The 55,957-nt window shown below is 60.6% G+C and carries 57 protein-coding genes and 3 tRNA genes; 36 read left to right on the top strand and 24 right to left on the bottom strand.

Annotated elements, in window-relative coordinates; all coding sequences use genetic code 11:
- Positions 1-71: 71 nt before the first annotated feature.
- The 5 genes from NW862_RS04930 to NW862_RS04910 all read right to left on the bottom strand — a co-directional run bounded on the left by NW862_RS04930 (position 72) and on the right by NW862_RS04910 (position 4,067).
- Entirely contained in the window at positions 72-437 is a 366-nt protein-coding gene (locus NW862_RS04930; RefSeq protein ID WP_414333990.1) for a response regulator, read from the bottom strand.
- A 47-nt stretch (positions 438-484) separates the two neighbouring features.
- Positions 485-1,555 carry a response regulator gene (locus NW862_RS04925; RefSeq protein ID WP_414333991.1) on the bottom strand — a complete coding sequence of 357 codons (1,071 nt, stop codon included), beginning with the start codon at positions 1,553-1,555 and terminating at the stop codon, positions 485-487.
- Between the two features lie 544 nt (positions 1,556-2,099).
- On the bottom strand, positions 2,100-2,579 hold the full coding sequence (locus NW862_RS04920) for an NUDIX domain-containing protein (RefSeq protein ID WP_414333993.1): 480 nt from the start codon (positions 2,577-2,579) through the stop codon (positions 2,100-2,102).
- A gap of 5 nt (positions 2,580-2,584) precedes the next feature.
- Complete coding sequence (locus NW862_RS04915; RefSeq protein WP_414426971.1) at positions 2,585-3,826, bottom strand: hypothetical protein; 1,242 nt, start codon at positions 3,824-3,826, stop codon at positions 2,585-2,587.
- A gap of 82 nt (positions 3,827-3,908) precedes the next feature.
- Entirely contained in the window at positions 3,909-4,067 is a 159-nt protein-coding gene (locus NW862_RS04910) for a hypothetical protein (RefSeq protein ID WP_414333997.1), read from the bottom strand.
- 164 nt (positions 4,068-4,231) lie between these two features.
- Between NW862_RS04910 and NW862_RS04905 the strand changes: the two genes are divergently transcribed.
- On the top strand, positions 4,232-5,569 hold the full coding sequence (locus NW862_RS04905) for a protein kinase domain-containing protein (protein WP_414333999.1): 1,338 nt from the start codon (positions 4,232-4,234) through the stop codon (positions 5,567-5,569).
- Here NW862_RS04905 and NW862_RS04900 read toward each other — a convergent pair.
- A complete protein-coding gene (locus NW862_RS04900; protein ID WP_414349148.1) occupies positions 5,541-5,873 on the bottom strand; it encodes a hypothetical protein in 333 nt (110 codons plus the stop codon). The genes NW862_RS04905 and NW862_RS04900 overlap by 29 nt on opposite strands.
- 365 nt (positions 5,874-6,238) lie before the next feature.
- Here NW862_RS04900 and NW862_RS04895 point away from each other — a divergent pair, with 365 nt between their 5' ends.
- Positions 6,239-6,691, top strand: coding sequence for a phosphomannose isomerase type II C-terminal cupin domain (locus tag NW862_RS04895; RefSeq protein ID WP_414334003.1), 453 nt, complete (start codon positions 6,239-6,241; stop codon positions 6,689-6,691).
- Positions 6,692-6,715: 24 nt separating this feature from the next.
- Here the strand turns inward: NW862_RS04895 and NW862_RS04890 are convergent, their stop codons facing one another.
- Positions 6,716-9,097, bottom strand: coding sequence for a M48 family metalloprotease (locus NW862_RS04890; RefSeq protein WP_414426970.1), 2,382 nt, complete (start codon positions 9,095-9,097; stop codon positions 6,716-6,718).
- A 183-nt stretch (positions 9,098-9,280) separates the two neighbouring features.
- On the bottom strand, positions 9,281-9,727 hold the full coding sequence (locus tag NW862_RS04885; RefSeq protein WP_414334007.1) for a Fur family transcriptional regulator: 447 nt from the start codon (positions 9,725-9,727) through the stop codon (positions 9,281-9,283).
- Positions 9,728-10,037: 310 nt separating this feature from the next.
- On the opposite strand from NW862_RS04885, the gene NW862_RS04880 reads away from it, so the two are divergent.
- Both NW862_RS04880 and NW862_RS04875 read left to right on the top strand, forming a co-directional pair.
- Positions 10,038-10,418: a hypothetical protein gene (locus tag NW862_RS04880; RefSeq protein WP_414334008.1), complete on the top strand. Its 381-nt coding sequence runs from the start codon at positions 10,038-10,040 to the stop codon at positions 10,416-10,418.
- A 46-nt stretch (positions 10,419-10,464) separates the two neighbouring features.
- The gene (locus NW862_RS04875; protein WP_414334009.1) at positions 10,465-11,760 is read left to right on the top strand and encodes a D-alanyl-D-alanine carboxypeptidase; all 1,296 of its coding nucleotides are present in this window, start codon (positions 10,465-10,467) and stop codon (positions 11,758-11,760) included.
- Positions 11,761-11,785: 25 nt separating this feature from the next.
- Here the strand turns inward: NW862_RS04875 and NW862_RS04870 are convergent.
- Positions 11,786-11,858 (bottom strand) — tRNA-Ile (locus NW862_RS04870).
- A gap of 74 nt (positions 11,859-11,932) precedes the next feature.
- Here NW862_RS04870 and NW862_RS04865 point away from each other — a divergent pair.
- The 14 genes from NW862_RS04865 (at position 11,933) to NW862_RS04800 (ending at position 23,782) form a co-directional block, all read left to right on the top strand.
- Positions 11,933-12,568 (top strand): TMEM165/GDT1 family protein, encoded by a 636-nt coding sequence (locus NW862_RS04865; RefSeq protein ID WP_414334011.1) that lies wholly within the window; start codon positions 11,933-11,935, stop codon positions 12,566-12,568.
- Positions 12,552-12,881: a TMEM165/GDT1 family protein gene (locus NW862_RS04860; protein WP_414334012.1), complete on the top strand. Its 330-nt coding sequence runs from the start codon at positions 12,552-12,554 to the stop codon at positions 12,879-12,881. The genes NW862_RS04865 and NW862_RS04860 overlap by 17 nt, the downstream gene beginning before the upstream one ends.
- 100 nt (positions 12,882-12,981) lie before the next feature.
- Positions 12,982-13,131, top strand: a complete 150-nt coding sequence (locus NW862_RS04855) for a hypothetical protein (RefSeq protein ID WP_414334013.1) — start codon at positions 12,982-12,984, stop codon at positions 13,129-13,131.
- Positions 13,132-13,229: 98 nt separating this feature from the next.
- Positions 13,230-13,988 (top strand): UMP kinase, encoded by a 759-nt coding sequence (gene pyrH, locus NW862_RS04850; RefSeq protein WP_414334014.1) that lies wholly within the window; start codon positions 13,230-13,232, stop codon positions 13,986-13,988.
- 265 nt (positions 13,989-14,253) lie between these two features.
- Positions 14,254-15,414 (top strand): endolytic transglycosylase MltG, encoded by a 1,161-nt coding sequence (gene mltG, locus NW862_RS04845; protein ID WP_414334016.1) that lies wholly within the window; start codon positions 14,254-14,256, stop codon positions 15,412-15,414.
- 6 nt (positions 15,415-15,420) lie between these two features.
- The gene (locus NW862_RS04840) at positions 15,421-15,909 is read left to right on the top strand and encodes a YqeG family HAD IIIA-type phosphatase (RefSeq protein ID WP_414334017.1); all 489 of its coding nucleotides are present in this window, start codon (positions 15,421-15,423) and stop codon (positions 15,907-15,909) included.
- Positions 15,910-16,305: 396 nt separating this feature from the next.
- A complete protein-coding gene (locus tag NW862_RS04835) occupies positions 16,306-16,953 on the top strand; it encodes a thermonuclease family protein (protein ID WP_414334614.1) in 648 nt (215 codons plus the stop codon).
- Between the two features lie 279 nt (positions 16,954-17,232).
- Positions 17,233-18,183, top strand: a complete 951-nt coding sequence (locus tag NW862_RS04830; RefSeq protein WP_414334616.1) for a LysR substrate-binding domain-containing protein — start codon at positions 17,233-17,235, stop codon at positions 18,181-18,183.
- 70 nt (positions 18,184-18,253) lie between these two features.
- Entirely contained in the window at positions 18,254-19,288 is a 1,035-nt protein-coding gene (locus tag NW862_RS04825; protein WP_414426969.1) for an alpha/beta fold hydrolase, read from the top strand.
- Positions 19,289-19,362: 74 nt separating this feature from the next.
- Positions 19,363-20,364: a zinc-dependent alcohol dehydrogenase family protein gene (locus NW862_RS04820; RefSeq protein ID WP_414367663.1), complete on the top strand. Its 1,002-nt coding sequence runs from the start codon at positions 19,363-19,365 to the stop codon at positions 20,362-20,364.
- 32 nt (positions 20,365-20,396) lie between these two features.
- The gene (locus tag NW862_RS04815; protein ID WP_414334621.1) at positions 20,397-20,966 is read left to right on the top strand and encodes a hypothetical protein; all 570 of its coding nucleotides are present in this window, start codon (positions 20,397-20,399) and stop codon (positions 20,964-20,966) included.
- 53 nt (positions 20,967-21,019) lie between these two features.
- Positions 21,020-22,636 carry an AAA family ATPase gene (locus NW862_RS04810; protein ID WP_414334623.1) on the top strand — a complete coding sequence of 539 codons (1,617 nt, stop codon included), beginning with the start codon at positions 21,020-21,022 and terminating at the stop codon, positions 22,634-22,636.
- Between the two features lie 360 nt (positions 22,637-22,996).
- The gene (locus NW862_RS04805; protein ID WP_414337388.1) at positions 22,997-23,650 is read left to right on the top strand and encodes a Crp/Fnr family transcriptional regulator; all 654 of its coding nucleotides are present in this window, start codon (positions 22,997-22,999) and stop codon (positions 23,648-23,650) included.
- A gap of 59 nt (positions 23,651-23,709) precedes the next feature.
- Positions 23,710-23,782 (top strand) — tRNA-Phe (locus NW862_RS04800).
- A 250-nt stretch (positions 23,783-24,032) separates the two neighbouring features.
- Here NW862_RS04800 and NW862_RS04795 read toward each other — a convergent pair.
- Complete coding sequence (locus tag NW862_RS04795) at positions 24,033-25,106, bottom strand: RpoD/SigA family RNA polymerase sigma factor (RefSeq protein ID WP_414334645.1); 1,074 nt, start codon at positions 25,104-25,106, stop codon at positions 24,033-24,035.
- A 346-nt stretch (positions 25,107-25,452) separates the two neighbouring features.
- Here NW862_RS04795 and NW862_RS04790 point away from each other — a divergent pair, with 346 nt between their 5' ends.
- Complete coding sequence (locus NW862_RS04790; protein ID WP_414334625.1) at positions 25,453-25,710, top strand: helix-turn-helix domain-containing protein; 258 nt, start codon at positions 25,453-25,455, stop codon at positions 25,708-25,710.
- A 177-nt stretch (positions 25,711-25,887) separates the two neighbouring features.
- The gene (locus NW862_RS04785; RefSeq protein ID WP_414334626.1) at positions 25,888-26,247 is read left to right on the top strand and encodes a hypothetical protein; all 360 of its coding nucleotides are present in this window, start codon (positions 25,888-25,890) and stop codon (positions 26,245-26,247) included.
- Positions 26,248-26,298: 51 nt separating this feature from the next.
- Here NW862_RS04785 and NW862_RS04780 read toward each other — a convergent pair whose 3' ends face one another.
- From NW862_RS04780 to NW862_RS04765, 4 genes are all read right to left on the bottom strand, one after another.
- Positions 26,299-26,970, bottom strand: coding sequence for a diacylglycerol/polyprenol kinase family protein (locus NW862_RS04780; protein WP_414334628.1), 672 nt, complete (start codon positions 26,968-26,970; stop codon positions 26,299-26,301).
- Positions 26,971-26,979: 9 nt separating this feature from the next.
- Positions 26,980-27,471, bottom strand: a complete 492-nt coding sequence (locus tag NW862_RS04775; protein WP_414334630.1) for a c-type cytochrome — start codon at positions 27,469-27,471, stop codon at positions 26,980-26,982.
- 92 nt (positions 27,472-27,563) lie between these two features.
- A complete protein-coding gene (locus NW862_RS04770) occupies positions 27,564-29,357 on the bottom strand; it encodes a glycoside hydrolase family 3 N-terminal domain-containing protein (RefSeq protein WP_414334632.1) in 1,794 nt (597 codons plus the stop codon).
- Positions 29,358-29,471: 114 nt separating this feature from the next.
- On the bottom strand, positions 29,472-30,881 hold the full coding sequence (locus NW862_RS04765) for a RecQ family ATP-dependent DNA helicase (RefSeq protein ID WP_414334634.1): 1,410 nt from the start codon (positions 30,879-30,881) through the stop codon (positions 29,472-29,474).
- Between the two features lie 308 nt (positions 30,882-31,189).
- Between NW862_RS04765 and hisB the strand changes: the two genes are divergently transcribed.
- The 5 genes from hisB to NW862_RS04740 all read left to right on the top strand — a co-directional run bounded on the left by hisB (position 31,190) and on the right by NW862_RS04740 (position 35,735).
- Positions 31,190-31,834, top strand: a complete 645-nt coding sequence (gene hisB, locus NW862_RS04760; protein ID WP_414348100.1) for an imidazoleglycerol-phosphate dehydratase HisB — start codon at positions 31,190-31,192, stop codon at positions 31,832-31,834.
- A gap of 360 nt (positions 31,835-32,194) precedes the next feature.
- A complete protein-coding gene (locus NW862_RS04755) occupies positions 32,195-32,347 on the top strand; it encodes a photosystem II protein Y (RefSeq protein WP_011432316.1) in 153 nt (50 codons plus the stop codon).
- A gap of 28 nt (positions 32,348-32,375) precedes the next feature.
- A complete protein-coding gene (locus tag NW862_RS04750) occupies positions 32,376-33,452 on the top strand; it encodes an NAD(P)/FAD-dependent oxidoreductase (RefSeq protein WP_414348103.1) in 1,077 nt (358 codons plus the stop codon).
- Between the two features lie 122 nt (positions 33,453-33,574).
- Positions 33,575-34,471, top strand: coding sequence for a 6-carboxytetrahydropterin synthase (locus NW862_RS04745; protein ID WP_414334639.1), 897 nt, complete (start codon positions 33,575-33,577; stop codon positions 34,469-34,471).
- Entirely contained in the window at positions 34,455-35,735 is a 1,281-nt protein-coding gene (locus NW862_RS04740; protein WP_414341534.1) for a DNA double-strand break repair nuclease NurA, read from the top strand. Before NW862_RS04745 ends, NW862_RS04740 begins: the two co-directional genes overlap by 17 nt.
- A 114-nt stretch (positions 35,736-35,849) precedes the next feature.
- Here the strand turns inward: NW862_RS04740 and NW862_RS04735 are convergent, their stop codons facing one another.
- Positions 35,850-36,137, bottom strand: coding sequence for a hypothetical protein (locus NW862_RS04735; RefSeq protein ID WP_414334549.1), 288 nt, complete (start codon positions 36,135-36,137; stop codon positions 35,850-35,852).
- Positions 36,138-36,337: 200 nt separating this feature from the next.
- On the opposite strand from NW862_RS04735, the gene NW862_RS04730 reads away from it, so the two are divergent.
- A complete protein-coding gene (locus tag NW862_RS04730) occupies positions 36,338-37,468 on the top strand; it encodes a geranylgeranyl reductase family protein (protein ID WP_414334551.1) in 1,131 nt (376 codons plus the stop codon).
- Here the strand turns inward: NW862_RS04730 and NW862_RS04725 are convergent.
- From NW862_RS04725 to NW862_RS04715, 3 genes are all read right to left on the bottom strand, one after another.
- Positions 37,465-37,938, bottom strand: coding sequence for an ATP-binding protein (locus NW862_RS04725; RefSeq protein ID WP_414334553.1), 474 nt, complete (start codon positions 37,936-37,938; stop codon positions 37,465-37,467). The two genes, NW862_RS04730 and NW862_RS04725, sit on opposite strands and share 4 nt — an antisense overlap.
- A gap of 104 nt (positions 37,939-38,042) precedes the next feature.
- Complete coding sequence (locus tag NW862_RS04720; protein ID WP_414334555.1) at positions 38,043-38,876, bottom strand: OmpA family protein; 834 nt, start codon at positions 38,874-38,876, stop codon at positions 38,043-38,045.
- Positions 38,877-39,020: 144 nt separating this feature from the next.
- Positions 39,021-39,680, bottom strand: coding sequence for a LexA family transcriptional regulator (locus tag NW862_RS04715; protein ID WP_414334557.1), 660 nt, complete (start codon positions 39,678-39,680; stop codon positions 39,021-39,023).
- A gap of 287 nt (positions 39,681-39,967) precedes the next feature.
- Here NW862_RS04715 and NW862_RS04710 point away from each other — a divergent pair, with 287 nt between their 5' ends.
- From NW862_RS04710 to NW862_RS04680, 7 genes are all read left to right on the top strand, one after another.
- Positions 39,968-40,216: a hypothetical protein gene (locus NW862_RS04710; RefSeq protein ID WP_414334559.1), complete on the top strand. Its 249-nt coding sequence runs from the start codon at positions 39,968-39,970 to the stop codon at positions 40,214-40,216.
- A 112-nt stretch (positions 40,217-40,328) separates the two neighbouring features.
- Positions 40,329-40,691, top strand: coding sequence for a photosynthetic/respiratory NAD(P)H-quinone oxidoreductase subunit C (ndhC, locus tag NW862_RS04705; protein ID WP_414334560.1), 363 nt, complete (start codon positions 40,329-40,331; stop codon positions 40,689-40,691).
- Positions 40,682-41,422, top strand: coding sequence for an NADH dehydrogenase subunit K (locus NW862_RS04700; RefSeq protein ID WP_414334561.1), 741 nt, complete (start codon positions 40,682-40,684; stop codon positions 41,420-41,422). The genes ndhC and NW862_RS04700 overlap by 10 nt, the downstream gene beginning before the upstream one ends.
- 1 nt (position 41,423) lies before the next feature.
- Entirely contained in the window at positions 41,424-41,951 is a 528-nt protein-coding gene (locus NW862_RS04695) for an NAD(P)H-quinone oxidoreductase subunit J (RefSeq protein ID WP_414334563.1), read from the top strand.
- Between the two features lie 45 nt (positions 41,952-41,996).
- The gene (locus NW862_RS04690) at positions 41,997-42,170 is read left to right on the top strand and encodes a hypothetical protein (RefSeq protein WP_414334564.1); all 174 of its coding nucleotides are present in this window, start codon (positions 41,997-41,999) and stop codon (positions 42,168-42,170) included.
- A 94-nt stretch (positions 42,171-42,264) separates the two neighbouring features.
- Positions 42,265-43,434, top strand: coding sequence for a class I SAM-dependent methyltransferase (locus NW862_RS04685; protein WP_414334566.1), 1,170 nt, complete (start codon positions 42,265-42,267; stop codon positions 43,432-43,434).
- A 135-nt stretch (positions 43,435-43,569) separates the two neighbouring features.
- Entirely contained in the window at positions 43,570-44,847 is a 1,278-nt protein-coding gene (locus tag NW862_RS04680; RefSeq protein ID WP_414338817.1) for an amidohydrolase family protein, read from the top strand.
- Positions 44,848-44,861: 14 nt separating this feature from the next.
- On the opposite strand, the gene NW862_RS04675 is transcribed toward NW862_RS04680, so the two are convergent.
- From NW862_RS04675 to NW862_RS04660, 4 genes are all read right to left on the bottom strand, one after another.
- Positions 44,862-45,302, bottom strand: coding sequence for an FxLYD domain-containing protein (locus tag NW862_RS04675; RefSeq protein WP_414334570.1), 441 nt, complete (start codon positions 45,300-45,302; stop codon positions 44,862-44,864).
- Between the two features lie 25 nt (positions 45,303-45,327).
- Positions 45,328-45,924: a 5-formyltetrahydrofolate cyclo-ligase gene (locus NW862_RS04670; protein WP_414426968.1), complete on the bottom strand. Its 597-nt coding sequence runs from the start codon at positions 45,922-45,924 to the stop codon at positions 45,328-45,330.
- 108 nt (positions 45,925-46,032) lie between these two features.
- A complete protein-coding gene (locus NW862_RS04665) occupies positions 46,033-46,497 on the bottom strand; it encodes an FKBP-type peptidyl-prolyl cis-trans isomerase (RefSeq protein WP_414334574.1) in 465 nt (154 codons plus the stop codon).
- 64 nt (positions 46,498-46,561) lie between these two features.
- Positions 46,562-47,212 carry a hypothetical protein gene (locus tag NW862_RS04660; protein WP_414334576.1) on the bottom strand — a complete coding sequence of 217 codons (651 nt, stop codon included), beginning with the start codon at positions 47,210-47,212 and terminating at the stop codon, positions 46,562-46,564.
- A gap of 55 nt (positions 47,213-47,267) precedes the next feature.
- On the opposite strand from NW862_RS04660, the gene cobJ reads away from it, so the two are divergent.
- On the top strand, positions 47,268-49,127 hold the full coding sequence (gene cobJ, locus NW862_RS04655) for a precorrin-3B C(17)-methyltransferase (RefSeq protein WP_414334578.1): 1,860 nt from the start codon (positions 47,268-47,270) through the stop codon (positions 49,125-49,127).
- 224 nt (positions 49,128-49,351) lie between these two features.
- A tRNA-Leu gene (locus tag NW862_RS04650) sits at positions 49,352-49,435 on the top strand.
- A gap of 58 nt (positions 49,436-49,493) precedes the next feature.
- Here the strand turns inward: NW862_RS04650 and NW862_RS04645 are convergent.
- Positions 49,494-51,647, bottom strand: a complete 2,154-nt coding sequence (locus NW862_RS04645) for a glycosyltransferase 61 family protein (protein WP_414334580.1) — start codon at positions 51,645-51,647, stop codon at positions 49,494-49,496.
- A gap of 207 nt (positions 51,648-51,854) precedes the next feature.
- Here NW862_RS04645 and NW862_RS04640 point away from each other — a divergent pair, with 207 nt between their 5' ends.
- The gene (locus NW862_RS04640; RefSeq protein ID WP_414334581.1) at positions 51,855-54,551 is read left to right on the top strand and encodes a phycobilisome rod-core linker polypeptide; all 2,697 of its coding nucleotides are present in this window, start codon (positions 51,855-51,857) and stop codon (positions 54,549-54,551) included.
- 1 nt (position 54,552) lies between these two features.
- Here the strand turns inward: NW862_RS04640 and ruvB are convergent, their stop codons facing one another.
- Positions 54,553-55,695: a Holliday junction branch migration DNA helicase RuvB gene (gene ruvB / locus NW862_RS04635; protein ID WP_414334583.1), complete on the bottom strand. Its 1,143-nt coding sequence runs from the start codon at positions 55,693-55,695 to the stop codon at positions 54,553-54,555.
- Positions 55,696-55,957 lie beyond the last annotated feature (262 nt).

The following is a 55,957-nucleotide window of genomic DNA, read 5'->3' as shown; positions in this document are numbered from 1 at the left end:
AGACTGCACCCCAGAACCACGACCGCAACTTGGACTCAGCAAGGGAGATTCGCTGCAAAAAATCCCGAGACTCAACTCAGCACCACCGACTTCACGGCCCGCACAATGTCCTCGCGGCTAAAAGGCTTGGTCAGATAAAGGTCGATCCCTTGCTTCATGCCCCAGAGTTTGTCCAGCTCTTGATTTTTAGAAGTGCAGGCCACAACGGGCAACTTTTGGGTCTCCGGGTTTTTCTTGATTTGGCGGCACAACTCCAGCCCGCTCATGCCTTCCATGACCAAGTCCGTCAGCACCACATCGGGTTTGTCGCTGCGGATCTGCTGCAATGCCTCTTGGGCGCTGGCCACTGCCACCACTTGATAGCCTTCTGCCCGCAGGTAATCGCTGATGAGCTGGCGCTCCGAGGCCACATCTTCCACCACCAAAACTTTCACCATGATCGACAACTCCTTTGTTTTTCAACCACCGTAAGCTTAAGGTGCCCCTAGGTAAGATAGCGAAACACCATCTGCAGCAATTCTTCCTGCCGAAAGGGCTTGGTCAGGTAATCGGTAGCACCGGCCAAGCGCGCCTTAACCCGATCGATCAGGCCTTTGTGGCCCGTAACCATCACCACCGGCACATCTTTGAGTACAGAGGACTTGCGGATAAGGCTGCACAATTGGTAACCGTCCACGTTGGGCATGCCCACGTCCAGCAGGATGAGATCCGGCTTGAGAGTGGTCAGCTTCATCAAGGCTTTCAAAGAGTCGCTGATGGTGTGGATGACCAAGTGGTGCCCTTCCAGCAACCGCTGCAGCTCGCTGAGCATGGCTTCACTGTCGTCAATACAAGCCACAACCCAGGTTTTCGAGACTGGGGGGGATGGGCCCAGATCCGCAAGCCCGTTGGCCAGTTGGAGAGGCACGGTGGGGGTTTCTGAGGGCTGCAATTCTGTCTCAAGCCTGGCCGCGTAGGTTTTGGGCAGCCGATCAAAGGGGGGCTGGGGATCCCGTAGGACAAGGATGCCGGCTTGGATCAAAGGATGTAGGCGGCGAGCGATCCGCAGGTCGTCTTGATCGAGAAGAGCGCTCAACTGGCGGAAGCTAAACCCCTTCAGCAACCGGCCCAGACGTTCCTGTTGCTCGGCGGGAAGGCGTTCTGCCTGAGCCCGGCTGGCAAAGTAGGGCCGTTGGTAGGGGGAGGTGATCTCAGGCCCCAAAGATTGCCAAGCCTGTAGCCGCTTTTGGGTCAGATCGAGCAGGGATCCCACCTCCCACTGACCCAGGGTGGGCACCGTGTCCAACGGGATGATCTCCTGCCGAAAGCTGGTTGGAACCAGCAACAGATTTTGCAGCACCTCCTCGCTGATCCAGGTGTTCAGCCGACGCGCAGCTTCCCAAGGCAGCAGTTGTTCCGTCACCATCCAACTCAGCCCCAGAAGGTCTGCGGGCAGAGGTCCCGTCTCCTGAGCCAGCAGCGCTTCCACCTGCCTATGGATACGCAGGCAATTTTGGCGGGTCAGAGAAAAAACTTGATGGCTGAGCCGACGCAGGTGGCGGTCCAGTCGCTCCAAAGGCTCGAAGCTGTGGTGTGCAAATCCCAGACGACCTTGGTGGAACACCAATGACCAAGTGTCCAGCTCCTCGCTTCTGTCCAGAGCACTGCAATACCGAACAACCCCTGTGAAACCAGCCTCCACCTTCAGCAAATGGTCAGAGACTTGCGTACAGACGTTGGGGCAATTCATCGGCGGAGAGGACATGCTTGGGCAATTTTCTGCGCTGAGATTGACAATATCGGTGAAACTCTATGCTCCACTCACAAGTCGGCGCGAGAATGTTTTCAAGAATACGATTCAAGTTCAAGCACAGCTCCGACCCAGACAACCCCTTTTGAACCGAGCCTAACAGAACGGGCCAAGGCTGCACGAAACTTAGAGTAGGTTTTACAGAGTAGGTTATCGATGACTGGGGATCACCAGTCGATCGTCACAAATGAGAATTAACCTTCAGATCGTCTGGCGGTTTTCTTCCCCGGAAACTGTCCACGGAAAGCCTGCAAGACGCAAGACAATATAGAAGTAATCCGAATAAATCTCTTCCGTAAACATACGGAACTTAGATGCTCTCCAATTTCCAAAGCGGCTCCAGATAGGCTTGGCAGCGGCGCAGCAGTTGCCGACTTTCTTCAAAGCTGATCTGCTCCAAGGCTTCGGGGTAGGAACACCAGCGGTAGGCGGCCACCTCCTCCGGCTGTACCTGCAGCTGAGGGGGAGGAAACTGGGGCGGCAGCAGGGCCACGTAGTAGGTAACGGTCTTGGCCACCGCGTTCCCCTCTGGATCTGTAAAGGTGTAGGCCTCCTGCAGCGTCAGGGGGTCGGGCTGGCCGGGCAGGGTCAGAAGCTGGTAGTCGGTCAGGCCGGTTTCCTCGCGCAACTCCCGCTGGGCTGCGGCCAGGTCGCTTTCGCCCTCATCTTTGTGCCCTTTGGGGAAGGCCCAATGCCCTTTCTGGTGCTGGATGAGCAGGTAGAGGTGGGATCCCTGGGCGGGCGGGAGGGGCAGCACCGGGATCACGCCGTAGGCAGCATCGGTCAGCATGGGAGCTAGTCTCCAAAGAGTTTGATGGCAGGTGGCTTGGGATCAAAAACCCCGTTGGGATCCACCCGCGGGCGCTCCACCCCTTGCAGGGGCGAGAGAGGGCGACCGGTGTCGAATTGAAAGAGATAGATCGGCAACTGGCTGTCGCCTAATGGCAAGAAGGCCAAGGTATCGATCTGGGTGAGGGCATTGCGGCTGGCCGGTCGGGTGAGGTTAAAGGCGGCGATGCGGTCTTCCAAGGGGGTCTCTGCGGCGGTGCGTCTGCCCAGGCCAATGCTAAATTGCTGGTTCCCCCGCTCGTCCACTCCTAAGGGCCGCACCTCTCCCAGCTCCAGTTGGGGACTGCTCTCCGGCAGACCGGCCACCACCGGCGGTGCATCCAGCGGCGGCTGTGAGGGCAAAAAGCGCAACTGCACCCCCTCTGGCAGAAGGCGATAGTCCTGGTAGTCGTGCCGGATGGCAAGGGATCCCCTGAACACGCGGCGGGTCAGGCCCTCCAGCGTCCAAAACCCATAGCCCACATTGATGCGGCTGCTCTCCGGCAGCCAGTAACGGGCGCCTCCCTGGGGAGCAGGCACTGCCGTAAACCCCATGAGGACATAAGCCTGCCCCCACACCCCTGACAAAAACAAGAGCACCTGCCGCGGCAGCCCTGACTCCGGCTCCAGCCACAGCTCCCGCAACTGGCCCTCCTGCAGGGGCTCCAGGCGCAAGTGCTGGACAGGGGATCCCGCCAGATCTGCTCGTTCTGAGGAGACGACGCGGTAGCGGCTGGGATCAGCCTCTAGCTCAAAACTCACCGAGGGCAGGAGCGCTTCGGGCCGGCTCACGTACACCGAATACAGCTTGAGCAGGTCCGATTGGTTCACCACCTCCAGTTGCCGCGAATCCAACAGGCGAATGCGATCCCCTTCGGCTACCCACGCCTGCCAACTGCCGTCACGGCGGCGGAGCACATCCAGGGTGGCTGTGAAGGTTTGGGATCCCTCCACCCGCACCTGCTGGCGGTACTGCAAGTTGGGCAGCGGCGGCAATTGCTTTAGAGCAGTGTTGAAGCGCTGCAGCCAAGCTTGGGGATCCAGCTCGGAGCTTGGGGGAGCAGCGCGATCCGACTGGGCCAAGGCCGGATCTGCTGCCTGTAGGGCAACCAGCCCCGTTAGCAGGAAGACAATCCCGCCGAGGTAGCCGCAGCCTCGAAGGGATCCCGGCCGTCGCCATCTCCTGAGTTCGGACTGTCCAGGGGACATTGGCTTACCTCAGCTCACCCTACCAAACGGGGACGCCTCCCAGACCCCAGAGAAAACCCTCCGCAAGGGATCCCTGGTACCTCTATTCGATGGAAATAGACTGGGGACCTTGGGTGGGGGCGGGCGAATCCTCCACCCTCAAGCCCTGCGACTCCAGCCAACTGCGCAGCGGATCTTGCCTGACATCCAAACGCAGCAGGCCGCTCAGGAAGCCCCCACAAAAAGGAACAGGATTGCTCAAAAAGGTCTTCCAGACCTCATTTATCTCCATAGCCACAACACCAACCACCCCCCAATCCTAGCAAGGACGGCAGTTGGGGATCCCCTACGGCCTGGCAATCGCAGCATTCCCGTATCCCCGCTGTTATTGGATATACTCAGCTCAGAGCTGCGCGGGCGCTTGTGATGACCTCTGCAAAACAGCTTGGCAAAATTCTGCTGGTGGACAGGGATCCCGCGGTTAGCCAGCAGTTGAAACGCAGCCTTGAGCAAGCTGGATACAGCGTCTTTGCAGCGCAAAACAACATCAAGGCTTTGGAAGCCATCATTCATCAATCGCCAGATCTGGTGCTGATGGAGTTGGTGCTGCCGGGGCTGAATGGGCTGGAGCTGTTGCAGAGGATCCGCTCGGCTCGTTCCCGCTTGGAGTTGCCGGTGCTGATCCTCTCCAGCTACAACGATGCAGCGGCCATGGTGGCCGCCTTTGACCTAGGGGCAGATGACTACCTCACCAAACCTTTCCTTCCTGAGGTGGTGCTGGCCCGCATTCGCTCTCAAATTGCTCTGGGCGCAGCCCGGCGAGCTGGCACTGCCAAGCAACCCAACCAGGTTGGCAAGGGGCGCTACCAAATGGAACGCTTGATCGGCATCGGCGGCTTCAGCCAAACCTACCTGGCCCGCGATACCCATCGTCCTGGCAACCCGCTCTGCGTGGTCAAGCGCCTGCGACGCATGGACGATAAAGAAGACAAAGACCGAACAGAAGAGCACGAGAAGATAGCGGAAATTGCCAGGGCAGCCTTTGAGCGGGAAGCGCAAATCCTCGAGAAGCTGGGCCATCATCCCTACATTCCCAAGCTGTTGGCCCACTTTGAAGAAGATGGGCAGTTCTACACGGTGCAAGATTTTGTCCGGGGATCCTCGCTGCGGCAGCATGCCAACCGGGGGGTGATCTGGTCGCCGGCCCAGACCGCCCACTTCCTTTGTGAACTCCTCAAGATCCTCGTCTTTGTCCACCAGCATGGCGTCATCCACGGCGATATCAAACCCTCGAATATCATCCAAACCCGACGAGACAAACGCACCCATTTCACCCTGATCGATTTCGGTGCCATCCAGCACATTGATGGCCCGCCTGGCCAAGATCCCTTCTCTGGCGTCTTCATCGGCACCGGCGACTATGCTCCTCCTGAACAGTTGTCTGGCTGCCCCCGCTTCAACAGCGATATTTTCGCCCTTGGTCGGGTGGCCGTAGAAATGTCTATGGGGACGTTGCCGCGGATCGGCGAACCCCTGGCCGAAGCCATTCCCTTCGGCTTCGGGGATCCGCGCCTGCTGGCCATTTTGGAGCGCATGGTTACCCCCGATGCAGATGCCCGTTACCCCACCGCCCAAGCCCTCTTGGATGAGATCCGGCCCCTATACAGGCAACTGCTGGCCGAATGCGCCCGACCCTCGCGGCAGCCGGTGCTTGTAGAACCGGAAGAGATGGAAATCACGGCTGCCGGGCGAGATCGTGGCTAAATGCCTCGGCTTCAAAGTGGCCGCTCATGCCCACAACTTGCCATTCGGCGCTGCGATTTCCCTGCTGGAAGCGCAACCGCCGCGCCCGCAGCGGCACCACCTGGATGACCTCGGCTGGAAACGCCTGGTACTCTCCCAGGTACTGCCGGGGATCCGGCGGCAGGTCGGCACTGCTTTCGATTTGAATCCAAAACACCCGCCCCGCCTGGTTGCCGTAGGCCCGGATCTGCTCTTGGCCCTGGTAGTGCTCCACGCCGCGTAGCCGCTGCCGCCCTACCTGCATAGACTTAGCCCACTCCGGCAAGGGATCCCCCAAACTCACAGCCCACGCCGGCCCGCATAGCCCCAGCCAACACAACAGCAGCAGCCCGCAAACCCAAGGCCATCGGTGTGACCTTCGGTTCCCGCTTTTCAAGGCTCGACCGAACATAGCAAGTTTTCCTCCGCAATTCAAAAAATCGCATCCCTCTCCCGGCTTTGGGGGCGGGGGAAGGAGTTGGGGGTGGACGACAAATTGTCAATTTGGGGCTTCTGGGTTTCCAATCTACCCTTTTAGACGCGGCCCAGTGGCAGCGCCCACAGCCGCCTGCTCTCCGGCAGGCGGGAGTTTACACCCTATCCCCAAACTACGTGAGATAAGCTGAAGGTAAGCCCTAAGGAGAGCATCCCATGCTGGAAACCCCCAATGCCAACCCGGCCTCCCTGGAAAAGCCCTCGCCTTTCCTTTCTGCCGAAACCCTCAACAAGCTGATCGAGAGCAATACTGAAACTCGTCCCTGGGGCAGTTTCACGGTGCTGGAAGAGGGCCCCGGCTACAAAATCAAGCGGATTGTGGTGCTGCCCAAGCATCGCCTCAGCTTACAGATGCACTACCACCGCAGCGAACACTGGATCGTCGTTGCCGGCACCGCCAAAGTTACCTGCGGCGATGAAGAGCGGCTGATCACCACCAACCAGTCCACCTACGTGCCCCCCTGCACCAAGCACCGCCTGGAAAATCCCGGCGTCATCCCCCTGGTGATCATCGAGGTGCAAAACGGCCAGTACCTGGGCGAAGACGACATTATCCGCTTCAGCGACGACTACGCCCGCGCCAACGGTGGGCAACCGGCAAAAGCCTGAGCTTGGCATCCTTGGCCAGATAGCCTAGAACGGGAAAAAGACCATCAGCAGCAAGGCAGCAATCAAGCCCAGCGCCACCTGCACCGCCTGCCCAAAAGGAGGATGGCTGGTCACCACTTCGCCATAGCTGCTCTGGAAGCGGGACAGATCTAGGTAGGGAACTACCCCCCGCCGGAACCATCCCACCACCGCTCCTTCTTGGCCGATCAGCCTGCCTGCCCGGCTCTCCCCAAACAGGAAGTTGCCCAGCGGCCCAAACCGAGAAACATAGCGCAAGAAAATCATCCCCGTCTCATCCTGGAACTTGAGATCGGCGCCAAAGCGATAGCCTGGATCCCCTCGCCCAATCACCCGCCCCTGCAACTGCATCGGCAAGCCGCGCAAGGGGCTGGCGTAGGGGTTGCTCATCGCCTTCAACACCGTCAACGCCGGCGGGTTTTCCAAGCTGGGGTACATCACCGTCATCTTCAGCAGTAGGCCCAAGCTGGCTCCCGCCACGGCCAGGCCGGCAAACATGCCGTAAGACCCTGCCCGTAGAGCCGGGATCCCGAGCACCATCCCCAAGATCGCCCCCAGCCACTCGGCGTTTAACAAAACCACGTCCAGAAGAAAATTGCCGTAGAGCTGCTGGCGGTTGAGCTGCTTGCCCTGGGCCACCACGCTGGCCATGTCGAACTCCACCGGCAGATCCAGTTGTTCGGCATAGGTGCCCAGCGCCCGCACCCGCTTGCCGGTGAGGGGATGGGTGGAGTTCAGCTCCATCCACCAGGCCCAAGGGTTAAACAGATCCCACAAAAACACCCTGCCCACCTGGCTGGGATCCGCAGCCACCCGGTAAGCTGTCCCCGCCATCACCGCCGCCTTGGCATCGTAGATCCCCAAGGCCCGCGTCCCTTCCAGCAGGCGAGCACTGCGCTGTCGGGCTTCCTCATCCTGTTCCCGCTCCCCTTCTTGCACAATGCCAAAGGCTATTTTCACCAGAGCCCGCGAGAGGGCGTTGGGGTTGCCGGTGGTTTCGGCGGCAAAGTGATCGGCAAAGTACTCCCGCACCCGCGACAGATACAGCACCAAGTAGGAGCCAGCCACGTAGAAAAAGTAGGCGACCAGCGCCAAGGAACCTATGTTTTTGCCCCCTCTGCGATCCCGGCGCGTGTCGCGCAGGTAGACGTAGAGGAGGTAGAGGATCTGCACCAACGTGGAAGCCAGGGTCATGACCGCGAAATCCCAGTGGATCACATGCCCCAGCTCGTGGGCATAAACTGTAGCCACCTCCTCATCTTCCAAGTAGGTGAACAGGCCCTCGCTGACGACGATGCGGGCCGTATCCGGCAGGCTGCCATAGGTAAAGGCAGTGGGGTTTTGGTCGCGGATCAGACCCAGCTTCGGCTGCTTCAGCTTGTACTGGCGGCAGACCCGTTCGATCACCTCCGCGCTTTCGGGGCTGCGACGCCCGATTTCTGCCAGGCTCACCCACTGGGTGCCGTAGAGGCTGTGCTGGATCCAGTCCATCAGCCAGGGGGACAAAAAGAAAATCAGGGCGTTGAAGGCCAGGGTGAGCAAAACAGCAAAAAGGAGAGAGCCAAAAGAGAACCCCCCTTCCAAGGTGCCGAAAACGGCCAGGGCCAGCACAAACACCATGCCAAACAATAAGCTCAGGGTTACGCCGGCGGACATTGTCAGGTTGCCGGCAAAGCTGGCCAGAATCAGCGAAACCCCCACTTGGGGGGCGCGGTAGCTGCGCCTTGTTTGTCCGGTTTTAAGACCTGAGGTCGCGGGATCCAATTCGGCCAAGGTGCGGCTGGGATTGAAGCAATAGCGGCTCAGCCAAACGCTCAACAGGCGCAGCTCATGGGGATTGAGGCTTTTCAGAGGTTCCAGCCACAGGGATGCTTCCACCGACAACGTCACCGTCGAGACGGCGCCGGGGTTGCGGAACAAGGTGGGCAGCAAGGGCAGAACTTCCTCTTTTTGCCCAGCCGTGAGGCCGTGAAAACCCAGGATCGCCTGGCGCAGCAGGCTGGAGGGTTGGGGCAGGTCGGCGGTGAGCAACTGGCGGTCTTGGACAAAGCAGTAGCGGCTGAGATCTGGACTGTCGGCGGGATCCCCCCTGCCCGTCGCCGCTTCCGGAGCCAGCCTCACCTGAGTTTTCCAGTTGGCCTGCTGTTGGCCGATGGGGCGGCTGTAGAGGGCCAAGCGCTTGACTTGAGGATAGCGGCTGGGAATTGCCTTCTGGAACCAGGCCGTCAGCCTCTCATGGTTGAGAGCAACGTGAGCAGGGTGGTTGATCATGACCACCAAGGCGTAGTCCTCGGCATTGTCTTGGAGGGGCTGGGCCTTCACCTGGATCCTCAGACGCAGGTTTGCCAAAGCTTGCTCTAGCCACTGCGCCACTTCCTGCTCGTTCATAGCCATCTCCCGGATTGGGTAGGGTAAGCTCAGCTATTGCTGCAACTGCCAATGGCTTGCGACTTTACAGCGGCTATTCTGGCATGTTCCCTGCCAAGGGGATCCCCATCTCCCTACAAACTCAGTACAGCCCCGCTGCCGGGAGAGCGCCCAGAGCCAGCCTGAGCTTCGGGAATTGTTTGGCTACAAAATCGAGCGCTGCCCCTCCGGGCTGATGCCGATGATGGTGAGCTGGCAATCCAGCACCTTAAAGCCGTACTTTTCGGCCACTTTCTGGGTGATGTTGAGGATGGCGCTGTTTTTGAACTCGATCACCTTGTTGGTCTTGACGCACACCAAATGGTGGTGGTGGTGGGGGGCCGGCTGGTTGATCTCGTAATGCTTGTGGCCTTCGGTCAGTTCCAGCTCGCGCAAAATGCCCATGCGAGCCATCAGCTTGACGGTACGATAAATGGTAGAAAGGCTGATGTTGTGGCCTTCTTCCCGCAGCTTTTTGTGCAGATCCTCCGCGCTCAGGTGAGTCCCCTCAGGCAAGTTTTGAAAGGTCTGGAGGATGATTTCCCGCTGCCGAGTGGCTCGCCAGCCTTTGGCATTCAGCTCTGCTTTGAAAGCTTCTTCCGTGTAGACCATGATGCCGCCCCTCCGCTGTTGGGCAACGTCGCCGTAACAGTCAATAAGTTCTGTAATTGATAATAACTGCATTTGCAGCGATGCTAACGACCTTGGTTGTCAACACCAGGAAACCTGCCGGCAGAGGGCGAGAAAGTGGGTGCGGGAAACCGGATGCCCTATTCATTCGGGATGAGCTAGCCTACAGAGCATGGCTAGGGGATGGATTTTTCTGGTGTGCGGGTGAGTCTGGGCTAACATACTCGGGAAAAGGCCCGCGGCATCCCGGCAGCGTTGGTCAGCGTAGTCAATACGGGAAGGGAAAACAAAGATGCGGTTTGAGCAGCCCAAAACCTATTCCATTTCTCTAACCGGCTGGGGCTTCTGGCTGGGATCCCTGGCCTTGGCAGTTTTGCTGACCCGTGTCGGGCTGGGGTGGCTGGTCGCCGGGTTGGTGGCTCTGTTGGTGTTCTTGCTCTCTCTGCCGGTGTTGGTGCTGCTGGCCTTTCGCTGGTGGGCGCGCCGCTGGATCGCCACGGATCGCTGCCCGGTGTGTGGGTCAGAATCGCAGGCCATCGAGGGCAGCCGCTTCTTTTGCCCCAGTTGTGGCGAGCCGCTGTTTGTTGCCGATGGACATTTTTATCGACAAACGCCCCCCGGCACCATCGATGTGGAGCCGCTAGAAGAAAGCGGCTGGGAGTTGCCGAGCTGAGGGATCCGCTCCTGCGGTGGGTCGGCGTTTTTAGAGGGCATTTTGGGTGAAAGGTGCTCTGCAATACTATTGCGAACGACAGCGGCGGGTCTGGCGGCTGGTTGCGATCTGGGTGGGGATGCTCTCGGCGGCGCTCCTGCTGTTGAGCTCAGCTCATTTTTGCCAGGCGACGGCGCAGGGATCCCTGCAACCCCAGGTGGAGACCTACTTGGCCCAGCTGAGCGGTCGCGGCTTTGCTTCCGCCGCCCAGGGGGTTTGGCTGCAGATGGGCGACCAGGTTTTGGGGCAACATCAAGGATCCAAGGCTCTGCCGGCGGCCTCTCTGACCAAGGTGGCCACTACCCTGGCCGCTTTGCAGCAGTTTGGCCCGCACCATCGCTTTGTGACCACCTACTTGACAACAGGTTCCCTGGGAGCGGATGGGGTTTTGCAGGGCGATCTCTGGGTGCTGGGAGGGGAGGATCCCTTTTTTGTTTGGGAGGAAGCCTTCGCGGTGGGGAACGCCCTCAACGCCCAGGGGATCCGCCAGGTGCAGGGGGATCTGGTGGTGGTGGGCCGCTTTTACATGAACTTTTTCCAGGATGTGGCCCGCTCGGGCGCGCTGTTGCGGCAGGGGCTGGATGCCCGCCTCTGGCCGCCGGAAGCCCAGGCGCAATTCCAGACCTTGCCCCCCGGCACGCCCAGGCCGCAGGTGGAGATTTTGGGATCGGTGCGGGTTGCCCAGCAGATCCCCTCGGAGGCCCAGGTCTTGCTCAGGCATGAATCGCCCCCCCTCATTCACCTGCTCAAGCTGATGAACCTCTACAGCAACAATGCCATGGCCGAGATGGTGGCCAATGCAGTGGGGGGAGCAGCTCAGGTGGCACAAATGGCCCAGGCCATCACCGCGATCCCGGCAGAAGAGCTGTACCTGATCAACGGCTCGGGGTTGGGGGTAGAAAACCGCATCTCTCCACGGGCCAACGTGGCCCTGTGGCAGGCGATCCAATCGCTTCTCGAGGAGCAGGGGCTTTCTCTGGCCGATGCTTTTGCCGTCGTCGGCCAGGACGTGGGGGTGCTGGAGCGGCGGCTGCTGCCGGCGATCTTGATCGCCAAGTCGGGCACCCTGAGCGGCGTCAGCACCTTGGCGGGGGTATTGCCCACCCAGCAGGGGGATATCTGGTTTGCCCTGATGAACGGCGGATCTGACCTGGCCGGCTTGCGCGCCCAGCAGGGGCAATTCCTCAGCCAGCTCCAAGCGCAATGGGGATCCCCTGCCGCCTTACCCAAACGCTGGACGCCCCGCTCTCTGGATACGGGATCCCGCACGGAGCCTTTGCTACGTCCTCTTTGGCCACTCTAACTCTTTTGCAGGGAAACTTTGCCGATGGGGCGTACAGGGATCGAACCTGTGTAAGGCAAATTATGAGTTTGCTGCCTAAACCGCTCGGCCAACGCCCCTTATTCTTCTACTCTAGCGCTCTTGTCTTTATCCAAAACGGGGTGAAAAAGAGCTACTCGACGGGATAAGCTGCATGTCGGTGATTGTGAGGGCAGAGGCGATGGCAAGGGACTCCGTCCCGCTGGCGCGAACGGCGCGTTCTTGGCAGGGTCAACTGACGTTGGGCTTGGGTCTGATTGCCGTGTCCCTAGCCCTCTGTTTTGGCTTTTTGACCTTTGGTCAGCACTACCTCAACGGCGAGCGAGCCGCCGCGGATTTCCGGCCTGCCGGGGAGAGCTTGGCCCCCTCTGTTGCCCTCGATACTGAGCTTCCGACGGCACCGCCCCTCACTGACCTCCCCTCTGCCGAGGGATCCCCGCTGCAACTCTGGCTTGTTACTTTTTTAACTGTGTTTGTGGCGGAAATGGGCGACAAGACGCAGTTGGCAACCTTGCTCATGAGTGCCCAATCCCAATCTCCTTGGGCGATCTTTTTCGGTTCCGCCAGCGCTTTGGTAGCTGCCAGCTTGCTCAGCGTGGTGCTGGGGGAAGGTCTGGGGCAAGTCATCCCTCCAGGCTGGCTACAATGGTTGGCGGGTGCAGGGTTCCTGGTGATCGGGGGCTATGTGCTGTGGCAGGAATGGCGCGGCGACGATCCCCCAGAGCGCCAGCCCCTTCTAGAAGGCAGAACAGAGCAGAGAGCAACAGAGGAACGTGTTGATCCAAGATAACGACAGCCAGACCCCACCGTTTTTGCTGCGGCAAATGGCTGGACGGGCGGCGCTGGTGAGCTTCGGCTCGATTCTGCTGGCGGAAATGGGCGACAAAACTCAATTGGCCACTCTGCTCCTCAGCGCCCGCTCGCAAAACTCCGGGGTGATCTTTTTGGGCGCTGCTGCCGCTTTGATCAGCACCAGCCTCATCGGAGTGTGGGCAGGAGCTTGGGTGGCGCGAATGATCCCACCCCGCTGGATCAAGACCCTGGCAGGAGTGGGGTTTGTTTTGATGGGCCTGGCCCTGTTGGGGGAATCCCTAGCCGGCTGAGCAGAAGGCTCCAGAAAAGTGCCGGCCAAGCATGTTAGGATAAAAACCACCTTCTTTGGGCACTCCACTTCATACCGGATAACCGGTCAGGAAGACCAGCATGGCCAAAAAACGCAACCTGAAGCGGGAAAAAGCCGAGCGCAACCGCGAATATGCCAAGCAGTTTCAGAAAAGTCGTGCTCGCAATGGCCGCCGCTTCCGTTCTGCTCCCCGCGACAATGAGGCCAGCGCTGGCGAAGAACAGCCGTGAGGGGGGTTTTGTCGAGAGAGTCTGTGGATCCATCCTGTGAACAGAGCTAGCCCAACAAACCTGCTATCGTAGGCAGGGGTGGGCTGGAGCGGATGAAGATGAAATACCGACGAATTCTCCTAAAGCTGAGTGGTGAAGCCCTGATGGGGGAACGTCCCTACGGGATCGATCCCGAAATCTTGCAGGCCATTGCCAGCGAAGTGGCCGCGGTGGTGCGGGCCGGTGTGCAGGTGGCGATCGTGGTGGGCGGGGGCAATATCTGGCGCGGGCGCAAAGAGGCGGCTGCCCAAGGGATGGATCAGGCTTCTGCCGACTACGTGGGGATGCTGGCCACCGTCATCAACGCCCTGACCTTACAAGATGCCATCGAGCGAGCCGGGATCCCGACGCGGGTACAGACGGCCATCGCCATGCAAGAGGTGGCAGAGCCTTACATTCGTCGTCGCGCCATTCGTCACCTGGAAAAGGGGCGGGTGGTGATTTTTGGCGCTGGATCTGGAAATCCCTTCTTTACCACCGACACGACGGCGGCCTTGCGGGCGGCGGAGATCGATGCCGAGGTGATCTTCAAGGCCACCAAGGTGGATGGGGTTTACGATGCGGATCCCAAGACCCACCCCCAGGCCCGCCGCTACGATGTCCTCAGCTATCAGGATGTGCTCACCCACGATTTGCGGGTCATGGACAGCACCGCCATCGCCCTCTGCAAGGAAAATCAATTGCCCATTGTGGTCTTCGACCTGACCACCCCCGGCAACATCTATCGCGTGGTGCAGGGAGAGCCCATCGGCACTTGGATCGGGCAACGAACTGTCGAAAACAACGGGATCCCTGCCAGGTTGGCCCAGGAGACTTGATCCCAGCTGGGCGCAGTCCAGGCTACCCAAAAAACTGGGCCTAAGGCCCCGTCCTACCGCTACGCCGTTCCCCTTTGGTGGGCCGTAGGCCCTTGCTGTTGTAGAACCACCAGTAATCCTGACGCGAGGAGAATCCTTTGCCTCTAGGCGAGGGAGTATGTCAAACTGAGGTCGGCCCTGAGTGCCCAGCGATGCCCTGGCATGAGTTGGAGTTGAGGAGTAACCTGGCCCAAAGGTGTGCTCAGGCCATTGGGAGGAGAAGGCGATGACAGAGCAGATCCGGCATTCGGCCCCAGGGGATCCCGTCTCGCCCAGACCCTCTGCTGTCCAAAGCGCTCCCCGCCGCTTCCGTGGGCGCTGGGGTCGGCGCTTGCTGCAGGGCTTGGCTCTCCTGCTGGCTTTGGCCGTCGGCTTCGGCTACTGGCGGTGGCAGACTTGGATCCAGCCTGTAGGAGGTTCAGAGCCGATCCAGGTGAGGATCCAGCCGGGCAGCAGCAGCCGTCGGATCGGGCAACAACTGCGCCAAGCAGGGGTGATCCGCTCGGCTCTGGCCTGGGAGCTGTGGAGCCGCACCTTCGGGCGCGACTGGGTCTTCCAGGCGGGCACCTACGCTCTGGATCCCAACCAAGACATGCTGACCGTAGCGCAACAACTGCGGCAGGGAAGGATCTTGCAGAGACGGCTGACCATCCCGGAGGGTTGGCGCATCGAGCAGATGGCGGCAGCTTTGGCCGAGCGCAACTGGATGCCAGCCGAAGTTTTCATTGCCACAGCCCGCGTGATCCCTCCCCTTGATTGGCTGCCCCCCAGCTTGAGCTCTTTGGAAGGCTACCTGTTCCCGGATACCTATCTTTTTCCCGTCGAACAGGTGGAGGGATCCCTGCCGAACCGGCAAAAGGCCCAGGCGGTGATCGATGCCATGCTCCAGCGATTTGTTGCGGTGGCTCTGCCCCTGTTCCGGCAGCATGCCACTTCCCTGTCTCTGCATGAGTGGGTCACCCTGGCCAGTATTGTGGAGCGGGAAGCTGTGGTGCCGGAAGAGCGCGCTTTGATCGCGGGTGTCTTCTTGAACCGGCTCAAGCAGGGAATGCCCCTGGGAGCCGATCCGACGGTGGAATATGCCTTGAATATCCGGCAAACTCCGGATCGCCGCCTCACCCTTGCCGAGGTGCGTACTCCCTCTCCCTACAACACCTACCTCAACCCCGGCTTGCCCCCTGGCCCCATCGCCAGCCCAGGCTTGGCCAGCCTCAAAGCCGTTTTGGAGCCTGAAAAGACCGATTACCTCTACTTTGTAGCCCGCTACGATGGCACCCATGTTTTCAGCAAAACTTTAGCCGAGCACGAGGCAGCCCAATTGCAGATTCTTCAAGAGCGCCAGCAAGCTGCCCAGGGATCTCGGCCCAGTTCTCAAACAAGTCCTTAGCCGAGAATGGTACGTAAGCCTTGGTTCAAGCTCCTGCAACCGGATGTGGTGGTGCCCGGCACTGTCTTGAAGTTGCGGGCCGAAGACCTGTGGGCCTGGCAGGTAAAAGGCGTCATCTTCGATGTGGACGATACGCTGGTGCCGATCCGACAGGCTGAGGTGGCTCCTGCTGTGGCCGCTTGGCTGGAGCAGTTGCGTCCGCACTTTCAAATTTGGCTGGTGAGCAACAACATCAATCGCAACCGCATCCAACAAATTGGAGAAAGCCTGGATCTACCTTACATTCACCGCGCTGGGAAGCCTTCACGGCGGGCCTTGCGGCGGGCCGTAGCTCAGATGGGCTTGCCGGTGGAGGCAGTGGCCATGGTGGGAGATCGCCTATTGACCGATATTTTGGCGGGCAATCGGCTGGGCTTGGTGACCGTGCTGGTCAACTCCCTCCTATCCGCAGAAGTCGAGAAGAACCCTACTACCCTCTTGGATCCCCGCTTTTGAGAGATTCTTTGGACAGCCCAGGCGCTCCGCGCCGCTAGCGCGACCTCTCCCTCAGGGACACCCTCACCCCCGGCCTCGCTCCCTCAGGGACAGCCCAAGCGCTCCGCGCCGCTCACGCGACCACCCCCGGCCCCTCTCCCTCAGGGACAGCCCTCACCCCCGGCCCTTCTCCCTCAGGGAGAGGGGAGCTGGGAAATAACGAGCTGTTTCCTTGTTATTTGCAATGACTCTATAGATTGTCACGGGGTAGCGCATCCGCCAGTTGAAATCGAGAGATAGCCCGCAGAACCGACCCATCTGCCCAAGTTTTTTGTAGAGTGACGGCAGGCCGGATCCCGCATTGAGGCCCAGTGGGCGGCGGTGCGAGGGCGGCGTGAGATCTAGCCAAAGTTCAACATGCGAACCATCCCTATCGTCAAGTCTGTCCTGCAACGGCTAAAGTCCGTGCTGAAAAAATCTCTGCGTTCTGCTCCGAGTTCTCCTCGCCCCAGATCCCTGCTTGTAGCCAATGGACGGAGCCTTATCAAACTGGGCAGCGTTCTGGCTTTGCCCTTGCTGTGCTCGGCATGGCCCGCTTGGGCCCTGACACGGGTGGCGCGTCCGGAGCTGCGCGATCTAAAGCGTGCAGCCATAGTTCGGGTGGTCGACAACAACACCCTGGTTGTCCAGCTTGAAGGGGATTTGGATTTGCGGCTGGTGCAACTGATCGGGATCGATCCCCTGCCGGCGGAGATCAATCCTACGTGGACGGAGCTGCGCGGACAAACCCCTTTGGCGGTTTACAATGCCGGCCAATATTTGCAGACGGCTTTGCTGGGACGGGAGGTGTTTCTGGAGTTGGATCCTGCCCTGGCTCCCGCTCCCACGTTACCTGCCTACGTTTGGCAGGCCAATACCCTCATCAACCAGGAAATGCTGTTTTTGGGCCATGGCCTGTTGTCTGGGCGAACCGATGGCCTCAAGTATGGCCCTATCCTCAGAGAAGCAGCCACTGCGGCAAGGCAACAGGGGCGCGGCTATTGGACGTCCTATGGCCCTCGCTGACCTGCTCCCCACGGCCAGTCGCGTTGGCGGGATGAAGTCCTGGCGTAGCTCTTAACTGGGAACTTTAGGTCGCTTTTCGCTAAAACAGCCTGTAAGTTCCAGGCCTCCCTCTCTATCCTTGGCTGGTCAACCCCCGCAGCCGAGCTGCCGGGGAGGGGCTGAGCTGTTCTCTTTAGATTTCTCGCTTGTTTATGATGATCTCATGTGGGTTTCCAATCCTGGGCTGCCCAGCTCCTCAGGGAACTGAAAGAGATCCCGCCGGGCAGTTTGGAGTTCCTTATGCCGGATGAGTTGCCGTTTACCCTAGATCAACTTCTCATTGTGCGGGCAATTGCCCAGCAGGGTAGTTTTCGCCGTGCTGCCGATAGCCTGTTTGTCTCCCAACCCGCTGTCAGCTTGCAGGTGCAGAACCTAGAGCGGCAGTTGGGGGTGGTGTTGTTCGACCGCAGTGGGCGCAAGGTGGAGTTGACGGATGCCGGGAAAGTATTGCTGCAGTACAGCGAGCGCATCCTTAAGCTGTGCCATGAAACCCTCGAGGCTCTGGCAGATTTGCAAGCAATGGAGCGAGGGCACCTGGTTTTGGGGGCCAGCCAAACGGTGGGCACCTATGTCATGCCTTCTTTGATTGCGCAATATCACCGCCGCTATCCCCAGATTTCGATGCAGCTCTTGGTGCAATCCACGCGGCGAATCGCCCAGAAGTTGGTGGATGGTCAATTGGACGTGGCCATTGTCGGTGGGGAGATCCCGTTTGACTTACAGCGGCACTTGAAGGTGATGGCTCTGGCGGAAGATGAATACGTGCTGGTCGGCGCCCCCGGCTGTGCCGTTGACTCTCCTGCTCTAGCGGATCTGTTGACTTTGCCTTTTATCACTCTGGATCCCCAGTCTTCCACGCGGCAGACCATCGACCGGGTGTTGAATCGCCACGGCATCAACCCGGCTCAACTGAATGTGCGGCTGGAGCTCAGCTCGATTGAAGCCATCAAAAATGCCGTCCAGGCGGGTTTGGGGGTGGCTTTTTTGTCGACGGTGGCGGTGGGAGCCGATGTGGAGCAAGGTCGGTTCCAAAAGCTGGCGGTGGAAGGGCTGCAGATACGGCGTACCCTCTGGCTGGCTTTTAACCCGGAGCGCTATCAATCGCAGGCGGCCACCCGCTTTCTCCAAGGGCTACTGACCCGCCAGGACTGGCTGAAAATCCCCCCTCCCCATTTGCAGTTGCTCGGTTGAGTCGCAGCTTTTCCCGACCCCGTGGGAGTTTTTGGGATCAGTTAAGATCTCTACAAGATCCTCAGAAGAAGTGCTGCCTGGGATCCATCAAGGGCTCTGTCCCCTCACCCGTTCGCGGCGGGGTGACCTTGGCGTAGCACGGGAAAAGGCTGTATCTGCTGACGATGGGCCGATGATCGAGCAAGAGCTGTTGGAACGGCTGCCTTTGGCGCAGCGCCTGGCGGAGTTACGAGCGCGCGTTCAAGCGATCCCGCTGCAGAGGGTGAAATTGGAAGGATTGAACATCCCGGGGGCAGAGTCCTGCTGGGCCGCCTATCGAGAGTGGGGAGACGGGATCCCCCTGCTGTTTTTGCACGGTTTTATGGCCACCCACGCCAATTGGTGGCCGCTGATGCAGGGGTTGGGAGGCGAGTACCGCTGCATCGCCCTCGATTTGCTGGGGTTCGGGCAGTCCAGCCAGCCGGCCTTGCGCTACGACATCGGTGCAGAAGTGGAGTTTGTGCGCGGATTTGTCCAGGCGCTGGGCCTATCGGCTCCGGTTCTGGTGGGCCATTCTTTTGGCGGCTGGGTGGCAGCGGCCTATGCCGTGCGGTATCCACTGCGGGGGTTGGTCTTGTTGGCCCCTGCCGGGATCCGCGACGACAGCTTTGTCAAACGCTACCGCCATTTGCGGCCCTTGCTCTGGGAAAGCGTTTGGGTCGATTGGCTGTTGCGGGCGATCACCCCCCTGGCCCGATGGTGGCATTGGGAAGACAAACTGGCTCAACTCTTGTGGTTGCGCGGATCCCTGCGCCAACAACCGGTGGCCCGGCAATTTCTCCGACAACGTCTGCGCCCGCAAGCTGCCGTCGATACGGTTGAGCGTTACCTCAAACACATTCAGGCCCCCACCCTGGTGGTTGCCGCCGAACAGGACGACACCATCCCCCTCTGGCACTGCCAAACCTACGCCGCAGGGATCCCCGGAGCGCAGCTCAAGATCCTGCCCGGCGCCAGCCATGCTATCCCTGCCTTGCATGGGGAACAAGTGCTGCCCCTCATCGGGGAATTTCTCGATGCAGCTTTTTCCAAATGTTACCCGAATGCTATGGGAGTTCCCCGGTGATGGTCGATAATGCCAAGTCTTATCTTGCATCCATTGAACGGGCCAATCCAACCAGAACCGAACAACTTGAGCGCATGAAAGCTGTGGTCATGAGTGTGCCCGGTGGACCAGAGGTTCTGCAACTCCGAGAAGTCCCTGAACCTCAGATTCGCGGTGAGCGGGAGCTGCGCATCCGCCTCAAGGCAGCCGGCGTCAACCCCATCGACACCAAGCTGCGGCGGCGAGGCACCTTCTACCCCGAAGAGATGCCAGCCATCTTGGGGTGTGACGGTGCCGGCGTTGTGGAAGCCGTGGGATCCGGCGTCAGGCACTTTACGGTGGGAGATGAGGTTTACTTCTGCCACGGCGGTCTGGGCAGGCAGGCGGGCAACTATGCCGAGCTGATCGTGGTGGACGAGCGCTTTGTGGCTCCCAAGCCCAGAACACTGAGCTTTGCCGAAGCTGCGGCTGCTCCGCTGGTGCTGATCACCGCCTGGGAAGCCCTTTACGACCGGGGACGGCTGCAGGCCAGCCAACGTGTGCTTATCCACGGGGGAGCGGGTGGAGTTGGCCATGTGGCCATCCAACTGGCCCGCCTACGGGGATCCAAAGTGGCCACCACCGTGAGCACCCCAGAAAAGGCGGTGTTTGTCCGTTCTTTGGGGGCCGACTTGCCCATCTTCTACCGGCAGACCGACTTTGTGCGGGCCGTTTGGGACTGGACAGGGGGGGAAGGGGTGGATCTGGCCCTGGATACTTTGGGCGGCGCGATCTTGGAGCAGACCTTCCCCGCGGTGCGCGTGTACGGGGATATCGTCACCCTGCTGGCGCCGGCCCCGGAGACCGATTGGCGGGTGGCCCGCGACCGCAACTTGCGGGTGGGGTTCGAGCTGATGCTCACCCCGATGCTGAAAAACCTCACCAACGCCCAGCAAAACCAGGCGGAAATTCTCAGGCAGTGTGCCCGCCTCATCGACCAGGGCCAACTGCGGATCCAGCTCAGCCATACCTTTCCTCTGGCCGAAGCGGCTGCCGCCCACCGGCTGCTGGAGCAGGGATCCGTTCTGGGCAAAATTGCCTTAACCATCCCCGAGTAGGCATGCTGGAAAAGTTGGTCGAGGATCTGCCCATGGTCGCTCCTCTCACCCCCCACCTGTTGGAGAACGAGAGCTTCTACGAAAATGCCCTCTGCTGGCTGGGACGGCCCCAGACGGCCTATCGGCTGTTGAGTGAAGCGGTTTTTCCTGCCATCTCCTCTTGGGTGCGGGGAGAGGTGGATAGCCACTCTTTTAACCACTGGCAACTGGAGGATGTGCGCACCTTTCTGTATCCGGTGGTGGCCTTGGGAGACCAGGAAAGCCTCGTTCTCTGCAGTGAAGCCCTGCTCCTCTGTGGCATCGGCAACTATTACAACCCCTGTGACTTGGCCATTGTGGTGTTTGTGCAGCAGCCCCAGGAGCTGTTCAGCCAATTGATGCAGCGCATTCGCCGGGCCGAAGCCACCATCAGCCGCGGGCCAGAGGTGCGCATGCTCTCGGAACAGGTGAACCTGGCCAAGCGCGGACAAGACTACATCAACACCAAGTATCTGGTCTGGCCCTACGCCCTTTCCGGTGCAGCTCAAGATACCCTAATTAAGCAAGGGATCAGCCTGATCCGCCTCTCCCCTCAGGAGGCTGCCTTGCCCTTCAGGGAATAGGTGGCGGAAGATCGGGATCCCTAACCCCAACCTTTCCATCTCTATCGTTTTTCATGGCCGATGCCCACCTGCCCCCTTTGATCCAAGCGATGCTGGATCCCGCCTTCTACCCTCATCCGGCGCAGGATCCCATTCAGCTTATTCAAACCCACATTTCCTATATTCTGCTGACGGGGGACTATGCCTATAAGGTGAAAAAGCCTCTGGATTTCGGCTTTTTGAATTTCACCACCCTAGAGCAGCGGCGCCACTTTTGCCAAGAGGAGCTGCGCATGAACCAACGCGGCGCTCCCGGCCTTTATCTGCAGGTGTTGCCTATTTTTCAAACCAATGGCCGCTTTCAGTTCAGCGGCAGCGGCGAGCTTGTAGAATACGCCCTGCAAATGCGGCAATTTCCCCAAGAGCAACTGTTCAGCAACCTCTTTGAGCGAGGAGAGCTGACGCCGGCCTTGATGGAAGAGCTGGGGCGGGTGGTGGCGATGTTTCATGCCCAGGCCGAGACCAACGATTACATTCGCAGCTTTGGCCGGCCAGAACGGGTGCGCGAGGCCTTTGACGAGAATTACGCCCAAACCCAGCGCTACATCGGCGGCCCCCAAACAGCTCGGCAATATCGAGAAACCCGAGCCTACACCGATCGCTTTTTTGCCGAGCGGCAGGAGCTTTTCCAACAAAGAATAGAACAAGACCGCATTCGCGAATGCCACGGAGATTTGCACCTGCGCAACATCTGTTTTTGGGAAGGGAAGATCCTACTTTTTGATTGCATCGAGTTCAACGAAGCCTTTCGCTTTGTGGATGTCATGTACGACGTATCCTATGCAGTGATGGATCTGGATGCCCGCTATCGTCCGGATCTGGGCAACGTCTATTTGAACACTTACTTGGAAGAAACCGGAGATTGGGAAGGGCTGAAAATCCTGCCCATCTACCTCAATCGCCAAGCTTATGTGCGGGCCAAGGTTACCTCTTTTTTGCTGGAGGATCCCACGGCAACAGAGGAAACCAAGGCAACGGCCTTCCGCACTGCTGCTCGGTACTATCGCCTGGCCTGGGAATACACTCTCCCCAAGCAGGGGCAGTTGTTCTTAATGTCGGGATTGTCGGGATCCGGCAAAAGTACGGTGGCCCGTCACCTAGCCCGTCAGCAGGGAGCCATTCACATTCGCTCCGATGCCGTGCGCAAGCATTTGGCCGGGATCCCCTTATGGCAACGGGGGGGGCCGGCGGTCTATACCCCGGAGATGACCGATAAAACCTACCGCCGCCTGGTGCAGTTGGGCGTGGAGCTGGCCCAGGAGGGCTACACCGTGATTCTGGATGCCAAGTTCGACCGGCAGGCGCTGCGGGGAATGGCCATTGCGCAGGCCCAACAACGGGGGATCCCGCTGCACATTCTCCACTGTTACGCCCCTGAGCCTGTTTTGCGAGAGCGCCTGCAACGCCGCAGCCAAGCTCCTCAAACCGGCTGCATCGATGGAGTTGAGCAGCGCCCTGCCGACATTGCCGATGCCACGGCCGAGATGCTTACCGAGCAACAAGCCCACTGGGAGGAGTTTTCCGAGTTGGAACGGCCTTTTTTGAGGGTTCTGGATACCAGTCAAGATTGGCCCTCTCAACTTCAGCAGCTTTGGGTCTCGACTCAAACTGCACCCAGTCAGGAAAATTGACATGAGCAAGGTGGATTTCACCGTTTGCGGGTTGAGGTTATTTCCAACCCGAAAGACACTTCCCGAACCCGCCGCGCCCCGGCCCCTCTCCCAGAGGGAGAAGGGAGTTGGGGATCGACACAACCATCCGCTGCATCGCTATTTGCAATGGCTGTAGAGGAGGGCAGCAGCTCTTGTTGAGCAGGGAACAGGGGTGCGCTTACCCGAACATTTCGCCTTACACAAAGCCAGCAGGAGGTTGGGAAGTGTGTCAACGTGTCTTTAAAGGCCCCCACCCTTTTCTCACCCAACTCGACCAGAATTGACCGCTTGCAGGAGGATCCAGCGGTGAGCGATGTAACTTCAGATGACCTGCGCCTGATGCTCCTGTTCGAGGGCTTCCCTCCTGAGAAGCTAGAGGTTCTGGCCGGGCAAATGTCGTTGCGCTCCCACCCGGCCAATCAGGCCATCTTGCTACAAAATGACTGGGGCAACGCCGTTTACTTTATCCTGGAAGGGTGGGTCAAGATTCGCACCCATGATCTCGAAGGCCGGGAGATCACCCTCACCATTCTCGGCCCAGGAGAAGTCTTCGGGGAGATGGCTGCCTTGGACGAAGCGCCCCGTTCCACCGATGTCATAGCCCTAACAGCCACCAAAGTCAGTTGTCTGTCGGCCCAGCACTTTCGGGCTTTTTTGGCCTCGGATGCCCAGGCCGGCATCCGCCTTGCTCAACTCATGTCGCGTCGTTTGCGGCAGATCAACCGTCGTCTGCAGTTACGCGAGGCCAGTAGTACGGCCCGTGTTGCCGATATCCTGCTGTTCTTGGCCGAGTCTCGTGGCCGGGTCAGCCGGGGTGGCGTAGAGATTCCCAACTTGCCCCATCGGGAGCTGAGCAGCTTGAGCGGCTTGGCTCGGGAAACGGTCACCCGTGTCCTGTCTAAGCTGGAGCAGGAAGAGCTGATCCGCCGGGATCGCACCCGAGAGGTTCTCTGCATTCCCCAGATGGAGGCTTTGGAGAAACTGATTGGCTGAATGGGGGGTATTACCAGTTGCCGAAAGCCTTCGCAGGGTTGTAAGATAATAAGCCCAGAGCCGGGATAGCTCAGTTGGTAGAGCAGAGGACTGAAAATCCTCGTGTCACCAGTTCAAGTCTGGTTCCTGGCATCTGACGCTACCCTCACCCTTGGCCCCTCTCCCATCCCTCACCCCCGACCCCTCTCCCAGAGGCCCTCACCCCCAGCCCCTCTCCCAGAGGGAGAGGGGAGTTAGGTATAGAGCTCCGCGCGCTGGCGCATTCGCGACAACGCTGCGTAGCAACAACGACGTAACGATCCGCTTCATCGCTGGGCTGCGGCGTTCAACCCAAGAGCAAAAAGAAAGCTGGTCGGGAAACCCGTCTGCGAAGCCGTGACAGCTAGCGAATGTACTGGGCCAGAGCTCGTGAAGGATATCCCACCCGCAATTTGCGCAGGGCATCCCGCTCGATCTGACGAATCCGTTCCCGCGTCAGGTTAAAGTGCTCCCCCACCTCCCGCAGGGTTCTCGCCTGTTGCCCGTCTAACCCGTAGCGCAACTCCAGCACTTGCCTCTCAATCGGCTTCAGGGTTTGCATGGCAGAACGCACATCCTGCTGCATCGATTGCACAAGGATCCCTTGGAAAGGCTGCTCTTGCCGCTCATCCTGCAGCAAATCGCCAAGGCAGCTTTCTCCTTCCTGGCCAACCGGCACATCCAGTGACAGGGGCAAAGCAGCAGCCTGCTGGATCATGCGCAGTTTCTTGACTTTAATGCCCAGTGCCTCTGCCAGCTCCGCCTCGGTGGGCCGCCGCCCCTGTAGCTTCATCAGCTCGCGGTTGGTGCGTTTGAGCAGGCGTACTTTATCGACCATGTGCACCGGCAGGCGAATCGTCCGCGCTTGGTTGGCAATGCAGCGGGTGATCCCCTGGCGAATCCACCAATGGGCGTAGGTACTGAAGCGAAAACCCCGTTCCGCATTGAATTTTTCGGTGGCCCGAATCAACCCGATATTGCCCTCTTGGATCAGATCCAAAAAGGGCACCCCCCGATTGAGGTATTTCTTGGCCACGCTGACCACCAGACGCAGATTAGCGTTGATCAGCTTGCGCTGGGCCTGTTCCCCTTGTCGGATGCGGGACCGTAAGGTGGATACGGAAATCTGCAGGGCCTCAGCCAGATCCTCGTCGCTGGGATCCCTGCCCCGTTGTTGCCGCCACTCCTGCCGGGCTTGATCGATGAGGAGCTTTTGCTGGATCTTGCGCGACAGCTCGATTTCTTCGGCGTGGTCGATGCGGGGCACGCGACCGATTGTATTTAAGTAGTGATCGACGGCATCTTCATTCAACCGCGAGCCGCCAGCAACCGGCTCTGGGTCGACTTCTTGAAGGGCAGACTCAGGGTCAAACCAGAGCTCGTCGAGCTCCTGAGGCAAAGAGGCAGAGTCTTCAGGATGAGGACGAGAAAAAACCACGGCCAAGTGAGGAGAGAACGTCACCTCCCAGTCTAGAAAGGTTTTTTCTTCCGGTGCGAGCGAAAATCGATCATGCCACCCTTTTTTGTCCCGAGATTTTTCCGGTTCAATGCTCGAACAACAGGGATCCCGTCCGCCAAGCCTCTGTGGGTAAGGGATTGCCCGCCAAAAGGCAGTAAGCGATTTTCGATCTAGGCCTTGAGGTAAGATTGTTCGTGGGCTGGCCAGCTCCACGGCTGGGATCCCAAAGAAAAGGGAACCTTGCCAGCTCAGGCTACCATGGGGCGATTGGCGAGCTGCGAACCTCTTCAGTCTGGATAAAGAATATTTACAACTTGCTGCTCCTATGGAGTTGAACGACCGGCACCATCCATCGGCCAACTTGATTGGGGAGCGGGTGCGCTGGGTACGGGAGAAGCTGCAACTTACCCAAGATCAACTGGCGGGCCGCTTGGCCAAGTACGGTGTGCAGTTGGACTACGTCAAGATCGGCCAGGTGGAAAAGGGAAAACGGCGCGTCATCGACAAGGAACTGGTGGCTTTTGCCAAGGCGTTGGGAGTGTCGGTCACTTGGCTGCTAAGCGGAGATGAATCCCATCTGTAGCAGTCGGGGGGAAGCTACATCCGATTTCCCTCAACCATCCCAGGGGAGCAAGACAGTAAAGATACAGGGCCCCAACGGGATCCAGATCACCGACGCCTTCACTTCTTCATCTAAACTTGATATTGTTAACTTGCTGTTGAGACGGCCCCATTTCACCTGCTTGTGTGAGGTTGACGGATGCTCTCCTTCTTTTTCAACTCTTCTGATCCGGCCAACAACCGGCAAAGCGGAGCCCATCGTGTGCCTGCCTCGGGCAAGACCACCGGCAGGCAGCGGATCCCTAACTACAACCGCATGTCTGCTCCCCATGAGGTGCTTAAGCAGGAAAAGCAGGAGCAAGAGTTTACGGAGATGGAGCAAAACATCAGCCGCATCCACTACTTCTACCGAAAAGCAGACATGCCCCTGGAGATGCGGCAAATTCTGACCTACCGTAAGTTGATGGAGCTGGACTACTTTACCCCACAGGCGGCCAAAGAGTTGCTCAGGCAGTGGCAGCAGCAGGAAGAGCAGGAGCAAGAACGCCGTCAGGCTTGAAAGAGGACGACCGCTTGCGAGCCCGACTGCAGGATTTAGTTTATGTAAAGTTTATAAATAGTTGAGGCTCTGCAGCAGGGCAAAACAGAGGCCGGCACTGGCCAAAGGCACGGTCAGGTTATCCAAGCCCCACCAAGAGAACACCTCCAAGCCCATGGTTATTCCCCCCACCAAGAGGCTGATGGCGAGCAAAGGGGGAGAGAAGCCGAAGTACCCCAGAAGCAGCGCCGCGATCACCAAGGTACTCACCGCCCACATGGTCAGGGATCCCTCCCAGCTTTTTTGAAGGGATCCCAGTTGATAGGGGTGTTTGCCCCAGGTTTTGCCCACCAAGCCGGCCAAGGCATCCGCCCACGTCATCACCAAGATGCCGATCACCGCGAAGACTTGTCGCTGTGGCCGCCAAAACCAAAACAGCAGCAGGCCAATGCTGAGGGCATAGAAACAGGTGCCAAAGCTGCGCCGACCGACCCCATTCAAGCTGGGCAAAAGGGTCACTCGGTAGGAGAGCAGCGCCAGGCCGGCAAACACCAGCGAGAACCCTACCCCCAGCCAGCGGGGCACTTGCAAGGCCCAAGCCAGCAAAATGATATTGCCCACGCCGATGTGAATTGCCTTGCGCACCCATTCTCCGTCCACCTGCTGGGAGCGCAGCCATTCCGCAAAAGCAAAGACGGAGGCCAGCCAGAGAGCATAGCAAGCAAGCTGCTGGGTCAGGCCCATGAAACGGCCTCAGAGCGTTTTCAAGTAGCTGAGCAGATCCGCCATCTCCTGGGGATCGGGCTGGAACTGGGGCATGGGAGGCGTTTTGCCACCGGTTACTTGCTGAATGATAAACCGATCCGAACGGCGGCTGCTCACCCCCCGCAGGCTGGGCCCCACCCGACCATCCGCTTCTTCTCCATGGCAAGCCGCACAGTTGAGGGCAAACAAGGAAGCACCACGGCCAACCTGCCCCTCTAGGCTGAGGACAGCTTGAGTGTAGGGATCCAGCCGAGCCCCGGCACTCAACCAAACCCAGGTGACTACCGCCAGGCCGAGGAGGACGACGCCCCAACGAGCTTTTTGGGCCCAGACACCTGTGAAGAACTGCTGCAAGGACTTGAGGAAAGGTTGTAAACGCTTTTGGGAGGAGGGCAGTCGCTTCTGCTCAAACTCAGCCCAGCAGCCGGGCGACGCCTGGCTGCTGCCGGATGGCGGGATGTCTGAGAGGGAGGGATGCACAGACAACGCTGAGAGAGACCGTTTCAATCTTTTACATTTCAACCAACACGATAACTCAGGAGCCCTTCCCTGCCAATAATCTGTAATGGTATTTACTTTTTCTTAATGATTTGCCGGTCTGTCTGAGATTGCGCTCCCTCTGGGATGGCGCGGTTGGGAAAGAGCCGCTCCATCGCCTCTGCTTGGGCCCAGGGATCCCGGTTCAGGCTGTGGATGAGATTGGCCCCTGGAAAGTGCGCCTGCAGGCGGCGGTAGAAGGATAAATTACCATAAACGACGACGGCTGCCACCCGCTCCCGATGCTGTTGCAGCCAATCCAGCACATAGTTGGGCAGGGGATCGCGAAGGAAAGCTTGGAAAACCAGCCCTGGAGCGCTGTTCAAAGCAGCTTCCAGCCAAGGCAGGGGGGTGAGGGCATCGCTGACCACAGGGAGAATGCCCAACGCCGCCGGCACCTGAACAGCGGGAGACTGCAACTGCAGGTCGGCAGTGTCCAGGGGGGGATCCAGCCAGATCCAGTTCAACCATCTGGGCTCTGGGGGCGGTCTGAGGGGCCGGCCACCTTCCACCCCACCGCGGGCCATGGCGGCTTGACAGGGAGCAATATCCTGCTCGGCCAAGAGGGATCCCAGCTGGGCGGCTTTGTGCAGAGCAGAGGGCAGGTTGGCGCGCGTGTTGAACAGCTTTCCCAAAGCCGAGTCCTTGCGGATGGGATCCCCCAGCAAGAGGGGTTTCAGGTGCTCGGCGGGGGAGCCGCGGCTGAGGGCCGGGTCGGTGGGATCCTTGGCCCCCATCCAGCCGCCAACAGCGCTGAAATCCGTTTCCGCCAAGGCCGGCCACACCTGTTTGAGGAGAGTTGAGGCCGCAGGCAGGACTCGCTGCTTGGCGCGCAGCACCCGCGTCACCGATTGGGCCAGTTGGACGGCGCTGAGGGATCCCTGCTGCACCGCTTCCAAAACGGCTGCCAGCGAGGCCATTGGATCGGGGGGGGCCAAAATCAGGTCGGCACCGGCCTGGAAAGCCCGCACGGCCAATCGGTTGGGAGAGAGCTCCGTCCCAGCGGCCAGCTCCGCCAGAAAGCCGTCATCGAGTCTATCCACCACGATCAGCCCGCCGAACCCCCATTCCCGCCGCAGCAGCTGGGTGAGCCGCCCCGGCAGCAGGGTGATGGGCCAGCGCTCATCCCACTCCGGCAGCACCACATGAGAAACCAAGATCGCCCCCACCTGCTCCAGCAGGAACGGCAGCCAAGGCCCCTCTTGGAGCTGGGCTGGGGTCAGGCTCAAACGGGGGCACCAGGGGATGTCCGGTGCCTTTGAAACCTGCTCTGCTGCAGCCGACCTTACTTCCCCTTTGCCGGGGAAAGAGCTGGCCGTGGTCAGGATCCCCTCTGGGACGGCTTGCTCACATCCGCGCACAAAGGCTCGCGCCAGTTGCAAAGCAGACAGGGGATCTTCCCCCAGCAGCTCTGCGACCGGGTTAAGCAGCCAATTGATGCCGAGGGCCGCTGCTTCCCGCGCCGTGATCCAACCCCACTGTTCCGCCCAGCGCTCGGCTTCGGATCCCAGGCGGCTCAGGCCCAGGGGGTGGGGAAAAGAAGTCGCCCCCTGCAGGGCCAGCCCACGACCGGCCTCCGCCGCCACCAAAAGGGGCAGGGCAGCCCAGGTTTGCAACTCTTCCACCAGCAACAGGGCTTCTGCCACATGGCCCTCGGTCAGCCAGATGCCCCCAATCCCTACCTCTTGGATCAGCCGCCTGAGAACTTCTCGAGGGGGCGACTGGGATCCCAAACGGGCCGAGACCGGCACCACCAGCAGTTGCGCCACTTGTCGAGCTAGGGACAAGGGCTGGTCAAGCTCGTCGGCCAGAGATCCGGAGACACTCATGGGCATAACCGGAAGTCGTCAGCAATGCTGGGGGATCCCCATCTTTTGCGAAAACCCAAGCGCAGATGATCCTAGCCGCTCTCCCGGCTTCTGGCTTCCCTGCTGCCAAAACAATCAGCGCCTTTGGCGGCAGCGGTCGCAGGTGCCGCAGGGCAGGCCGGGGTGTTCCCCAGGGTAGCCAAAGTAGGGCAAGATCGCCTGCCACCGACAGCCGCGAGCGTGGATCAGGGCCTCCATCTCGTGCCAGGGATCCTGCCGCGGCGGCGGCTGCCAACGGCGGTGCAGCACCTGAAAGTGAAAGGGATCCGGCCAGCGCAGACAGCCCATCTCCTGCAACAGGCCCAGGGCCACCCGGGTTTCTCCTGGCGGCAGGTCGGCATAGGATCCCTGCGGGGGCAGAGTTTGCAGCAGGCGGCGTGCTTGGGCCAGTAGGCGCTCCTGCTGAGAATAGAAATAGGCTTGGCGCTGGCGATCGCTGGGATCCAGCAGGCCCGTCGGCTCCGAGACCAGCATCAGGGCCTGACAGGGGCCGCCATCCCGCCCGCCCCGCCCCACCTCTTGTAAATAATCCATCAAATGGGGCGGGGGATGAAAATGCAGCACCCAGCGCACATCCGGCTTGTTGATCCCCATGCCAAAGGCGTTGGTGCAAACCAAAAAGCGCAGCTCGCCCGCCAGCCAGGCCCGCTCCAAGCGCCGGCGAGATCCCGCTTCCAGGCCGCCGTGGTAAGTGGCGGTTTCTTGGTTGTGGCGGCCCAGCCACGCGGCCAGCTCCTCCCCATCCCGCCGTGTGCGCACGTACACCAGGCCCGGGCCGGGGTTTTCGGCCAGAAAACGCAACAGCCGCCGACGGCGATCCGCCGGGCTCCAGGCGATGGCCACATTGAGGGAGATATTGGCCCGCAGCGGATCGGCGCGGATGCACTCCGGATCCTGCAGCCCCAGGATGTGGCCCAGGCGAGTGCAGGTTTGGGGATCGGCGGTGGCGGTAAAAGCGGCGATGGGAAACGAGGGCTTGGCCAAAGCCGGGCGCAGCAATCCCAAACGGCGGTAGTCGGGCCGGAAGGATCCCCCCCAATGCACCAACGTATGGGCCTCATCCACGATCAGGCTGCTGATTTGCACCTGGGGCTGCTGCAGCCGTTGCCAAACGGGGGGGCTGAAGAGGGTTTCCGGCCCCAGGTAGAGCAGACGCAGTCGGTTTTCCTCAAGGGCCTTCAACACGCGCTTGCGCAGGGCCGGATCCAGCTCGCTGTGCAGACAGGCCGCCGGCAGACGGCGCTTCCAGAGATCCTGGACTTGGTCTTCCATCAGGGCGATCAGGGGCGAGACCACCAGCGTCAGCCCTGTTTGCAAGAGGGATGTGAGTTGGAAGCAAAGAGACTTGCCAAACCCCGTCGGCAATACCACCAGCGCGTCGCGCTTCTCCAGCAAGGCGCGGATCACCTGAGCCTGGGGCGGGCGCAGCGCCTCGTAGCCCCAGTACTGCTTGAGGGCGGATTGAACCTGCTGCCAATCCTGCAAACGGCAACCCCTTTTGCCGCGATTTCCTTCAGCAATCTACAGCGATTGTAAAGGGGGTTGTCCAACAACAGGCTATTTCCAATTCCACGGAACCCCCTTTCTGCCTCTAGTTCCCCTCTCCCAGAGGGAGAGGGGGTAGGGGTGAGGGAACCCGTATCGGGATGGCTGGGATCCAGGTCGCTGGCCGGGAAGGAATGCTCTTTGCTGCCCTTGGCAAGGTATCGGTCGCGTAGCATTGCGTGGCAACAGGGCGGTGGTCTTGTGCGATTCTAGAGCTGGGACTTCCCGCCTAGCTCGATGCTGGAACTATGACTGCCAATGTGCTCCGCACCGCTGATGCCAACGACTCCCCACCCTTGCTCCAGCCCAGAATGGCCTCTGTTCACCGTCGCACGGGGGAAACGGATGTGCAAATCCATCTCAACCTGGACGGCAGAGGGCAGCACGAGATCGACACCGGGATCCCCTTTTTGGATCACATGCTGGCCCAGCTCAGCACCCACGGGTTGATCGATCTCCAGATCAAGGCGGTGGGGGATCTGCACATCGACGACCACCACACCAACGAAGACGTGGGCATCACGTTGGGACAGGCGCTGGCGCTGGCGCTGCAGGATCGGCGGGGCATTTATCGTTTTGGTCATTTTTGGGCGCCTTTGGATGAGGCGCTGGTGCAGGTGGTGCTGGACTTTTCCGGGCGACCCCACCTCAGCTACGGCCTGGAGCTGACCGCCGAGCGCATTGGCCGCTACGAAACCCAGTTGGTGCGAGAGTTTTATCAGGCGGTGGTCAACCATGCCCAGATGACCCTGCACATTCGCCAGGCAGCCGGCCTCAATGCCCACCACATCGTCGAGGCCAGTTTCAAGGCCTTTGCCCGCGCCCTGCGCATGGCCGTAGAACGGGATCCGCGCCGACAGGAAGGGATCCCCAGTTCTAAGGGGGTGCTGTAGCGGCGCCTGCGCGGGCTGTTGACCTTGAGCCTGGGACTTGTGGTGCTGCCCCATCCGACGATGGGGTTCTGTCGAGAATGCTGAGCCGCACTCGCCCGCCGGCTGCTTTGGGCAAAATCTCCAGCCACTGGTGAAGATCCAAAAGAGCTGAGCCGGCGCCAATTCACAGACCTGGATGAGGCAAAGTCTGTCCGGCAGGGATCCCCATTTGGGTTTATTCTGGACTTAGCCATCCTTCCAGGGTTGCGTCCCAGCTCAGGCGGGATCCAAAAGTCGAAAAAGGGTTTCCCGGCAGTTGCCAGCTCTGGAGGTTCTGATTCCCAGCCACTGATAGGCCCATGTTAGGGGGGGATGAAAACCATGGACATTGATCTCCGTCCGCTGATCGTTCTGTCGCCCATTGTTTTGGTGGTTGCCTGGGCTGCCTACAACATCATCAAGGCTGCCATCAAAGGAGAGGCCAAGCTCTTCGGCGAGAAGGGCAACAACCCCTTCGGCAAAGGCGGGAGCTGAACGTGCGGATCCGGCCGGCAGGCTCAGTATGCTAGGCGAGGCGACAAACCCAAAATCCGCCGATGTGATTGTCATCGGGGCCGGAGTGGCCGGTTTGGTCTGCGCAAGGCGACTGCTGCGGGCGGGGCTGCGGGTTCTGGTGCTGGAAAAATCGGCGGGCTTGGGCGGGCGCCTGGCCACCCGTCGGGTTGAGCATCTCGGACAAACGGTGCCGGTGGATCACGGGGCTCAATACCTGACTGCCGATTCCGATGGCTTTCATCGCTGGGTGAAGGAGCTGCTGGGCCTGGGGCTGCTGACGGAATGGACGCGCTCGCTGCATGTGCTGGATCGAAAAGGGCTGCGCCCGGAGCATCCCAACGAGGAGAAACCGCGCTACATCTGCCCCCAGGGCATGACGATGTTGGCCAAACACCTGGCTGCCCCGCTGTCGGTACACACCCAAACTCGTGTGGTCGGCCTCAAAAGTTTGGCCACAACCTGGCAAGTGCAGGCGGAGAATGGTCAATGCTACGAGGCTGCCGCATTGGTGGCGGCCATTCCGGCCCCGCAGTTGCTGCCTTTGCTGCAAGAGAAGATCCCTCCTGCCGATAGCCTGCTGTCTCTGCTGGGATCCGCCGAGTATCAGCCCTGCCTTGCGGTTTTGGCCGGCTATTCTGAGAACATGGCGCCGCCGCCCTGGAAAGGGATCAAGTGCTTGGAGGATCCGATGTTGGCCTGGCTGGGGTTGGACAGCAGCAAGCGCCCGCAGCCGCTCTCGCCGGTGGTGGTCTTGCATGGGGGGGCGGAGTGGTCATCTCTGTACCTGGAGGCCGGCCCACCTGAGCTAGAAAAGGCAGGTCGAGAATTGTTGGCCCACGCCGCCAAGCATCTGGATCCCTGGCTGGCTTCGCCCCAATGGATGCAGGTGCACCGTTGGCGCTACGCTTTGCCACTGGAAACCATGGGATTGGCCAGCTTGGGCACCCGGATTCCGGCGGCTGAGGGATTGCCTTTGGTTTGTGCCGGCGATTGGTGCGCCGGGGGGCGCGTAGAAGGGGCTTGGCTCTCAGGGCAAGATGCCGCCAAAACGTTGCTCGAAATGCTGGGCGGCTCTGAGCGGTGAGGGGACGCTGACCCAGTTGGCCTGGAGCAATGCCTGCAGATCCAGGCCGAGAACTGCCGAGAATTTCCATCCTCTGGGGTAGAGAGTTATGCTGACAGGGTGGATCCCTTGGCAGATAATCCATGCCCAGAACCTGTACGATCTACCGCCGTGCCCAATTTGCCGCCAGCCATCGCTACTGGTTGCCCGAACTCTCAGAAGCCGAGAACGTAGCCCGCTTTGGCCCCCAAGCCCGTTTTCCCGGCCACGGCCACAACTACGTGCTGGAGGTGGGCCTGACGGGGGAGGTAGATGAGTACGGCATGGTGCTCAACCTCTCAGAGGTCAAGCGGGTGATCCGAGAGCGGGTGATTCAAGAGCTCAACTTCGCCTACCTCAATCAAGCCTGGCCGGAGTTTGCCCAAACCCTGCCCACCACCGAGTTTATCGCTTACGTAATTTGGCAACGCCTGGCCGATGCGCTGCCGCTGACCAGCGTCCGCCTGTACGAGGATCCCGAACTTTGGGCCGAATACCGAGGAGAAGCCATGCAAGCCTACTTGACCGTTGCCACCCATTTCAGCGCCGCTCACCGTTTGGCCCTGGATCATTTGAGCCTGGAAGAGAACACCGCCATCTACGGCCTCTGCGCCCGTCCCCATGGCCATGGCCACAACTACGGCCTGGAGATCACCGTCAAGGGATCCATCGACCCGCGCACGGGGATGCTCGTGGATCTGGCGGCTCTGCAGCGGATCATTGACGAGCAGGTGGTCAAACCGCTGGATCACACCTTTTTGAACAAAGACATCCCCTACTTTGCCCAGGTGGTGCCCACCGCCGAAAACATCGCCCTCTACATTCAACGGCTGCTGACTTTGCCCCTGCGCGAGCTGGGGGTGCAACTGCATCGGGTTCGCCTGCAAGAGAGCCCCAACAACAGCAGCGAGGTCTACGGGGAGTTTCCGCTGGAAGAGCTGTTCAACTCTTCAGAAGGGCTCCCCCAGAGTTTCGGCAGCCGTGTTGCCGCGCGACGCTGATGTAACCATGTTGGATCTGGTTAAGCTGAGTGGGCAGATCCCCGCCTTTGCTCGGCACTTGCAGCAGGAGTCGCGGGCCGGTCAGGAGCGCCTGCGCCAAGCCCTGCAGGTCTTCGGGCGCCTGCAGCAGGAGCCGCAGGTTTGGCAGTCGCGTTGGACGGAGTGGGGATCCCATCTGGCCTTTACCTGCGCCAGCCCCGCCGAGCCCCCGGAAACCTGGGGATCCCTGCCCAAGGTGGAGCCGCTGCAGGGACGACACACGGTGGTGGCCACCGATGGATCCCAGATCCTGCCCAGCCACCACGAGATCGCCTATTGCTCGCTGATCAATGTTGGGCGGGTGGTTCTGCACTACGGCACCCAGGAGTGGCCGCTTTTGGATAGTCAGCCTCTGCTGCTGTATGGGCAGCGCTCGGACTCCTCTCTCTTGGAGCAAATGGCAGAAGGGTTGCAAAGTGCTGCCATTGCCGTGCGGAACCCCGGCAGCGGGACAGGGGTCTCGTTGGGGCCGGAAGTGGTGTTGGCCTTGCGGCGGGCTCAGGCAGAGCTAGAGGAGCTGGCGCAGTTGGCCCTGTCAGTGCCCCGTCGCCGCGCCACGCTGGCGCTCCTGGATGGATCCCTGATCCCCTGGGGACTGGAGCCGCTGCCCAGATCAACCCAGCGTCCCTGGCTGGATCCCATCCTGGCGACTCTGGAGCAGTTGCGGGCCGCCCGCATCCCCCTGGTGGGCTACATCAGCGCTTCCCGCAGCAGCGAAACCCTTAACTACTTACGCCTAGGGCTGTGTCCCTATCTGGGCTGCGACTGCCATCGCTACTGTGCCGGCGAGAAAACCCCCCCCTGTCACCCCTTTGCTCCCCTGCCGGATCGCGTCTTCTGGGGATCCCTGCTGCAGCCGGGAGAGCGCAGCCCCCTCTGGCGCAGTGGCGCCAGTGTCTTGGATGCCTTCGGGGAACACCACATCCACTGCTGTTACTTGAATGTCGGCGGGAAGGGGGGCCCCGAGATCGCCCGCCTGGAGTTTCCCGCCTGGGTGGCCCAGGATGCCCAGCTGCTGCAGCGGGCCCTGGCGGGAGTACTGAGCCAGGTGCAAAAGGGCTTTGGCTACCCCATTGCCCTGGCGGAAGCCCATCATTTGGCAGTGGTGCGGAGCGGGGATCGGCAGCGCTTCTTTGCCCTGATCGAGCAGGAGCTGATCCGCGCCGGCCTGCGCCATGTGGCTGTCTCCCGCAAGGAAGCCCAGAAGCGAACTGGTATCGCCTAATTGGTGCCAGTGCCGCAAAACCCTTCCTCCCTCCTACCTCCCCTCTCCCTGAGGGAGAGGGGCTGGGGGTGAGGGCTGCCTCTGGGAGAGGGGTGAGGGCGGGATCCCTACCCTCTAAGCGTTGGGCTGGCTGGGCCGGGAGCGATCGATGGTGCGGTAGGTGAGGCTGGCCGCCACCTCTAGGGCTTTGGCAGCGTCGCGGAAATAAAATCCCAGCTCCTCATCCTTTTCGGTGCGGTTGGGTTTATTGAACTTGGCCTTGAACTGCACATTGCAATACATGGCCAACCCCACCAGAACCTCTGACAGGCCGTGCTGGTTGATCAGCCGTTCCACATCCGTGAGCAGGCTTTTGATTAGGGCGTCGGCTACCGGTTCTGGCAAACTGTCCAGGTCGTGCATGGGGTTTCCTCATCCAACGAGATCAAGCGAGCTAGAGGGTTTGAAGGCGGCATAGCAGCAAGTCAAGGGCAAGTTGGCAAGCCGTTGCCATCGAATTCGCATGGGCTTCCCAAAAACAGGCGGGTAGATTTGCTGCCGCCATAATAGTCTAGAAGCCGATAAACAAAGCCCAGGACATGGGAGCTGGGGAATCGCAGGTTATGTCGCAGCTTTACGACTGTGTCATTGTCGGTGCTGGCCCCGCCGGCGGCTCTGCTGCCTACCATCTGGCCAAGCGGGGGCGCTCGGTGCTGGTCTTGGAAAAAGATCCCTTGCCCCGCTACAAACCCTGTGGGGGCGGGGTCTCTCCCATGGTGGCAGCTTGGTTCGACTTCGACTTCAGCCCCGCCATTTCCCTGAAGATCCGGCAAATTCGCTACACCTGGCGCGGCGGGGATCCGGTGGTGGCCGACCTGGATCTGCAAGAACCCGTTTGGATGGTGCGGCGGGATGTTTTCGACCACTACTTGATTCAGCAGGCGCAAAAGCAAGGGGCAGCGCTCCAGGCAACATGCCCCGTCTCCGGCCTCGAGTGGCAAAGCGACCGCTGGCAAGTGATGACAAGCACCGGCCCTGTCTGGGGTCGGTATGTGATCGCAGCCGATGGGGCAAAAGGCTCGATGGCCAAGTGGCTGGGCTTTCAAGAACGCCGCCGTCGTCTAGCCGCCGCCCTGGAAGCAGAGGTGCCCGTTGGGCAACCGCAAACTGCAGCCGCCCATTTCGACTTCGGCGCCGTGAGCAATGGCTACCTTTGGAACTTCCCCAAGGCCGATGGCTACTCGATCGGGGCCGGCACCTTTCGCGGTGGAGAAAAACAAAACCTGCGGGAAATTGCCGCCCAATATGCCCAAAGCTTCGGCGTAGACTTGAAATCGGTCAAGCAGTTCGGCCATCCCATCTGCCTCTGGGATGAAGAGCAACCGCTCCACAGCCAAAATGCCCTCTTGGTGGGGGATGCCGCCTGCGTCGTCGATCCGTTTACCGCCGAGGGGATCCGCCCTTCCCTCCTCACCGGCATGTTGGCGGCAGAGGCCATCGACCAAGCCCTGGCGGGGAACACAGAGGCTCTGGCGAACTACTCGGCCCGCGTGCAACAGGAATGGGGCTCAGAGATGCGCTGGGCTAAACGGATTGCGGCCTTGTTCTACCGCTTTCCAGGCGTGGGCTACAAGGTGGGCGTCAAACGACCGGGAGCCACTCGGCGTATGGGCCAGATCCTGGCCGGTGAACTGCGCTACAGCGATGTGGCCAGCTCGGCCATTCGCAAGTTAAGCGGCGGCCTGCTCACCTAGGCCTGGCACCGATAGACTTGAGCTAGATCGTCGAAGCGCTTGCCGATCAACAGGCAGTTGCGCCCATCCGCCTGACGAGTATAGCTCAGGTGGGTGGAGAGAGCCTTCATCAGCCAAATGCCGCGTCCCCCCTCGGATTCGGGATCGGGGTTGGCCACCAGGTGCCGGAAAGCTCCCTCCAGGTCAAACTCCTGCCCCTGATCCCAAATGCGCAACTCCAGCTCTTGCGGCATCAGGATCAGCTCAATATCAATGGGCGTACTGGGAGGCAGGGCGCGGTGGGCGTGGCGAACGGCGTTGGTAAACCCCTCCGCCAAAACCAACTGACATTCCGTCCAAATGGGATCCGGGATGCCGGCATTTCGAAAAGATTCAAACCAGGTTAAAACTTGGCCAAGAGCGTCGAGAGTTGTCTCAACCCTCAGCGCAAATGTCTGCTTCTCACCCGAAGGGATCCCTGCTGCGTTCAAAACCGAACCCCAACGATAGGGATTGAACCTGAAGCCATTTGGCCCTACCAGATTCTAGACCAGAGCCCTGCCAGAACATATCATCCCCCATTTTGGGGGGGAAGCTAGGGAGCGATGATCAAATCCACACGGCGGTTCCGCTGCCGTCCGGCTTCTGTGTCGTTATCGGCCACCGGCAAGGTAGGGCCAAAGCCAGAGGTTGTCCAACTGATGGGATGGCCTTCCGGCAAGAGTTTCATCAAATAGTCTTTAACCGCGTTGGCGCGGCGCAGGGAAAGAGCCAGGTTGTAGTTTAGGGATCCAATGTTGTCGGTGTGACCGTTCACTTGAACGCGGGCGCCGGGCATGGCTTCCAAGGATTTCGCCACCTGGGCCAGCAGCGAGGTCGCCTCAGGTCGAATCTCGGCCTTGTCAAAATCGAACAGCAAATCCCCCGGCAGGCTGATGGTTTGGGTTCCCACCTGAAAAGAGGTGGGAGTCGGCGTTGGGGTCGGGGCGGGAACGCTGGCTTCCCCTGGAGCGATCTCGGCGGCGGTGGAAGATTCCCTGACGGGCTCAGGGGCTGTTTGAGAACGCAGCCGCTGCAGCCGCGACTCCAGTTCCTCAATTTTTATCAAGAGCTGGATCACCTGCTGGCGGATTTCCCGAATCTCCGTTTCCAGATCTGTGGGGCTCGCCTGACGTTCCTCTGGATCTGCATTTGGATCTGCATTGGCCGTTGGGCTGGCCAGCGGCGGATTGGCCTGGGGTGGGGCCAGGGTGGGCAAGATCGCTGGTGTAGGCGGAGCCGGTTGACCGGCAGAGAGGTTGGTCTCCGGTTGGGGCTGAGGTTGAGCCTGCTGGGGAAGCTCCATCCCCAGCCAGATCCCGCTGCTGACCAAGAGGATCCCACTGAGGAAATTGAGAGCAACCGTTGAGCGCTGGGACGAGCGAGGCATCCTGGGCAAACCTCCGGCTAAATGGACGCAGGCAAGGAGTGGGAACTCCACTCAACTCTAGAAAGCGATCCTAGCCGGCGACCGGAGCTCGCCGAGGGGATTCTCGGTCGGTCAAGCTGCCACTTCCCGCCATCGTTCAAAGGGCTAATCAAAACTAAGGCGGCCTCGATACCGCCCTATGATGGCCAATCCGTTGGCGGGATCCGCCAGATCCGCCACAAAGGGAGGAAAACGGGGATTGTCGCTGATCACCTTCACCTGGGATCCGGGCAGGCGCTGCAGTCGTTTGACCAACAGATCCCCATCCATCTGAAAGACATAAATGCCTTCACAGCTCAGATCCCCACCCTCCTGCCGCTCCACAAAGATCCAGTCGCCATCCTCCAAGGTGGGAGCCATGCTATCCCCCTGCACCCGAATCAGGCTCAGCTTGGCAGGGTTTCCCTTCAAATGGGCCCGCAGCCAGTTTCGCTCGAAAGCCATCACCGCGGCGATCGCTTCTTCCCGCACCAACACCCCCGCTCCCGCAGAGACGGCCACATCGACAAAAGGTACATACACATACTCTGCCTTCGAGTCGGAATCCAAGCGTGGGGATCCCTCCCCTGTGATCAGCCAATTGAGGCTGACTTGGCCCACCTGGGCAATTTTCACCGCCTTGTCAATGCCGGGCACGGAACCCTTCAGGTAGCTGCGCAAGGCCGTATCGCTAATGCCGGCCCGTCGCCCAAACGCATAAATGGCCTCGTCGCCGATCACCTGTCGTAAGCGGTCTGCAAAAGAGGAGCTCGAGAAGATGGACATCGGCTTAGCGCTACAGATTGTGTATAAGCAGATTTTCACCACTATATCTTGACAAGTCAACAGCCGGTACAGCCGATTGGGGGACAATCTCCCACCTGAGCTGACCAAGGGAATCGCAACTCTCAAATGCTGTCGGTAGGCTGGCAGGAGAACTGCGCTGGCGTTAGTGTGGTTTTGGAGCCTGCTCACGGCAGGCGAGAGCCGAGCTGGCCCAGCGTTGGATAGCCAAAAAGTTCGGTTCAGATATTGCTTCTGGGTTGACTTCAAGCTGTTCTGCCTTAATCTCCATGACTTCCTCTGACCTCAAGCGCTGGCTGGATAACTTCCTGATTGCCATTGTCTTTCTGGTGTTCGCCGGGTTTGTCTGGTTTGTCTTTTCGGTGACGGGGGCTTTTGTCGGGATCCCACTGGGCTACAAGCTTTGGGTGCGGCTGTGGCTGCCTTTGTTTCAGCCGGCTTTGGGGATCCTGATGGCCGGAGCGGTGGTGAGCGGAGTGTGGGCTTGGCTGGAAAAACGCCGCTCCCGGCAATCGTGATCATCACCAGAACTGATGATTAGAATGAAGATTCGAGGGCGCAGGGGAATCCCAGACTGGCTCTATACTGAAAACGTATCTAAATGTTGAGCAACTGAGGCGGTCTGAGGTTGTGTTTGTTCTGTCCGGCTACGAGTATCTGCTGGTTTTCCTGATCGTCTGCGCTCTGCTGCCGATTTTAGCGCTGGGGGCCTCTGCGCTCTTGGCTCCCAAGCGGCGGGGATCCCTACGCCGCAGCACCTATGAGTCGGGCATGGAGCCGTTTGGGCAAGCCTGGATCCAGTTCAACATCCGTTACTACATGTTTGCTTTGGTCTTCGTCATTTTCGACGTAGAGACCGTATTCCTCTATCCCTGGGCGGTGGCGTTTCACCGCTTGGGGTTGCTGGCCTTTGTGGAGGCCCTGATTTTCATCGCCATCCTTGTGGTGGGTCTTGTGTACGCCTGGAGAAAAGGAGCATTGGAATGGTCATGACGTCTGAGAAACCGCAGGTTCTGTTTCCAGGGGCCGCCCCCCAGGTTACCACCGACCTCTCCAACAATGTCGTTCTGACGACGGTGAACGACCTGTACAACTGGGCCAAGATGTCCAGCCTCTGGCCCCTGCTCTATGGCACCGCCTGCTGCTTCATCGAGTTTGCCGCCATGCTGGGATCCCGCTTTGATTTCGACCGCTTTGGCCTGTTGCCCCGGTCTTCACCGCGCACGGCTGATTTGATCATCACGGCGGGCACGGTCACTATGAAAATGGCCCCGGCGCTGGTCAAGCTCTACCAGCAAATGGCTGAGCCGAAGTACGTGATCGCCATGGGGGCCTGCACCATCAGTGGCGGCATGTTTAGCTCCGATTCCTACACGGCAGTGCGAGGGGTGGACAAGCTAATCCCCGTGGACGTGTACATTCCCGGCTGCCCGCCGCGCCCGGAGGCGATCATGGATGCCATTGTCAAGCTGCGCAAGAAGATCGCCGCTGAAGACATGCGGGAGCGGGGCCGCCTGCAACAAACTCACCGCTACTACACGGTCAAGCACAACCTCAAGCCGGTGCCGGAGATCATCACTGGCAAGTATCTGGAGAGCGAGACCCGCCAAGCTCCTCCGCCGGAACTGGCGGCTGCCATCGGCTTGCCGGTGCCGCCGGCCTTGCAGACTGCCGACTTCAAGCAGGCGGAACAGCAGCTCAAAGCTTTGCGGGGAGGGATGTAAGATGGCAGAGGACAAGGCTCAGGAAAGGCAAGCGGAACCGTTAGCGACGTTGGAGCGCGGCCCGGTCTCCCAGTTTCTGGCCGACAACGGTTTTGACCACCAGTACCTGGGGAAAGATGCGGCGGGGGTGGAGCTGTTGGAGGTGGAGCGGGATTTTCTCCTGCCTGTGTGCACCGCCCTCTATGCCTACGGCTTCAACTATTTGCAGTGCCAGTGTGGGTACGACTTGGGGGCAGGTCAGCCACTGGTCAGCCTCTACCATCTGATCAAGCTATCGGATGGGGCAGACCGCCCGCAAGAGGTGCGGCTACAGGTGAAGTTGCCTCGCCAGGATCCGCGGCTGCCTTCCGTGTATTGGATCTGGAAGTCGGCGGATTGGCAGGAACGAGAAACCTACGACATGTATGGCATTGTTTTTGAGGGACACCCGAACTTGAAGCGGATCTTGATGCCGGAAGACTGGATTGGTTGGCCGCTGCGCAAAGACTACATCACGCCTGACTTTTATGAGCTGCAGGATGCCTACTGATCGGAGATCCCCACTCGCTGAGCAGCGTTAACAGGATGGGTTGAGATGTGGCCTTTTTTGCTCTTGGCAATTTATGCAGGTGGAGTCTGGTACTCGGCCCGCAAAGCGGATCGCGTCTATTCGGGATCCGGAAAGTGGCTGGTATCGGCTCTCTGGCCGCTGCTGTTGGTCTCGAACCGTCAGTTTCGCCAAAATTGGCGTCGCCCTCTGAGCAAGTGAGTCTGGATCTTTGGAACCCCCACCTGTGATCGTTCCTGAGCAGCCCCGGCGCGACCTGAGTTTGCCTTGGTTGTTACCTCGGTCCACACAGAGGTTGCAGGAGTTGATCGGCAGCCGCATTCGCGCTCAGGGGCCGGTGACCTTTGCCCAGTTTATGGAGTGGGCTCTCTACGAGCCGGGGCTGGGCTATTACGAGCGGGGATCCCCGGTTGGCACCGACTACCTGACCTCTCCTCACCTGGCGGCGGATTTTGCCCAACTGTTGGCAGAGCAGATCCGCCAGTTCTGGAATATTTTGGGATCCCCTTCTGTCTTCAGGGTGATCGAGATGGGGGCGGGCAGCGGCCGTTTGGCCCAGGATTGGCTGACCTACGTGCGCTCTGCTCACCCCCTTTTTTGGCAGGTGCTGGAATATGGGATCCTGGAGCGTTCTGCCCATCTGCGTCGGCTACAGCAGGAGCGACTGGCCCCTTTTGGGGAAAAGGTGCGCTGGCTGGATTGGGATGAGATCCCGGATGACTCGGTCATCGGCTGTTTTTTCTCGAACGAGCTGGTGGATGCTTTTCCGGTACATCGGGTGCAGGTGCAAGAGGGAGCGTTGCGGGAAATTTACGTCGCTTGTGGCGATGCTGCCGCAGCCGACTTCCGGGAGGTGCTGGGGGATCTGTCCACTCCTGAGCTGGGAGAGTATTTTGCCCGTCTGGGGATCCCCATAGAAACCTATCCGTCCGGTTACCAAACCGAGGTGAACTTGAAAGCCCTGGAGTGGTTGCAGCTCCTGGCCCGCAAGCTGCGGCGGGGCTACGTGCTGACTGTCGATTACGGCCACACCGCCCAGCGCTACTATAGCCCCCAGCGCGCTCAAGGCACGCTCCTGGCCTACCGACGGCACGGCAGCTACACGGATCCCTATGTTCAGGTGGGATCCCAGGATCTCACGGCCCATGTGGACTTTACGACCCTAGAGCAGGTGGGAGAATCGCTGGGGCTGAAGTATTTGGGGTTCACCCGGCAGAGCAGCTTTTTGGTGAACCTGGGGTTAACCGAGCGGCTGGCCGCTCTCAGCCAAATTGAGGATCCGCTTGACGGCGAAGCTGTGGATGTGGGCCAGGTGTTGCAGCGACGATACGCTCTTCACGCCCTCCTGGATCCGATGGGGTTGGGGAGCTTTGGGGTGTTGGTGCAGGCCAAGGGTCTGACCAGCTCAGAATATGCTCATCCTCTGCAGGGCTTTGGCGGGCCGGAGCTGGGGCTGAGGCCATGAGCCTTACTTTTTGAATTGCTTGTTGGCGGCCACTCTCACTATAGGTAGGACTGGAAATCCCCCTACCTTAGTGGGGGAAGGGAAGCCCTTGAAACAACTTTAGTCGCTCATCCCAAGTTGAAATAGCCATAACCTATGGATCTCATTCTGCGTCGGGCCAATTTGCCGGATGGCCGCAAGGGGGTTGATATCGGCATTGAAGGGGGCCGCATTGTTGCTCTGGAAAACAACTTACAAGCCACTGCCCTGCAGGAAATCGATGTGAGTGGCCGCTTGGTGTCGCCCCCCTTTGTGGATGCCCACTTTCACCTGGATGCCACCCTCACCTACGGGATCCCGCGCGTCAACCAATCGGGCACCTTGCTAGAAGGGATCGCCCTTTGGGGGGAGTTGAAGCCGCTGCTGACGCCAGAGGCAGTGATAGAGAGGGCCTTGACCTATTGCGACTGGGCGGTGGCGCGCGGGATCCTGGCCATCCGTGCCCATGTGGACGTGTGCGATCCCAACCTGTTGGCGGTGCGGGCCTTGCTGGAGGTCAAGCAAAAAGTGTCCCCCTACCTGGATTTGCAACTGGTGGCCTTTCCCCAAGATGGCTACTACCGCTCGCCGGGGGCGGTGCAGCTCTTGGAGAAGGCTCTGGATTGGGGGGTAGAGGTGGTGGGTGGGATCCCCCACTTTGAGCGGACGATGGCCGAAGGGGCAGCTTCGGTGCGGGCCCTGTGCGAGATTGCGGCGGCGCGGGGTCTGCGGGTGGATCTGCACTGCGACGAGACAGACGATCCCCTCTCCCGCCACGTGGAAACCTTGGCCTACGAGACGCAGCGGCTGGGCTTGCAGGGGCGGGTGGCCGCCTCCCACCTCACCTCAATGCACTCAATGGACAACGCCTACGTGAGCAAACTCATTTCCCTGATGGCCGAGGCAGAGCTGGGGGTGATCGCCAACCCGCTGGTGAACCTGGTGCTGCAGGGCCGCCACGATACCTATCCCAAGCGGCGGGGGCTGACGCGGGTGCCGGAGCTGATGGCCGCCGGGCTGACAGTAGCTTTTGGCCAGGACTGCGTGATGGATCCCTGGTATCCCCTGGGCAGCGGCAACATGCTGGAGGTGGCCCACATGGGGATCCACGCTGCCCAATTGACCGGCTATGAGCAGATGCGCCAGTGCTTCTTGGCCGTTACGGAAAACCCGGCCCGCATTTTGGGGTTAGAAGGCTACGGACTAGAACCCGGCTGCTATGCCGATTTGGTGGTGCTCCAGGCTGCCGATGCCGTCGAAGCCATTCGCCTGAAACCGGCTTGCCTGTACGTTTTCCGTCGGGGACGGCTGATCGCCCAAACCCCGCCGGTGGTTGCCCAGCTCCATTTGCCGGGGCGCCCGGCCCAGGTGGACTTCACCCGCCAACTCTTCTAGGGATCAACTGGATGTCAACGGCGCACGGTGCCGCTGAAGCCGCTGGCCTTGAATTGCTCCAGGGTCAAGGGCAGCGGGCTGGTCACGGGCACGGAGATGCGAATGGAGAAGGGGCTTTCGCCGGGGGGAACCTCTTCGATGGCTCCCACGCGGGTGCGCTCCGGCAGAACCTCATTGCCGTTGGCATCGTAAAGGCGACCGAAGACATCCGCATTGACCAAGGTGTTTTTGGAGCGGTTCACCACCGTCCCTTCAATGAACATGCACCTGGCCGGTATGGGGTTGCCGTTGCTGGTGACCAGGTTGGTGTATTCGGGGGTATCCGGGCAGGGGGTGATGTGCAGATCTTTCAATTGTAGGGGGATGGCGCCAAAGCCCAGCAAGAGGGCCGCCAAAGCCGCCCAGCCCAGGCTCCAGCAGAGGGAGCGAAGCCCCTTCTTCCAAACTTGGCTCATGTTTTTCCTCCAAGGCCCATCTCCCTTAGTCTAGGGGATCCCCCGCCGGGTAAAACCCCTCTTCGGTTTGGATCCCGTCCAGGCGTTGATCCCAGGGATCCTGAGGCAGAGGCTGCCGCAGCAGGCAAGCCTGCGGGACAATGCCCCACTTGGGCACACCGGGATCCGGCAGCGAGGCCAAAAAGCGGTCGTAATAGCCGCCGCCATAGCCCAAACGCCTCCCCCAGCGGTCGCAGGCCAGGGCGGGCACGAGGATCAACTCGGCTTCGGCAGGGTCGATAACCTCACTGGTGGGAGAGGGCTCCGGCAGCCCCCAGCGGTTGGGAACAAGCTCGGCTGGGTGGTAGCGATGCCATCCCAACTGCCGCTGCGGCAAGCAACGAGGGATCCCCCAGCGCTTTTCAGGGAAAAGGGCGAACAGGGATCCCAGATCCACCTCGGAGCCGAAGGCCACGTAGGCCAAGATGGTTCTGGCCGCCAAAAGCTGGGGGTGAGAGGCCAGATGAGCCACTATTTTCTGCTCGATCAGGGAGCGTTCCAGCCCCTGCCGCACTTGGCGGAAGTGCTGGCGCAGGCGAGCTTTTTCTGCGCTAGGAGCTTCAGGGGGAAAATTGGGCTCCACAGACGGAGACAGGTTTGTTACCCAGAAGGGAGTTGCCGCAGCGCCCTGCAATCTCACCGCCTTGACTTTCCCCACCCCCAGTCAAGCTTAGGTGTGGATGTCCAGAGTCTACTGGATGGCCAGGAGCTCCACTTCAAAATCAAGGGTGGCGTTGGGTGGGATCACGCCGCCGGCGCCGCGGCTGCCGTAGGCCAACTCCGGCGGAATGCGCAAGTACCGCTTGCCACCCACCCGCATGGTGGCCAGACCTTCCTCCCAGCCGCGGATCACCTGCCCTACTCCGTAGGTGAAGATGAAAGGTTGATTGCGCTTATAGGAGCTATCGAAGACGGTGCCATCCTGCAGCTTGCCCACATAGTTCACCACCACCGTTTGCCCCGGTTGAGGTGAAGGCCCACTGCCTTGAGCGATGTCGTAGTATTGCAGGCCCGACTCGGTGGTGATGAAGTCTTTGGCTGGGGATTGGATGCCCACCACGGGGTTGTCTTTGGCCCGCGACAGAGCCACGGCCGGCTGTCCACCCCACATCCCGATCCACAGCAAACCCAGCAACAGCAGCAGCATCCGTTTCATCTGTTGGCGTCTCCCCTCGCCGACTTTTTGCTTCCCCTTCCTTCAACGATCTTAGGGGATCCCTTCATCCTTTTATTTCGGCAAATTCGATGATCTGCCCTTGATGATCGCGCACCCAGAAGACAAAAGGCTTTTCGGAGCGGACGCTGTTGCGGATCCCTTGCTTGTTGATCCGCTTCAGGAGCGCTTTGAGGGCTTCCCGTTCATAGGTGGTGTGGCGATAGCGGACGCCGCCAGTGCGACCGGCTGCCGCCCCGTAGGCAGGCACAGAGGGGGGCCTGGAGGGACTGCCGTAGGGATCCGTGGAGCCGAGGATCACGTGCAATTGCACATTGTCGGAGAGCTGATACCAGAGGCCAGGGGTATCCGGTTGTGTCGATCCAGAAGTGGGACGGGTTCTGGTATCGAAGTGAGAGCTGAGGCCAATATCTCCCGGAAAATAGGGCGATCCCAGGCTGGAGCTGACCATGCTTTGCTCATAGCCGTAGTAGTACTGCAGCGGCAGCTCCGCCTCCGGCAGCTTCAAAACCTTTTCGTAGAAGCCCCTTGCCTGCTCCAGATCGGGCACGATGATGGTGTACACCCGGGGAGCGCCACTTAAAAATGTCCACATGGCCCCGCCATAGGCCGATAGCAACAAAAACATCAGCCCCTTCGTGGAGAGCAGAACCTCCAGGGGGATCAGCGGCAGCATCAGTCCAAGGGGGGTTGGCATTGGCACTCGTCTATTTGCGGGTGGCTCTGTAGTCCAGTATAGGATCCCTAGGCTGATGAAGCTTGCCCTGTTTGCCCCTACCCCGCGCGGTCGCCGCTTGGCCCAGCCTTTGCTGTCGCTGCTGCCGGAGGAGTGGATCTGCTGGAGCAAGGCCAACCCCCAGCGAGAGCCGCTGCCACCCCCCTGGCAAGCCTATGGGGATCCCCTGGCGGCAGCGGTGGCCCAGAGCTGGCCGCAGGTGCAGGGCTGTATCTTTGTCTTGCCAGTTGGGTCGGTGGTGCGGCTCATTGCCCCCCTCTTGCAAGACAAATACCGGGATCCGGCGGTGGTGGTGGTGGACGAAGCTGGGCGCTGGGCCATTAGCCTCTGTGGCGGCCATGTGGGAGGAGCTGAGGCGCTGGCGCGGCGGGTGGCGGCTGCCTTGGGAGCCGAGCCCATCCTCACCTCTGCCTCGGAAGGGCTGGGGATCCCGCCTTTGGATTTGCTGGGGGATCCCTACGGTTGGCAGCGGGGCGCCGGCGATTGGAACGGGGTGGCAGCCGCTCTGGCGCGGGGAGAGCCGGTGGCCGTTGAGCAAACCTGTGGCACGCAGCTCTGGCGGCGAGCCTGGCCAGCGGATCATTCTCTTTTCCTCACCGCTCCCGACCAAGCAGTGGCCCAGATCCGGATCAGCGAATCTACAACTTCTCTGGACAAGCTCCCCACCGTTCACTGGCATCCACGGGTGCTGTGGGTGGGTGTGGGCTGCGAGCGGGGCACCAGCCGCGCCTGGCTGGAGGGATCCCTGCGCCGCCTGCTGCAGGCCCAGGGGCTGGCCTTCGAGGCCGTTGCCGGCTTGGCCACCCTGGAGTTGAAACGGGATGAGGCGGGACTGCTGGAGTTGGCCCAGGCCCACGGTTGGCCCATCCAGTTCTTCTCTGCCGCGGCCCTGGCGGGGATCCCAGTTCCCCACCCTTCGGAGGCGGTGCGGCAGGCCGTGGGCACCCCTTCGGTGGCGGAGGCGGCTGCCCTCTTGGCCGCCCAGCGCATGTCGGGGGATGAGGATCCAGCCCAGGGGAGAGCCACCCTTCTCTGCCCCAAGCAGGTCTTTGCCTCAGAAAGCGAGGGAGCTTGTACCCTGGCCATTGCCCGCGCTGCTCAGGAGTATTCCCCTCGCGCCGGGCACCTGTGGCTGATTGGCACCGGCCCCGGGGATCCCGCCCAATTGACCTTGGCCGCCCGCCTGGCCCTGGCCCAAGCCGACGTGGTGATCGGCTACCAGCTCTACCTGGACTTGGTGGCGCCCCTCTTACACCCGGGCCAGATTTGCGAAGCCTTTTCCATCACCCAGGAGGTGCAGCGGGCGCAGCGGGCCATTGCCCTGGCCCAGCAGGGGCTGCAGGTGGCGGTGATCTCTTCGGGAGATGCGGGGATCTACGGCATGGCCGGGCTGGTGCTGGAGTACTTGGCCCGCAGCAGCTGGGATGGGATCCGCCCCTCTCTGGAGGTGCTGCCGGGGATCTCCGCCCTTCAGGCTGCTGCCGCCCGCCTGGGAGCCCCTCTCATGCAGGATTTTTGCGCCATTTCCCTCTCGGATCGGCTCACCCCTTGGCCGGCCATCGAGCAACGCCTGCAGGCGGCTGCCCAGGCCGACTTTGTGGTGGCTCTGTACAATCCCCGCTCGCGGCAGCGGTTGGATCCCTTCCTCAAAGCCCTGCAGATCTTTTTGGCCGCCCGCCCCGCCCACACCCCGGTGGCGGTGGCCCGCAACCTCTATCGTTCCGGCGAGGTCATCCACCTCACCACGCTGGGGGAGTTGGATCCTGAGCAGGTGGATATGTTTACCCTGGTCTTGATCGGCAACTCGCAGACCTTTCGCTACGGCAGCCGGCTGATCACCCCCCGCGGCTACCGCCTGAGCGCCTCTCCTGAGTAGGTGGGGGGATCCCAGGCGGTGACGTGCCCGAGGTGGGGGTCCCGGCCATGGGGGCTGTGGCAATCGAAGCCATCCGCGCCATCGTCATCCACGAGAAGAGTAGGATCCCCCGTTACCTTGTTTGGCTGGTTGACCGACCGACTCCAACCCCATCAGGTCACCACCGGATCCTACAGGCTGATCCTGCTGGCCTGTGGTCTGTTAGAGTACTGTTGCCGCTAGAGGGGATCGTGGCGGAATGGTAGACGCTACGGACTTAAAATCCGTTGTTCCTCAAGAACGTGAGGGTTCGAGTCCCTCCGATCCCATCTTGAATGCGAGGCTTGCAGAACTCTCGTAAATTCGAAAAAAGGCATTTTCCCACCATCAATTGAGCTCTGTCTGTTCCAGCACCTTGAGCAAGTCCGGGATCCGCACCCAGGCATCTTCTCGATCCAAATCGGGGCTGGCCAGAAGGGCCACCAAAGCTGGATCGCAGACCGGCGCCAGCAAAGGGAAATAATTGAGCCCTGCCACCTGGGCGATGATCCAAAAGTAGGGGAGCACCGCGTTGCGGGGCAGGATCTCGATGACGGTGGCGCCGGGTTGACAAAAGGCGAGGTTGGTCAGGCCCGCCCCATGGATCCCGATCACCGCCTCGGCCCCTTGCATCAGCGCTACTTGCTCCGCTAGAGAAAGGGTTTCCAGTTGCACCGATACAAATCCCCAGGGGCGCAAAGCCGCCAGCACCTCCGCTTCGTTGATCACCCGCCGCCAGCGGGCAGCACGACGGCTGATGTAGATCCGCCGCGGCAGCAAGGGAGCGCTGGACAAGCTCGGCCGGGCCAGTTGCCGCAGCACCGCCAATCCCCTGGGCGTCAAGCACCCCGCCGGAGCCCCTGCTGAGGGCACGATCAGGTTCTGCGCTTGCAGATGGGATCCCCCCACCTGCTCGAAGCTGAGGATGGGCTCGGCTGCGATCCCCAAAGCGGCCAAGCTCTGCACCTGAAAGGGTTTTCTTTGATACCCGTGGATCAAGATGGGGATGTCTTTTCCGAGGGCGCCCGACCGCTGCAGGACATCAAGGGCAGGCAAAACATCCACCATCCAGTGAAAGTAATTGACCGCTCCCAACGGCAAGAGGGCGACAGAGCCGTCCAGTGGGATCGGCGGCGGCAGGTGGGGTAAGCTCAAGATGGGGTGGTGTTCCAGGTGATCCGGCCCCCAGTCCCAGTCGAGAAACTCCGGTGGCGGCAAGCTGAGGGAGACATCGGCCAGCAATTCTCCCCGGCGGGTGAGCACCGCACTGGCAAAGCTGGCGTAGAGGTGGCGGGGATAGTGGCCCACATGGACGGATCCGCGGGGGATCTGGGCCACAAAAGTCTCGGCCAGGGGGATCCGCTGCGGGCGCAGCTTTTGCCCAATGGCCGGATCAGCTACAGGGGGCGCTTGCAGACAGAGCACCTCCCCTGGATCCAGTGCTTGGTAGTCCCCTTCGCCTGTGGCCTGATGCCACTGCCGGGTGGTGAGGTAGCCTTGGGCTGGCAGCGGCCAGGAGTCGGTTACAAGGGGGCTGGCCTGGGCAACAGAGCCTGCCGGAGCCCAGCGCCGTCGCCAAGCCGAATCCAGGTCCTGGGGAATCCCCTCTCCCCTGCCTGCCTGCTCCAGTCCAGACCGCAGCGGGCTTTCTCTGCCGCTGCCTTCGCACCACGCCTGCAGCCACTCCCGCTCCGCCGCCACCGCCTGCCGGAACTTTTCCCAGGCAGCCTGCGGGTCATCCAGCCGCACCTGGGCCTCTGCCCAGTAGCTGTAGAGCTCTGCCGTCTTCGTGCCCCGCGCTTCCGCCTCCCGGAAACACCGCACCGCCTGCGCCGGATCCCCTTGATCCAGCCAGGCCAAGCCCATCTGCACCCAGGGATCCCCCCACTCCGGCCGCAGCCGCACGGCTTGCTCCAAGGCCGAGGTGGCCTCCTGGAACCGGCCCAACTTGAGCAGCGCCAGGCCCCAGCGCCAAGAACTTTCTGCCGCTGCTGGATCCCACCGGCAAGCCCGCTCATACCACTCCGCTGCCGCGCTCCACAGCCGGCTGCGCTCTTGGGTTAGGCCAACGCGATGGGCGGCCAGCGCCGCCAGATCGGGAGGAAGGGATCCCTGCTCCACAAGCTGTCGGTACAAAGCCGCCGCCTGCGGCCAATGGCCTTTTTCCCATAGCCCCTCTGCCAGCTCCTGCAGCTCCCTTGCCCACCCACGCACAGCCTCGGCTTCGGCTACACCTCCGGCTGTCTGCATTGCCAAGCCCTCTTGCCACACAAGCTGCGCCTCCAGCTCCCGCCCCAGCAGCAGATAGGCAGCTCCCAGCCCCCAATACAGCTCTGAGGAGGGGGATCCCTGCTGGAGCTGCTGCTGCAAAGCTTGGACAAGGCACTCGTAACGCCCCTGTTGCCAGTCTTCAAGGCTGGAGACGGAAAACAACGGATGTGAGGGCAGAGCCGGGTCGGGAGCCATGTCTATGTGGATGAGAAACAGTGTTACAAACTGCAACAACCCCCCCACTCTGGGCACATCCCCCTAGTATTCTAGGCTTGGCTTCTCCCTCCGGCATCAATCCTTCTCGGCTCAGGGAGAGACATCGGTTCGAGCGTGGGTCGGCCTCTTCACCCCAAAGGCTATGGCCCGCTGCGCGATGGGAGGGCACCGTCCTCAGCCTTTGTCGGCCATTTTTTCGATAAAACGGAGTTTAAGAGATCGATGGGTATCAACGTATCCGCTGGCACCGTCGTTTCCAGCCCCCGTCTGTACCAAACCGTGCCCGTATCGACCATCTCCCAGGCAGAACAGCAGGATCGCTATCTGGGACGCACCGAGTTGGATCGCCTGGAGGACTTTTTCTCCAGCGGCCTGAAGCGCCTGGACATTGCCCAAGTGATCGCGGCCAACTCCGAAATCATCGTCAGCCGGGCGGCCAACCGCATCTTCACGGGGGGCTCGCCCATGGCCTATCTGGAGCGGCCAGAAGTCACTCAGGACGAGAAGGAAGCCTTTAAGTTGGGCACCGCCTTTTACGTGGAGTCCACCGGCGGCTTCCTCGAGGCCATCCGCAACCTCTTCAGCGCCAGCGGCGTGGAGATTCCCCCCAACTTCCGCCCCATTAACATCTCCCGCTACGGCGCCGCCAACATGCGCAAGTCCCTGCGGGATCTGAGCTGGTTCTTGCGCTACGTCACCTACGCTCTTGTGGCCGGGGATCCCAGCATCATTGCCGTCAACACCCGTGGCCTGCGGGAGATCATCGAAAACGCCTGCTCCGCCGAGGCCACCATCGTCGCCATTCAAGAAATGAAGCGGGCCGCCGCTGGCTACTTCCGCAAAGATGCCGAGGCGGTGGCCATCATCAACCAATATTTCGATGTCTTGCTGAGCGAGTTCATCGCTCCTTCCCCCTCCGATAAGCTGCGGCAGCGCAACGCCAGCACCGCCGATGGCCTGCCCCTGCAGGGGCTACAGCTCCCCCAGATTTACAACTTGGCGGCGGAAAAAGTGCCCGTTTTTGCCATGAAGCCGGGGCTGTCCAACGCCGAGAAAGAAGACGTGATCAAAGCCGCCTACCGGCAGGTGTTCGAGCGAGACATCCGCCGTGCCTACGGCCTCAAGCTTTCCGACCTGGAATCGAAGGTGAAAAACGGCGAGATCTCCATGAAGGAGTTCATCCGCCGCCTGGGCAAATCCGAACTGTACCGCAAGCAGTTTTACGAGCCCTACATCAACAGCCGCGTCGTGGAGCTGGCCTTCCGCCACTTCCTAGGACGGGCCCCAGAAACCCGCGAGGAAGTGCAGACCTACTTCTCCATCATCTCCAGCAAGGGTCTGGCCGGCCTGGTGGATGCGCTGGTGGATAGCCGCGAGTACGGCGACTACTTCGGCGAGGAGACGGTGCCCTACCTGCGCAAGCTAGGGGTGGAAGCCCAAACCAGCGCCAACTGGGGGGCCAAGTTTGATCTTTACAACTACGCTGCCCCCCGCCGCAAGGTGCCCCAGTTCATCACCCTCTTTGCCCGCTACAATCGCCCTTTGCCGGATCAGCATGCCTATGGCGTCGGCAACGACCCGCTGGAGATCCAATTTGGCGCCATCTTCCCCAAGGAGACCCGTTCCCTCAACGCCAGCCCCGCCCCCTTCAACAAGGATGTCAAGCGCATCCTCATCCGGCGCGGCTTTGCCCTCACCAACGAGCGCACCAATCCCAGGGCGGCAGGGGATCCGGGCAGCTTGGGGCCCAAGGTTTTCAAGCTCACCCAAACCCCTGGGGATCGCAGTCGGCGGTTGGGGGCACGGGCGGGGATTGTTGGCAGCGAGGGATCCACACAAGCGGTGATCCGCGCCTGCTACCAGCAGCTATATGGCTATGTGCCCTACGAAGGCCAACGGCTAACCCGCTGGGAGATCAAGCTGGAGTCGGGCGAGATCAGCGTCAAAGAGTTTGTGCGCCAACTGGCCAAATCGGATCTCTTTCGCAACAAGTACTGGTCCAGCTTGTATGTTTGCAAAGCCATCGAGTTTATCCACCGCAAGCTGCTGGGCCGGCCCACCTACGGGCGGCAGGAGATCAACCGTCTGTTCGACATTGCCTCCAAGCAAGGGTTCTACGCGGTGGTGGATGCCATCCTCGACAGCGAGGAGTACCAGCGGGCCTTCGGAGAAGACATTGTGCCCTACGAGCGCTACCTCACCCCCGGCGGCCTGGCGTTGCGGCGGATGCGCCCCGGATCCAGCGATATGGCGGCGCTCAAGCCCATTCGCACCGATGAGGATATCCCCCTCTTTGTCAAGTTGGGCCAGCCGCAGGATATGCCCTCCGGCGAGCTGGAGATCCAGCGGCGGGCCCAGCAGGGAGTGCCCAAGGTGCGCCAGGAGGTTCCCATCTTCAAGCTCACCAGCCTGGCCAACAAAGCCGAGGTGAACAACCTCATCCGCGCCGCCTACCGGCAGGTCTTTGAGCGAGATATGGACATTTACAACATCAGTGCCGAGCTCAGCTCCGCCGAGTCCAGGCTGCGCAACGGCGAGATCACCGTCAAGGAGTTCATCGAGGCGCTGGGGTGTTCAGAACTGTACCGCTCTGAGTTCTACGCTCCCTATCCCAACACCAAGGTGATCGAGTTGGGCACCAAGCACTTCCTGGGCCGCGCGCCCCTGAACCAGCAGGAGATCCGCAAGTACAACCAGATCCTGGCCACCCAGGGTTTGAAGGCCTTTGTGCGCGCCTTGCTGAATACCCAAGAGTACCGGGATCTCTTCGGGGAAGATACAGTGCCCTACCGCCGCTTCCCCACCTTGCCGGCGGCCAACTTCCCCAACACCCAAGAGCTGTATGGCCGCCTCACTAAGCAAAACCGCGAGCTGGTGGTGCCCAGTTTCAGCCCTGTTGGCAGCAACGATCGCAGCTAGATTAACTCCCCTCTCCCCTTGTGGGAGAGGGGCTGGGGGTGAGGGAACGGGCTGCGTAGCCCAAGTGCTGCAGGGCGGCGGGGGTAACCACCCGCCCACGGGGTGTGCGCTGCAGATAGCCGATCTGCAACAGGTAGGGCTCGTAGACTTCTTCGATGGTTTGGGGATCCTCACCCGTCACGGCGGCCATCGTCTCCAGGCCCACGGGCCCGCCCGCAAACTGCTCCACCAGGATCGTCAGGAGCTTACGATCTGTCCAATCCAGCCCCATAGGATCCACCTGGAACAACTCCAGGGCCGCGGCTGCCGCTTCTCGGCTGATGTGGCCATCTCCTCGCACCTGGGCATAATCGCGCACCCGCTTGAACAAGCGATTGGCAATACGCGGCGTGCCCCGAGAACGGCGGGCGATCTCTGTCGCCCCTTCCGGATCGATGGAAGTGTTCAGGAGACGGGCAGTGCGCAACACGATTTCCACCAGCTCGTGGGGCTCATAAAAGCGCAGCCGTTGCACATGGCCAAAGCGATCCCGCAGCGGCGAGGTGAGGGCGCCGATGCGAGTGGTGGCCCCGATGAGGGTGAAGCGCTCCAAGGGCAGAGAGGTGATGCGGGCCGAGCGACCCTTGCCGATGGTGATATCGAGGCGAAAATCTTCCATGGCCGGGTAGAGCAATTCTTCCGTCACTTTGGGCAGGCGATGGATCTCGTCGATAAACAGCACATCCCCCCGCTTCAGGCGCACCAGGTAGCCGGCAATGTCGCGGGGGCTCTCCAGCGCCGGGGCTGTGGTCATGTAGAAGTGGGATCCCATTTCTGCCGCCAGCACCGCAGCCACCGTGGTTTTGCCGAGGCCGGGCGGGCCATAGAACAATAGGTGATCCAAAGGCTCACCGCGGGCCCGGGCCGCCGCAATGGCAATGGAAAGCACTTCCTTAAGCTCCGTCTGGCCGATGTACTCGGCTAGGGTGCGCGGGCGCAGGGATTCTTCCTGAGCCTCGCCAGGCTGAGCCTGTGGCTGCAACAGCTCATCGGCTTGCCGGCCCCGGTTCTGGGAGCGGAACTCCATCCCTTCTCTGCAAGCAGAACTCTTTTGCTGCTGCCCGGGATCCTCAGCCCCCACAGCCCGAGAAGAAATGATCGCCATATCCTTTACCTGCAGATGCAATAGCCCTACTCTAACTGGAAAAAACTGGGGGAAAGATCCTGGTAAACCGTTTGCCGATTTTGGTCTCCCACCTGGGTAGAAAGATTGGAGGGGGCAGTAGAAGAAAAAAATCCCCCGGCATCTGCCAGGGGACTCAAGAAGGACTAGTCTACTCGGTCAAGAGTGGATTAGCCACGGATGGCCGGCGCCACTTCCACCGCCGCCAAATCCAGCGGGAAGTTGTGCGCATTCCGCTCGTGCA

This window comes from Synechococcus sp. H55.8 (assembly GCF_047462375.1).
GTDB lineage: Bacteria > Cyanobacteriota > Cyanobacteriia > Thermostichales > Thermostichaceae > Thermostichus.
This window is presented reverse-complemented; position numbering and strand designations above follow the sequence as displayed.

Excerpts from the sequence above, each read along its gene's own strand:
- NW862_RS04930 (WP_414333990.1), bottom strand. The coding sequence starts at position 437 with ATGGTGAAAGTTTTGGTGGTGGAAGATGTGGCCTCGGAGCGCCAGCTC.
- NW862_RS04920 (WP_414333993.1), bottom strand. The coding sequence starts at position 2,579 with ATGCTGACCGATGCTGCCTACGGCGTGATCCCGGTGCTGCCCCTCCCG.
- NW862_RS04915 (WP_414426971.1), bottom strand. The coding sequence starts at position 3,826 with ATGTCCCCTGGACAGTCCGAACTCAGGAGATGGCGACGGCCGGGATCC.
- NW862_RS04905 (WP_414333999.1), top strand. The coding sequence starts at position 4,232 with ATGACCTCTGCAAAACAGCTTGGCAAAATTCTGCTGGTGGACAGGGAT.
- NW862_RS04895 (WP_414334003.1), top strand. The coding sequence starts at position 6,239 with ATGCTGGAAACCCCCAATGCCAACCCGGCCTCCCTGGAAAAGCCCTCG.
- NW862_RS04890 (WP_414426970.1), bottom strand. The coding sequence starts at position 9,097 with ATGAACGAGCAGGAAGTGGCGCAGTGGCTAGAGCAAGCTTTGGCAAAC.
- NW862_RS04885 (WP_414334007.1), bottom strand. The coding sequence starts at position 9,727 with ATGGTCTACACGGAAGAAGCTTTCAAAGCAGAGCTGAATGCCAAAGGC.
- NW862_RS04880 (WP_414334008.1), top strand. The coding sequence starts at position 10,038 with ATGCGGTTTGAGCAGCCCAAAACCTATTCCATTTCTCTAACCGGCTGG.
- NW862_RS04865 (WP_414334011.1), top strand. The coding sequence starts at position 11,933 with ATGTCGGTGATTGTGAGGGCAGAGGCGATGGCAAGGGACTCCGTCCCG.
- NW862_RS04855 (WP_414334013.1), top strand. The coding sequence starts at position 12,982 with ATGGCCAAAAAACGCAACCTGAAGCGGGAAAAAGCCGAGCGCAACCGC.
- pyrH (WP_414334014.1), top strand. The coding sequence starts at position 13,230 with ATGAAATACCGACGAATTCTCCTAAAGCTGAGTGGTGAAGCCCTGATG.
- mltG (WP_414334016.1), top strand. The coding sequence starts at position 14,254 with ATGACAGAGCAGATCCGGCATTCGGCCCCAGGGGATCCCGTCTCGCCC.
- NW862_RS04840 (WP_414334017.1), top strand. The coding sequence starts at position 15,421 with ATGGTACGTAAGCCTTGGTTCAAGCTCCTGCAACCGGATGTGGTGGTG.
- NW862_RS04835 (WP_414334614.1), top strand. The coding sequence starts at position 16,306 with ATGCGAACCATCCCTATCGTCAAGTCTGTCCTGCAACGGCTAAAGTCC.
- NW862_RS04830 (WP_414334616.1), top strand. The coding sequence starts at position 17,233 with ATGCCGGATGAGTTGCCGTTTACCCTAGATCAACTTCTCATTGTGCGG.
- NW862_RS04820 (WP_414367663.1), top strand. The coding sequence starts at position 19,363 with ATGAAAGCTGTGGTCATGAGTGTGCCCGGTGGACCAGAGGTTCTGCAA.
- NW862_RS04815 (WP_414334621.1), top strand. The coding sequence starts at position 20,397 with ATGGTCGCTCCTCTCACCCCCCACCTGTTGGAGAACGAGAGCTTCTAC.
- NW862_RS04810 (WP_414334623.1), top strand. The coding sequence starts at position 21,020 with ATGGCCGATGCCCACCTGCCCCCTTTGATCCAAGCGATGCTGGATCCC.
- NW862_RS04805 (WP_414337388.1), top strand. The coding sequence starts at position 22,997 with ATGCTCCTGTTCGAGGGCTTCCCTCCTGAGAAGCTAGAGGTTCTGGCC.
- NW862_RS04790 (WP_414334625.1), top strand. The coding sequence starts at position 25,453 with ATGGAGTTGAACGACCGGCACCATCCATCGGCCAACTTGATTGGGGAG.
- NW862_RS04785 (WP_414334626.1), top strand. The coding sequence starts at position 25,888 with ATGCTCTCCTTCTTTTTCAACTCTTCTGATCCGGCCAACAACCGGCAA.
- NW862_RS04780 (WP_414334628.1), bottom strand. The coding sequence starts at position 26,970 with ATGGGCCTGACCCAGCAGCTTGCTTGCTATGCTCTCTGGCTGGCCTCC.
- NW862_RS04770 (WP_414334632.1), bottom strand. The coding sequence starts at position 29,357 with ATGAGTGTCTCCGGATCTCTGGCCGACGAGCTTGACCAGCCCTTGTCC.
- hisB (WP_414348100.1), top strand. The coding sequence starts at position 31,190 with ATGACTGCCAATGTGCTCCGCACCGCTGATGCCAACGACTCCCCACCC.
- NW862_RS04755 (WP_011432316.1), top strand. The coding sequence starts at position 32,195 with ATGGACATTGATCTCCGTCCGCTGATCGTTCTGTCGCCCATTGTTTTG.
- NW862_RS04750 (WP_414348103.1), top strand. The coding sequence starts at position 32,376 with ATGCTAGGCGAGGCGACAAACCCAAAATCCGCCGATGTGATTGTCATC.
- NW862_RS04745 (WP_414334639.1), top strand. The coding sequence starts at position 33,575 with ATGCCCAGAACCTGTACGATCTACCGCCGTGCCCAATTTGCCGCCAGC.
- NW862_RS04735 (WP_414334549.1), bottom strand. The coding sequence starts at position 36,137 with ATGCACGACCTGGACAGTTTGCCAGAACCGGTAGCCGACGCCCTAATC.
- NW862_RS04730 (WP_414334551.1), top strand. The coding sequence starts at position 36,338 with ATGTCGCAGCTTTACGACTGTGTCATTGTCGGTGCTGGCCCCGCCGGC.
- NW862_RS04720 (WP_414334555.1), bottom strand. The coding sequence starts at position 38,876 with ATGCCTCGCTCGTCCCAGCGCTCAACGGTTGCTCTCAATTTCCTCAGT.
- NW862_RS04715 (WP_414334557.1), bottom strand. The coding sequence starts at position 39,680 with ATGTCCATCTTCTCGAGCTCCTCTTTTGCAGACCGCTTACGACAGGTG.
- NW862_RS04710 (WP_414334559.1), top strand. The coding sequence starts at position 39,968 with ATGACTTCCTCTGACCTCAAGCGCTGGCTGGATAACTTCCTGATTGCC.
- NW862_RS04700 (WP_414334561.1), top strand. The coding sequence starts at position 40,682 with ATGGTCATGACGTCTGAGAAACCGCAGGTTCTGTTTCCAGGGGCCGCC.
- NW862_RS04695 (WP_414334563.1), top strand. The coding sequence starts at position 41,424 with ATGGCAGAGGACAAGGCTCAGGAAAGGCAAGCGGAACCGTTAGCGACG.
- NW862_RS04690 (WP_414334564.1), top strand. The coding sequence starts at position 41,997 with ATGTGGCCTTTTTTGCTCTTGGCAATTTATGCAGGTGGAGTCTGGTAC.
- NW862_RS04680 (WP_414338817.1), top strand. The coding sequence starts at position 43,570 with ATGGATCTCATTCTGCGTCGGGCCAATTTGCCGGATGGCCGCAAGGGG.
- NW862_RS04675 (WP_414334570.1), bottom strand. The coding sequence starts at position 45,302 with ATGAGCCAAGTTTGGAAGAAGGGGCTTCGCTCCCTCTGCTGGAGCCTG.
- NW862_RS04665 (WP_414334574.1), bottom strand. The coding sequence starts at position 46,497 with ATGAAACGGATGCTGCTGCTGTTGCTGGGTTTGCTGTGGATCGGGATG.
- NW862_RS04660 (WP_414334576.1), bottom strand. The coding sequence starts at position 47,212 with ATGCCAACCCCCCTTGGACTGATGCTGCCGCTGATCCCCCTGGAGGTT.
- cobJ (WP_414334578.1), top strand. The coding sequence starts at position 47,268 with ATGAAGCTTGCCCTGTTTGCCCCTACCCCGCGCGGTCGCCGCTTGGCC.
- NW862_RS04640 (WP_414334581.1), top strand. The coding sequence starts at position 51,855 with ATGGGTATCAACGTATCCGCTGGCACCGTCGTTTCCAGCCCCCGTCTG.
- ruvB (WP_414334583.1), bottom strand. The coding sequence starts at position 55,695 with ATGGCGATCATTTCTTCTCGGGCTGTGGGGGCTGAGGATCCCGGGCAG.